46 protein-coding genes and 1 pseudogene are annotated in these 57,535 nt (G+C 71.5%); 31 read left to right on the forward strand and 16 right to left on the reverse strand.

Annotation, left to right across the window (positions count from 1 at the left end; translation table 11 throughout):
- The first annotated feature begins 34 nt into the window (after positions 1-34).
- On the forward strand, positions 35-1,456 hold the full coding sequence (locus ACWGI6_RS22490) for a Gfo/Idh/MocA family protein (RefSeq protein WP_453269174.1): 1,422 nt from the start codon (positions 35-37) through the stop codon (positions 1,454-1,456).
- A 56-nt stretch (positions 1,457-1,512) separates the two neighbouring features.
- On the opposite strand, the gene ACWGI6_RS22495 is transcribed toward ACWGI6_RS22490, so the two are convergent.
- Positions 1,513-2,931, reverse strand: a complete 1,419-nt coding sequence (locus tag ACWGI6_RS22495; protein WP_453269175.1) for a cation:dicarboxylate symporter family transporter — start codon at positions 2,929-2,931, stop codon at positions 1,513-1,515.
- A 263-nt stretch (positions 2,932-3,194) separates the two neighbouring features.
- On the reverse strand, positions 3,195-3,959 hold the full coding sequence (locus ACWGI6_RS22500) for a hypothetical protein (RefSeq protein ID WP_453269176.1): 765 nt from the start codon (positions 3,957-3,959) through the stop codon (positions 3,195-3,197).
- Positions 3,960-4,182: 223 nt separating this feature from the next.
- On the opposite strand from ACWGI6_RS22500, the gene ACWGI6_RS22505 reads away from it, so the two are divergent.
- Positions 4,183-5,985 (forward strand): ABC transporter ATP-binding protein, encoded by a 1,803-nt coding sequence (locus ACWGI6_RS22505; protein ID WP_453269177.1) that lies wholly within the window; start codon positions 4,183-4,185, stop codon positions 5,983-5,985.
- Positions 5,982-7,763 carry an ABC transporter ATP-binding protein gene (locus ACWGI6_RS22510; RefSeq protein WP_453269178.1) on the forward strand — a complete coding sequence of 594 codons (1,782 nt, stop codon included), beginning with the start codon at positions 5,982-5,984 and terminating at the stop codon, positions 7,761-7,763. The genes ACWGI6_RS22505 and ACWGI6_RS22510 overlap by 4 nt, the downstream gene beginning before the upstream one ends.
- Before the next feature lie 364 nt (positions 7,764-8,127).
- Here ACWGI6_RS22510 and ACWGI6_RS22515 read toward each other — a convergent pair whose 3' ends face one another.
- A complete protein-coding gene (locus ACWGI6_RS22515; RefSeq protein ID WP_453269179.1) occupies positions 8,128-9,279 on the reverse strand; it encodes a baeRF10 domain-containing protein in 1,152 nt (383 codons plus the stop codon).
- A 666-nt stretch (positions 9,280-9,945) separates the two neighbouring features.
- Positions 9,946-10,737 (reverse strand): metal-dependent hydrolase, encoded by a 792-nt coding sequence (locus tag ACWGI6_RS22520; RefSeq protein ID WP_453269180.1) that lies wholly within the window; start codon positions 10,735-10,737, stop codon positions 9,946-9,948.
- Positions 10,738-11,723: 986 nt separating this feature from the next.
- On the opposite strand from ACWGI6_RS22520, the gene ACWGI6_RS22525 reads away from it, so the two are divergent.
- Together ACWGI6_RS22525 and ACWGI6_RS22530 are read left to right on the forward strand one after the other, a co-directional pair.
- On the forward strand, positions 11,724-14,237 hold the full coding sequence (locus ACWGI6_RS22525) for a DEAD/DEAH box helicase (protein WP_453269181.1): 2,514 nt from the start codon (positions 11,724-11,726) through the stop codon (positions 14,235-14,237).
- Between the two features lie 52 nt (positions 14,238-14,289).
- Complete coding sequence (locus ACWGI6_RS22530; protein WP_453269182.1) at positions 14,290-15,159, forward strand: acyl-CoA thioesterase; 870 nt, start codon at positions 14,290-14,292, stop codon at positions 15,157-15,159.
- Here ACWGI6_RS22530 and ACWGI6_RS22535 read toward each other — a convergent pair.
- Together ACWGI6_RS22535 and ACWGI6_RS22540 are read right to left on the reverse strand one after the other, a co-directional pair.
- Positions 15,090-15,986 carry a DUF6397 family protein gene (locus ACWGI6_RS22535; RefSeq protein WP_453269183.1) on the reverse strand — a complete coding sequence of 299 codons (897 nt, stop codon included), beginning with the start codon at positions 15,984-15,986 and terminating at the stop codon, positions 15,090-15,092. The genes ACWGI6_RS22530 and ACWGI6_RS22535 overlap by 70 nt on opposite strands.
- 79 nt (positions 15,987-16,065) lie before the next feature.
- The gene (locus ACWGI6_RS22540; RefSeq protein WP_453269184.1) at positions 16,066-16,473 is read right to left on the reverse strand and encodes a roadblock/LC7 domain-containing protein; all 408 of its coding nucleotides are present in this window, start codon (positions 16,471-16,473) and stop codon (positions 16,066-16,068) included.
- Between the two features lie 164 nt (positions 16,474-16,637).
- Here ACWGI6_RS22540 and ACWGI6_RS22545 point away from each other — a divergent pair, with 164 nt between their 5' ends.
- Positions 16,638-17,066, forward strand: coding sequence for a PPOX class F420-dependent oxidoreductase (locus ACWGI6_RS22545; protein ID WP_453269185.1), 429 nt, complete (start codon positions 16,638-16,640; stop codon positions 17,064-17,066).
- 51 nt (positions 17,067-17,117) lie between these two features.
- On the opposite strand, the gene ACWGI6_RS22550 is transcribed toward ACWGI6_RS22545, so the two are convergent.
- Positions 17,118-17,732, reverse strand: coding sequence for a GTP-binding protein (locus ACWGI6_RS22550; protein ID WP_453269186.1), 615 nt, complete (start codon positions 17,730-17,732; stop codon positions 17,118-17,120).
- Between the two features lie 307 nt (positions 17,733-18,039).
- Between ACWGI6_RS22550 and ACWGI6_RS22555 the strand changes: the two genes are divergently transcribed.
- Positions 18,040-19,521 carry a purine-cytosine permease family protein gene (locus ACWGI6_RS22555; protein WP_453269187.1) on the forward strand — a complete coding sequence of 494 codons (1,482 nt, stop codon included), beginning with the start codon at positions 18,040-18,042 and terminating at the stop codon, positions 19,519-19,521.
- Positions 19,518-20,129, forward strand: coding sequence for a class I SAM-dependent methyltransferase (locus ACWGI6_RS22560; protein WP_453269188.1), 612 nt, complete (start codon positions 19,518-19,520; stop codon positions 20,127-20,129). The genes ACWGI6_RS22555 and ACWGI6_RS22560 overlap by 4 nt, the downstream gene beginning before the upstream one ends.
- A 21-nt stretch (positions 20,130-20,150) precedes the next feature.
- Here the strand turns inward: ACWGI6_RS22560 and ACWGI6_RS22565 are convergent, their stop codons facing one another.
- A complete protein-coding gene (locus tag ACWGI6_RS22565; protein ID WP_453269189.1) occupies positions 20,151-21,047 on the reverse strand; it encodes an oxygenase MpaB family protein in 897 nt (298 codons plus the stop codon).
- On the reverse strand, positions 20,959-21,585 hold the full coding sequence (locus tag ACWGI6_RS22570) for a hypothetical protein (RefSeq protein ID WP_453269190.1): 627 nt from the start codon (positions 21,583-21,585) through the stop codon (positions 20,959-20,961). Before ACWGI6_RS22570 ends, ACWGI6_RS22565 begins: the two co-directional genes overlap by 89 nt.
- 89 nt (positions 21,586-21,674) lie before the next feature.
- On the opposite strand from ACWGI6_RS22570, the gene ACWGI6_RS22575 reads away from it, so the two are divergent.
- Complete coding sequence (locus ACWGI6_RS22575; protein ID WP_453269191.1) at positions 21,675-22,457, forward strand: hypothetical protein; 783 nt, start codon at positions 21,675-21,677, stop codon at positions 22,455-22,457.
- Between the two features lie 288 nt (positions 22,458-22,745).
- Here ACWGI6_RS22575 and ACWGI6_RS22580 read toward each other — a convergent pair whose 3' ends face one another.
- A complete protein-coding gene (locus tag ACWGI6_RS22580; RefSeq protein ID WP_453269192.1) occupies positions 22,746-22,928 on the reverse strand; it encodes a hypothetical protein in 183 nt (60 codons plus the stop codon).
- Positions 22,929-23,076: 148 nt separating this feature from the next.
- Here ACWGI6_RS22580 and ACWGI6_RS22585 point away from each other — a divergent pair, with 148 nt between their 5' ends.
- Positions 23,077-26,199, forward strand: coding sequence for an SNF2-related protein (locus tag ACWGI6_RS22585; RefSeq protein WP_453269193.1), 3,123 nt, complete (start codon positions 23,077-23,079; stop codon positions 26,197-26,199).
- 23 nt (positions 26,200-26,222) lie between these two features.
- Positions 26,223-27,560 (forward strand): SWIM zinc finger family protein, encoded by a 1,338-nt coding sequence (locus tag ACWGI6_RS22590; protein ID WP_453269224.1) that lies wholly within the window; start codon positions 26,223-26,225, stop codon positions 27,558-27,560.
- A gap of 27 nt (positions 27,561-27,587) precedes the next feature.
- Here the strand turns inward: ACWGI6_RS22590 and ACWGI6_RS22595 are convergent, their stop codons facing one another.
- Complete coding sequence (locus tag ACWGI6_RS22595) at positions 27,588-28,508, reverse strand: LysR family transcriptional regulator (protein ID WP_453269194.1); 921 nt, start codon at positions 28,506-28,508, stop codon at positions 27,588-27,590.
- 251 nt (positions 28,509-28,759) lie between these two features.
- On the opposite strand from ACWGI6_RS22595, the gene ACWGI6_RS22600 reads away from it, so the two are divergent.
- The 12 genes from ACWGI6_RS22600 (at position 28,760) to ACWGI6_RS22655 (ending at position 43,003) form a co-directional block, all read left to right on the forward strand.
- Positions 28,760-28,855 (forward strand): putative leader peptide, encoded by a 96-nt coding sequence (locus ACWGI6_RS22600; protein ID WP_366414974.1) that lies wholly within the window; start codon positions 28,760-28,762, stop codon positions 28,853-28,855.
- Between the two features lie 186 nt (positions 28,856-29,041).
- Positions 29,042-30,301, forward strand: coding sequence for a dimethylsulfone monooxygenase SfnG (sfnG, locus tag ACWGI6_RS22605; protein ID WP_453269195.1), 1,260 nt, complete (start codon positions 29,042-29,044; stop codon positions 30,299-30,301).
- A gap of 44 nt (positions 30,302-30,345) precedes the next feature.
- Positions 30,346-31,563 (forward strand): acyl-CoA dehydrogenase family protein, encoded by a 1,218-nt coding sequence (locus ACWGI6_RS22610; RefSeq protein WP_453269196.1) that lies wholly within the window; start codon positions 30,346-30,348, stop codon positions 31,561-31,563.
- 106 nt (positions 31,564-31,669) lie between these two features.
- Complete coding sequence (ssuE, locus tag ACWGI6_RS22615) at positions 31,670-32,224, forward strand: NADPH-dependent FMN reductase (protein ID WP_453269197.1); 555 nt, start codon at positions 31,670-31,672, stop codon at positions 32,222-32,224.
- Between the two features lie 61 nt (positions 32,225-32,285).
- Positions 32,286-33,491, forward strand: coding sequence for an SfnB family sulfur acquisition oxidoreductase (locus ACWGI6_RS22620; RefSeq protein WP_453269198.1), 1,206 nt, complete (start codon positions 32,286-32,288; stop codon positions 33,489-33,491).
- A gap of 48 nt (positions 33,492-33,539) precedes the next feature.
- Positions 33,540-34,703 (forward strand): LLM class flavin-dependent oxidoreductase, encoded by a 1,164-nt coding sequence (locus tag ACWGI6_RS22625; RefSeq protein WP_453269199.1) that lies wholly within the window; start codon positions 33,540-33,542, stop codon positions 34,701-34,703.
- A 129-nt stretch (positions 34,704-34,832) separates the two neighbouring features.
- Positions 34,833-37,892, forward strand: a complete 3,060-nt coding sequence (locus ACWGI6_RS22630) for a glycoside hydrolase family 2 TIM barrel-domain containing protein (RefSeq protein WP_453269200.1) — start codon at positions 34,833-34,835, stop codon at positions 37,890-37,892.
- Positions 37,893-38,062: 170 nt separating this feature from the next.
- Complete coding sequence (mmuM, locus tag ACWGI6_RS22635) at positions 38,063-38,983, forward strand: homocysteine S-methyltransferase (RefSeq protein WP_453269201.1); 921 nt, start codon at positions 38,063-38,065, stop codon at positions 38,981-38,983.
- 194 nt (positions 38,984-39,177) lie between these two features.
- Positions 39,178-39,972 carry a basic amino acid ABC transporter substrate-binding protein gene (locus tag ACWGI6_RS22640; RefSeq protein WP_453269202.1) on the forward strand — a complete coding sequence of 265 codons (795 nt, stop codon included), beginning with the start codon at positions 39,178-39,180 and terminating at the stop codon, positions 39,970-39,972.
- Between the two features lie 11 nt (positions 39,973-39,983).
- The gene (locus tag ACWGI6_RS22645; RefSeq protein ID WP_393905343.1) at positions 39,984-40,769 is read left to right on the forward strand and encodes an amino acid ABC transporter permease; all 786 of its coding nucleotides are present in this window, start codon (positions 39,984-39,986) and stop codon (positions 40,767-40,769) included.
- Positions 40,766-41,605 (forward strand): amino acid ABC transporter ATP-binding protein, encoded by an 840-nt coding sequence (locus ACWGI6_RS22650; protein WP_453269203.1) that lies wholly within the window; start codon positions 40,766-40,768, stop codon positions 41,603-41,605. The genes ACWGI6_RS22645 and ACWGI6_RS22650 overlap by 4 nt, the downstream gene beginning before the upstream one ends.
- A gap of 78 nt (positions 41,606-41,683) precedes the next feature.
- A complete protein-coding gene (locus ACWGI6_RS22655) occupies positions 41,684-43,003 on the forward strand; it encodes an esterase-like activity of phytase family protein (protein ID WP_453269204.1) in 1,320 nt (439 codons plus the stop codon).
- On the opposite strand, the gene ACWGI6_RS22660 is transcribed toward ACWGI6_RS22655, so the two are convergent.
- A complete protein-coding gene (locus ACWGI6_RS22660; RefSeq protein WP_453269205.1) occupies positions 42,984-43,844 on the reverse strand; it encodes a hypothetical protein in 861 nt (286 codons plus the stop codon). The two genes, ACWGI6_RS22655 and ACWGI6_RS22660, sit on opposite strands and share 20 nt — an antisense overlap.
- Before the next feature lie 135 nt (positions 43,845-43,979).
- On the opposite strand from ACWGI6_RS22660, the gene ACWGI6_RS22665 reads away from it, so the two are divergent.
- Positions 43,980-44,945, forward strand: coding sequence for an acetylxylan esterase (locus ACWGI6_RS22665; RefSeq protein ID WP_453269206.1), 966 nt, complete (start codon positions 43,980-43,982; stop codon positions 44,943-44,945).
- Between the two features lie 28 nt (positions 44,946-44,973).
- Here ACWGI6_RS22665 and xylA read toward each other — a convergent pair whose 3' ends face one another.
- Entirely contained in the window at positions 44,974-46,137 is a 1,164-nt protein-coding gene (gene xylA, locus ACWGI6_RS22670) for a xylose isomerase (protein ID WP_453269207.1), read from the reverse strand.
- 131 nt (positions 46,138-46,268) lie between these two features.
- Between xylA and xylB the strand changes: the two genes are divergently transcribed.
- The 5 genes from xylB to ACWGI6_RS22695 all read left to right on the forward strand — a co-directional run bounded on the left by xylB (position 46,269) and on the right by ACWGI6_RS22695 (position 53,054).
- Positions 46,269-47,699, forward strand: coding sequence for a xylulokinase (xylB, locus tag ACWGI6_RS22675; RefSeq protein WP_453269208.1), 1,431 nt, complete (start codon positions 46,269-46,271; stop codon positions 47,697-47,699).
- A 64-nt stretch (positions 47,700-47,763) separates the two neighbouring features.
- Entirely contained in the window at positions 47,764-49,041 is a 1,278-nt protein-coding gene (locus ACWGI6_RS22680; RefSeq protein WP_453269209.1) for an ROK family protein, read from the forward strand.
- A 165-nt stretch (positions 49,042-49,206) separates the two neighbouring features.
- Positions 49,207-50,625 carry a family 2B encapsulin nanocompartment shell protein gene (locus ACWGI6_RS22685; RefSeq protein WP_453269210.1) on the forward strand — a complete coding sequence of 473 codons (1,419 nt, stop codon included), beginning with the start codon at positions 49,207-49,209 and terminating at the stop codon, positions 50,623-50,625.
- Positions 50,626-50,757: 132 nt separating this feature from the next.
- Positions 50,758-52,173: a family 2B encapsulin nanocompartment shell protein gene (locus ACWGI6_RS22690; protein WP_393905352.1), complete on the forward strand. Its 1,416-nt coding sequence runs from the start codon at positions 50,758-50,760 to the stop codon at positions 52,171-52,173.
- Between the two features lie 242 nt (positions 52,174-52,415).
- A complete protein-coding gene (locus ACWGI6_RS22695; RefSeq protein WP_453269211.1) occupies positions 52,416-53,054 on the forward strand; it encodes an N-acetylmuramoyl-L-alanine amidase in 639 nt (212 codons plus the stop codon).
- Between the two features lie 86 nt (positions 53,055-53,140).
- Here the strand turns inward: ACWGI6_RS22695 and ACWGI6_RS22700 are convergent, their stop codons facing one another.
- Positions 53,141-53,998: a phosphatidylinositol-specific phospholipase C/glycerophosphodiester phosphodiesterase family protein gene (locus tag ACWGI6_RS22700; RefSeq protein WP_453269212.1), complete on the reverse strand. Its 858-nt coding sequence runs from the start codon at positions 53,996-53,998 to the stop codon at positions 53,141-53,143.
- A 48-nt stretch (positions 53,999-54,046) separates the two neighbouring features.
- Between ACWGI6_RS22700 and ACWGI6_RS22705 the strand changes: the two genes are divergently transcribed.
- Positions 54,047-55,300: a phosphodiester glycosidase family protein gene (locus ACWGI6_RS22705; RefSeq protein ID WP_453269213.1), complete on the forward strand. Its 1,254-nt coding sequence runs from the start codon at positions 54,047-54,049 to the stop codon at positions 55,298-55,300.
- Positions 55,301-55,336: 36 nt separating this feature from the next.
- Here ACWGI6_RS22705 and ACWGI6_RS22710 read toward each other — a convergent pair.
- Both ACWGI6_RS22710 and ACWGI6_RS22715 read right to left on the reverse strand, forming a co-directional pair.
- A pseudogene (locus tag ACWGI6_RS22710) lies at positions 55,337-55,995 on the reverse strand (hypothetical protein).
- Entirely contained in the window at positions 55,992-56,186 is a 195-nt protein-coding gene (locus ACWGI6_RS22715) for a hypothetical protein (protein ID WP_030088015.1), read from the reverse strand. Before ACWGI6_RS22715 ends, ACWGI6_RS22710 begins: the two are co-directional and overlap by 4 nt.
- 439 nt (positions 56,187-56,625) lie before the next feature.
- On the opposite strand from ACWGI6_RS22715, the gene ACWGI6_RS22720 reads away from it, so the two are divergent.
- The gene (locus ACWGI6_RS22720) at positions 56,626-57,489 is read left to right on the forward strand and encodes an Ig-like domain-containing protein (protein ID WP_453269214.1); all 864 of its coding nucleotides are present in this window, start codon (positions 56,626-56,628) and stop codon (positions 57,487-57,489) included.
- Positions 57,490-57,535: the final 46 nt, after the last annotated feature.

Below are 57,535 nucleotides of genomic sequence, written 5' to 3' on the forward strand. Positions count from 1 at the left end.
TGCCCCGGCACACCACCGCTCCCCTGGAGGACCGATGAACGAGGCACCATCGCAGAACCACGACCACAACGAGGCGGCCCCGAGCCGTCGTTCGGTCCTGTGGACCGCCGGTGCGGCGGGTGCCGGGCTGGGGCTCGGCGGCCTGTCGTCCGGACCGGCCGCGGCGGCCGCCCCCTCGACGACGTCGTCCGCCGCATCCCCCGACGCCCAGGGCAGGACCATGATCGGGGTGCCGTTCGAGCGGCGCAGCACCGTACGCGTCGGCATCATCGGCCTCGGCAACCGCGGTGGCAGCATGATCGACCTCTTTCTCGCGATGCCGGGCGTGCGCGTCGTCGCCCTGTGCGATCCGGTGAAGGACAAGACCGCCAAGGCCGCCAAGAAGGTCACCGCCGCGGGGCAGCCCGCGCCCGCCGTCTACACCAACGGCGACCACGACTTCGAGAACCTCTGCAAGCGCGGCGACATCGACTTCGTCTACGCGGCCACCCCGTGGGACTGGCATTTCGAGATGGCGAAGACGGCGATGCTCAACGGCAAGCATGTGGGCGTGGAATGCCCCATCGCGCTGCGTCTGGACCAGCTGTGGGAGCTGGTCCATCTCTCCGAGCGCACCCGCAGACACTGTATGCAGCTGGAGAACTGCTGTTACGGCAAGAACGAGATGCGGGTGCTGCGGATGGCGCATGCGGGCCTGTTCGGCGATCTGCTGCACGGTGCCGGTGCGTATATCCACGATCTGCGCGGCCTGATGTTCGACCCCAAGTACTACGAGGGGCCGTGGCGGCGGCTGTGGCACACCCGGCTGCGCGGCGATCTCTACCCCAACCACGGTTTCGGCCCGGTCGCCAACTACATGGACATCAACCGCGGGGACCGCGCCGTACGCCTCTCCAGCGTCGGGACGCCCGCCCTCGGCCTCGCCAAGTACCGCAAGGAGCACATGCCGGCGAACGACCCCAGCTGGAAGGAGTCGTACATCGAGAGCGACCGGACGATCAGCCTCGTCCAGACCGCCAAGGGACGGGTGATCCGGCTGGAGCACGATGTCTCCACCCCGCACCCCTACAGCCGGATCAACAGCCTCGGCGGCACCAAGGGCCTCTTCGAGGACTACCCGGAGCGGATCTATCTGGAGCCGGACCAGAGCAACGACGAGTGGGGCGACTTCGCCAAGTACGCGGAGTGGGACCACTGGCTCTGGAAGGAACACGCCAATCCGCCCGGCGGGCACGGCGGCATGGACTACATGCTGGTCTTCCGGCTGATGCAGTGCATGCGGCTCGGCCTCGTACCGGACTTCGACGTCTATGACGCCGCGACCTGGACCGCACCGGTGCCGCTGAGCGACCTCTCGATCAAGGCGAACGGCGCCCCGCAGGAGATCCCCGACTTCACCCGCGGGCTGTGGAAGAAGGCACGGCCGGGGATGGACTCCCAAAAGCCGGAGGAGTAAGGGCCGGAGGCGGGGCGGGCCCGGCGGGCGGCGGTGCGCCGGCCGGGCCCGGCGCGTCAGCTGTCGCGGGTGGTGACCGAGGCGGCGCCCTCGGCCCCCTCGCGCGGCTTCGCCGGATCCTGCTCCGCCCGCTGTGCCACCGGCTCCTGTTGCTCCCCCGGCCGGTCGGCCGCCGCGGTGGCCGGCAGCTCGCCGTTCAGGACCTTCTTCGCCGTCACCCGGTCCAGCGCCCCTTCCCAGCGGGAGACCGCGAAGACCGCGACACAGTTGCCGAGCAGATTGGTCGCCACCCGCATCGAGTCCATGATCCGGTCGACGCCGAGCAGCAGGGCGACCGCGGCGGCCGGGATGACGCCCAGCGCGGAGGCCGTCGCGGACAGCGCGAGGAACGCCGAACCCGGCACGCCCGCCATGCCCTTGCTGGTCAGCATCAGTACCAGCACGACGGTGATCTGCTGGCCGAGGGACAGATCCACACCGATGGCCTGGGCGATGAACAGCGTGCCGATGGAGAGGTAGATCGAGGCGCCGTCGAGGTTGAAGGAGTAGCCGGTCGGCAGCACCAGCCCCACCGCGTCGTCCCGGCAGCCCGCGGCGCGCAGCTTCTGCATCATCCGCGGCATCACGGTCTCGCTGGAGCCGGTGCCGAGCGCCAGCAGAAGTTCCTCGCGGGTGTAGCGGACGAACTTCCACAGGCTCAGCCCGGTGACGGCCTTGAGCGCACCGCCGAGCAGCACGAGGAAGACCAGCGCAACGCCGTAGCAGACCGCGATCAGCTTCCCGTACGTCGACATCGCGCCCAGGCCGTACTCCCCCACCAGGTGGGCGGTGGCACCGAAGACCGCGAGCGGGGCAAGCTTCATGAGGAAGCCGACGATGGTGAACACGACGTCCTGAGCCTGCTCGATCAGCGGCAATATCTGCGGCGCCTTCTTCTGCCCGAGGTGCAGCAGGGCGGCGCCCACCAGGCAGGCCAGCACCAGGACTTGGAGCAGCGAGTTCTCGGCGAACGCGCCGACCGCGCTGTCCGGCAGCGACTCCAGGACGAACTGGGCGGCGGAGGGCAGCTGTCCGCCGCCCGTCTTGGCGTCCACCGCGCCCTTGTCCAGGGACGCCGGGTCGATATGCATGCCGGCGCCGGGCGCGAAGACATTGCCGGCCAGCAGGCCGACGACGAGCGCGATGCTGGTCGCCACCTCGAACCAGATCAAGGCCTTGACCCCGATCCGGCCGAAGGCCTTGAGGTCACCCGCCTTGGTGATCCCGGCGACGACCACGCAGAAGACCAGCGGGGCGATCATCGCCTTGATCAGGCGTACAAAGCCGTCACCGAGCGGCTGGAGCGAAGATCCCGCCTGCGGCCACAGGCGTCCGACGAGAACACCGAGGACCAGGGCGATGAGTACCTGCGTAAACAGGCTGGTGCGCAGGAGACGGCCTGCGCGGCGGGTGAGGCTTCCGGTGGCGTGCGGCACGGGCACTCCTCCATGGACGGATTCTGGGATGCGGAAGTGGACTTCCACGATCCGTCACTATGGCCGCTTGTTGTTCACCACGAAAGAGGTCTGTGTAACTTCCCGGGAAATCTTGGAGCTTGATCCAAGGAGGAGCGCACGGGCCATCCAATTTCGGGCAGGGGTGACCGCTGTGTTCGCAATCCTCCTGCTTTGCGGTGCCCCCCGGCGCCGAGCCTCGCACGCTCGCCGCGCGCCTCGTCCGCTCACCGCGCGTCGAACGCTCAGGCCGCCAGGTGCGCCCTGTCCCCCATGACCACCACGGGGTGCCGCGCCGGGTCGAGGGCGCGCAGCAATGCCTGCATCCCGGCCTTCGGGACGCTGACGCATGCCGACGTACCGCTGCCGTGATCCAGATGCAGCCAGACTCCACCGCCCTTGGACTGACCCTGCGGACGGGTCGGGTCCAGCGGGGAGGTGCCCTGGACGCGGTTGTAGTTGATCGCGACGACGTAATCGAAGTCGTGCCGGGTGTTCTTGGACCAGTACGACGGCGGGGTGAACGCCGAAGAGTGCGCATAGGGCAGCTTGGCGCCGGGGTCCTGGAGCACCCCGCCCGCATCGGTCAGCGGGAACACCCCCACGGGGCTGCGCTTGTCCCCTTCGTGGTGATCGGCCGTCCAGCCGCGCCGTCCGTTGTGGGCGGCCCAACTTCCCTTGCGGTCCCAGCCCTTGGCGCCCTTGTCGTAGAGGACGACGGTGGCGTCGGCGGAGTTCACGCCCTTGCCGTAGACCGCCACGACTTGCCGGGAGCCGGCCGGGATCCGCGACCGCAGGGCGGTGCCGACCTCGGGGATGTTCTTGAGGTGGGTGGTGGCCGACGCCCCGCGGGCCGGGCCGCCGGGACGCTCCCCCTTGCCCGCGCCGTCACCCTTGCCGTCCCCGCTCTTGGCGCCGCTCGCACCGCCGCAGCCCGCCAGAAGAGCCAGCCCCGCCGCGGCCACCGCCGCCATCCGCATCGCACTGCCCGCTGTTCGCATGGCCCCCATGGTCGCACCGCCGGTCCGACGGCCGTTCCCTACCCGACCGCCGCGTACGGGCCATCACACAATTGTCCGAATCGCCGGGCCACAGCGGAAAAACCGTTTGAAATCCGCCCACGCCGCGGGCCAATCTTCCAGGACCTCCGCCGGAGACGAGACGGGCGAGAGGTCATTTCGCCTGCCGGAGCGGCCTGTTGCCGCCCACCACCACGACTTCGCCTGGGACATCATGCACATTCGTGACCTTCCGCATCCCGACCCGGGCGTCCCGGACGTCCGTACCGGCGGCGCGTTTCTCCTGTGGCTCTACAAACAACAACTCGGCGGGCAGCTCAAGGCCCTCGCCTGGGGGCTGGTGAACGTCGGCGCCATCGCCGCCTCCCCGGTGCCGGTGGGTCTTGCCGTGCAGGCCGTGGTGGACCGCGACGGCGGCCGGCTCATCCTGGCCGGCGGCCTGATCATGGCCTTGGGCATGCTGATCGCGCTCGGTGGCACGATGCTGCACCGCGCGGCCGTCACCAACTGGATCACCGCCGTCGCCCGGATGCAGCAACTGCTCGCCCGCAAGACCACGGAACTGGGCTCGGCCATGACCCGGCGGGTGGCGGCCGGCGAGATCGTCGCCGTCAGCACCGGCGACCTGGAGAAGATCGGCTGGTTCGTCGAGGCGATCTCCCGGTTCGGTGCCGCCGCGGTCACCGCGGTCGGCGTCTCCGTCGCCCTGGCCCTCTACCAGCCGGAACTGGGAGTGCTGGTGGCCGTCGGCGTCCCCGTCATGGCGCTGGCCGTGCTGCCGTTGCTGCCGCACGCCACCCGACGCGCCGACGCACAGCGCGAGAAGGCCGGCCAGGCCACCGAGCTGGCCTCCGACACCGTCGCCGGACTCCGCGTACTGCGTGGCATCGGGGGCGAGGAACTCTTCCTCGACCGCTACCGAAGCGCCTCCCAGGAAGTACGCGAGGCCGCCGTCCGCAGCGCCCGGATGTGGTCGCTGATCTCGGCCGTCCAGGTACTGCTGCCGGGCCTGCTGCTCATCGCGGTGGTCTGGTATGGCACCCGGCTCGCCCTCGACGGCACGATCGCCGTCGGCGATCTCGTCACCATCTACAGCGCGGTCACCTTCCTCCTCTTCCCCCTCAGACACTTCGAAGAGATCGCCCAGGCCTACTCCTTCGCCAAGCCGTCGGCGAAGCGCACGGCCCGCGTACTGGCGCAGAGCCGGCCGGCCGGCGGGCAGGACAGGGACCGAGGGGCGACGCCCACCGGCGATCTGCACGACCCGGTCAGCGGCCTGACCGCCCCGGCCGGCCGGCTCACCGCGGTGGTCTGCGGCGACCCCGACACCGCGGGACGGCTCGCCGAACGCCTCGGCGGACACCCTCCGCAGAACGACGACGACGGCGGCGACGGCACCGGCCTGGTCTCCGTCGTGCTCGGCGGCACCCCGCTGGACGAGCTGCCACGCGACGCCGCCCGTGCGGCCGTACTCGTCCAGGACAAGGACCCGATGCTGCTCTCGGGCACGCTCGGCGAACTGCTCGACGTACCGGCCTCCGGCCGGGTGGGTGCGACGGAGGCGCTGGCCGCGGCTCAGTGCGGCGATGTGCTGACCGCGCTGGCCCAGGCGTCCGTCGACGACTCGGGAGATCCGATGCACACCCACATCACCGAGCGCGGCCGGTCGCTGTCCGGCGGGCAGCGCCAGCGGCTCGCACTGGCCAGGTCCCTGGTCGCCGACCCGGAGGCGCTGGTGCTCGACGAGCCGACCAGCGCCGTCGATGCGCACACCGAGGCCCGGATCGCCGACAGCCTGCGGGAGATCAGGACGGGGCGTACGACCGTCGTGCTCACCTCCAGCCCGCTCCTGCTGGACCGGGCCGAACAGGTGGTGTTCCTCCAGGAGGGCAAAGCCGTCGCCGGGGCCGGCCACCGCGAGCTGCTGCACAGCCACCCCGCCTACCGCGCGATCGTCACCCGCGAAACGGACCCCGAGCCGGCGCTGTCGACCGGCCAGATCGAGGAGAGCGCATGATCGGCCTGGCACCGCCGGAGCACGATCCGGACGCCCCGCAGACCCTCACCACCCTTCCCGTCGGCTCACCGGCCACGGTGCGCAGCTATGTCGGCGGCCTGATCCGGCGTCACCGCGGGGCGTTCACCCTGCTGGTCGTGGTGAACGCGGCCGCGGTGATGGCGTCCATGGTCGGCCCGTATCTGCTCGGCGGCGTCGTCGAGAAGCTGTCCGCGGGCGCCCGGGACCTCCAACTGGAGGGAACCATCGCACTGTTCGCCATAGCGCTGGCCGCCCAGACGGTGTTCGTCCGGACAGTCCGGCTGCGCGGGGCGATGCTCGGCGAGCGGATGCTGGCGGATCTGCGCGAGGACTTCCTCGTACGGTCCGTGGCGCTGCCGCCGGGCGTCCTGGAGCGGGCCGGCACCGGCGATCTGCTGTCGCGGATCACCACCGACATCGACCGGCTCTCCAGCGCGATGCGCGAGGCCGTACCCCAGCTGTCCATCGGCGTGGTGTGGGTGGCGCTGCTGCTCGGCGGGCTGACGGTGACCGCGCCGCCGCTCGCGCTGTCCGTACTCATCGCGCTGCCGCTGCTGTTCGTCGGCTGCCGCTGGTACTTCAAACGGGCGCCGAGCGCCTATCGTTCGGAAGCGGCCGGTTACGCCGCGGTGGCCGCGGTGCTCACCGAGTCCGTGGACGCGGGGCGTACGGTCGAGGCCCATCGGCTGGGCGCCCGCCGGATCGCCCTGTCGGAGCGCCGGATCCGGGAGTGGACCCAGTGGGAGCGCTACACGCTCTTTCTGCGCTCGGTGCTCTTCCCCGTCGTCGATCTGACGCATGTGCTGCTCCTGGGCTCGGTGTTGCTGCTCGGCGGAGCCTTCGTCATGCAGGGGTGGATCACTCCGGGGCAGCTGACGACGGGGGCGCTGCTGGCGCAGATGATGATCGAGCCGGTCGGCATGGTCCTGCGCTGGTACGACGAGCTGCAGGTGGCCCAGGTGTCCATCGCGCGGCTCGTCGGCGTCCGGGAGATCGAGCCGGAGGCCGCCGATACGGAGCGGTTCCCGGACGGCCGGGACGTCCACGCCGACGGGGTCAGCTTCGGCTACCGCGCGGGCGTCGATGTGCTCCGGGAGGTCTCGTTGCGGGTCCGTCCGGGGACCCGGCTCGCCCTGGTCGGGCCGTCCGGCGCCGGCAAGTCGACGCTGGGCCGGCTGCTGGCGGGGATCTACGGCCCCCGGGTGGGCAGCGTCACCCTGGGCGGGGCCGAGCTCTCCGCGATGCCGGCCGAGCGGATCCGCGAGCAGGTGGCGCTGGTCAACCAGGAACACCATGTCTTCGTCGGCTCGCTCCGCGACAATCTCCTGCTGGCGCGCAGCGGTGCGTCCGATGCCGAACTGTGGGCCGCACTCGGCGCGGTGGACGCCGATCACTGGGCGCGGGCCCTGGCCAAGGAGCTGGACACCGAGGTGGGCTCGGGCGGCCATCCGCTGACGCCTGCCCAGGCCCAGCAGATCGCACTGGCCCGGCTGGTGCTCGCCGACCCGCACACCCTGGTGCTGGACGAGGCGACCTCCCTGCTCGACCCGCGGGCGGCCCGCCATCTGGAGCGCTCGCTGAGCCGGGTGCTGGACGGCCGTACGGTCGTGGCGATTGCGCACCGGTTGCACACCGCCCATGACGCCGATGTGATCGCGGTCGTCGAGGGAGGCCGCATCAGTGAGCTGGGCAGTCACGACGAACTGGTCTCCGCCGAGGGCGCGTACGCGGCACTCTGGCGGTCCTGGCACGGCTGATGCGGGGCGGGAGCAACGGGGCTCCCTACGATCCGCCGTATTCGTGAGTGCCCGCGGATCATGTCCCACCCGGCCCGAGCGGGTCCGGGTGATCTTGCCACTGGTGACGGCAGCGGCTCCCGGCCCGCGGGCCGGGAGCCGTCGGCACCGTACAAGGCCCGGGTCGTGGACCCGGGCCTGAGGGAACCCCGCACACAGGACGGTCCCCGGAAGTTTTCCGATCAACTCAATTGAGTGTCTCTCAGAATCGCCGGGGACCTGGCCGCTACCCGGCAGGTACTCCACGAGGGAGTCTTGTCGTGGTTGACCGGCCCCATGCGCATCGATTGCTCCGATTTGCGAGGCGGTCAAGGGGTCCGGCCGACTATTTCGCGGCGGCCGGCTGCGGGGGGAGTTCGAAGCGCAGCAGTGCCCCGACCTGGTGCGTACGCAGCTCCGTCTCCGGCGCGATATGCCGGACCTCGCCGCCGTCATCGATGACGGACTCGGCCAGTTCGTCGATGATGTCGGGGACCTCCCGCAGCGGCTCCCCGCAGAGCGGACAGGTCTCCCCCGAGCGCGCGAGCAGGCCGTCGCGGTCGCAGATGACGCCTGGGGCGACCGCCTGCTCGTCCGCCGCCAGGGTCCGGATCGCGGCCACCGACGCCGCCCACAGCGTCTCGTCCAGCCCGACGGCGCTGGGCCGGCGAGTCGCCTTGGCCTCGAAGATCTCGTCGACGAGCCGGCGCTGCTCCTGGTGTGCGTGCTCGGAGACGAGCTCCTGCACCTTCTGCCGGATGTCCGCGGGCGTTGCGGTCTCGCGGTCGATGGTGAAGCTGCCGACGAGCCGCTCGCGCAGTTCGCGGGGGAGGAATTCGACGAAGGTCGGTACCTCATGAGGATGGCCGCCGATGACGAGCAGGTCGAAGCCTCCCTTCCCGAACAACTGCTTCAGCTCGCCGATGAGCCGCCGATAGTGCCGTTTGCTCAGCTCGTCGGCCTTGTTACGGACCCGGTCCTCGGCGAGCCCCGCGGCGTAGTTGGGCTTGCGCAGCGTGCGGTCGCGAAGCTCCTCCAGCTCCCGGACCTGGTCGAGGTAGTACTCCCAGACCTGGCCGGTCCCCTTGTCGACGATGACCGCGCAGGTGCGGTAGTACTCGTCGAGCACGCCCAGCATCGGACGGACATAAGGATCGGCGTCCACCACGATGCGTTCGCGGGTGCTGCGCGGCAGCCACACCTCCTCGTAGACGCCGATGGCGCTGTTGCAGAAGACGGCGACGGCGCCCGGCTTGCGGGGCTCCTCCCCGAGCGACTTCTCGATCTTCGCAATGTCCTCGCGGAGCGAGAGCCGCGCGTCGCGCTCCAGTGAGCTGTCCTCCGCGAGTGGCCGGATGCGGTCCAGCAGGCTCGCCACCCGGGTCATGAAGGCGCGGCGGCCGGTCCTGTCCGGTTCCACGGGGACGTAGAGGGAGACCCACGGATGTCCGTTCCCGTTCACCCGGAAAATTCGCTCGATCTGCTCTTGCGTGATCATCGCCGCTCCTCACCGTTCCGTGAGCCTCGCTCCGCCCAGTTCCAGGTAACGCGGTGGGCGCGGGAGCGGCAACCGCAGGGTGACTCCGTACGGTCACCGCGGGGGCAAGCCCCGACGGGGCAGGTCAGGCCGCTATGCATACGGCAGCGTGAAGTCACGGGGCCGGGTGCAGCAGCTCGGCCACGATGAACAGCGCCAGGCCGTTGCCCAGCGTGGAGAGCACGATCGTCGCCCCGACTCACGACTGCCGGAGCGTTCCCGCCCGGGCTCAGCCGTCGCTTGGGCGGTGGGGCGGCTGCGGGGGGCGGGGTCGCAGGTGGTGCGGGGCTGCGGCCCGGTGTACGGGCCGCAGCGGTGAGCGGGACCTCAGCCCGGTGCGGGGTCGCAGCAGTGAGGGCGGGACCGCAGCTTGGTGCGGGATCGTAGCCCGATGAGGGGCCTCAGCGCGCGGCGGGATCGCAGGGTGGGCGGGGCTCAGCTGCGGGGGCGGACCGCAGCCGTGTGCGGGAGCGCAGCGGGGGAATCCGACGCTGCCGGGCGTGCCGCCGCCGGCACCGCAGGTCAAGGGTCCGCGATGGGTCACCGATCGCGGGACCCCACACAGGCTCCGGGTCCGCGGTCCCACTGCTGCCTCCGCAGCAGTCCCCTGTGCCCGCCCCGCGCGCGTCAGATGTATCCGAGCGCGCCCAGACCGCCCAGTCCGCCCAGCACCATGAACACCGGCATCAGGACCCTCAGCTCCACCCAGCTGCCGGCCTTGAAGCGCATGACCTTGGGCGGGCCGACCGGGTACCAGCGCTTGCGGCCTATCGGGATGGGCCACAGGACGGGGCAGCCCGAGACGGTCAGGGCATCGCCGATGTCGTGGACCAGCGCGCCGAGCACGACCGGCAGGCCCAGCCAGAGGTACTGCTGCCCCGGTTCGGTGAACAGCCAGCTCGCACCGTTGCCCGGCTGGTCGAGAATGCCGGCCAGGATCCAGGCCGAGGCCGCGCCCAGCATCCACACCAGCACGTCGCTGGAGACCCGCGCCGCCCGCCACAGCAGACCCTCGATGGCGAGCACCATATGAACGAAGAGGATGCCGAGTACCGCCCAGCGACCGCCCTGCATCGCCAGCAGTGACATCCCACCGCCGACCAGCACGGCCCACAGCCAGGTGTGGGTGAGCGTGCGGTGGCCTCCGTTGCGGTTCGAGTCACCGCGCATCTTGGTCGCCTTGTAGACCCCGTGCGAGATCGCGTCGACCACTTCGCACAGCCACCGGGAGAGCGGCCCGAAGGCCCGCGAAATGGTCGCGGACTTGTGATCGAGGTCCGGGGCGAGCGCCGCACCGGCACAGATCAGAGCTCCGCAGACGAGCACCGGCCAGGGCATCGGGTGTCCGGCGGCAGCGGCCGCCGCGCCCACGCCCAGCCAGGCCGCGGCCCCGGACAGCGAGTGTGCCGGTCCCATCATGGTTGTTCCCACCCCTTGTTCTCTTGCGCTCGTTCACCTGCGCGTGACGGTGTGCCTCTCGCACTGCTGAGCCGCGCCCTTGACGCCCGGTCGGCGACTCAGCGTAGCGTCAGATGATCTCCATATGAGGAGGGGGTGAGCCAACTTCTTGTACGACGCAGGGTCGGAAGGTCAGCAGGACCGACCGCCGGACGGGTGCCGGCACACGGGCAACTGCTCCCCACAGCCGCCTCCCTGACTCTGGTCACGGACGACACACCCTCGGGATGCGCCCTACCTGCCGCACCAACTGTGCTTGTGGTCAACGCCCTTGGGGCGGACGTCCCGCTGCCGTGGCCCGTCACCTACGGGGACGCCGTCTCACGCGACTCGTCCCCCCCGAGGCGGCCGACGTCCGCCGCCGGAACGGCCGCGCCTTCCGCCCCGCCGCTGGCTTCCTGATCCCGATTTTCTCCGCTTGACCTCCCGACCGGGTTCCTGATCCTCTTCTTCTTCGCTTGGCCGCCCGTCCGGGTTTCTTGATCCCGTTTCTTGATCGGGCTTCTTGATCGGGCTTCTTGATCGGGACAAGGCGCGTTCCCCGCTTGCTCTGCTTGCCCTGCTTGCCTTCGCTGCCCTGCCTGCCCTGCCTGCCCTGCCTGCCCTGCCTGCCCTGCCTGCCGCATACCTTGCGGACGCTGCGTGATCTCCCCCACGTACCGGCTGCGCGTCCGTGCAGAGGGTGATCGTCGCCAACAACACCGCGCCTTCGATGTCGTACGGAGGGTGATGGCGCTGCACCGCGCTCCCCTCCGGCCCGCGCCGAGGCGAGGCAGGTTTTCGCAGCTCAGGCCCGCCGGAATGACGTCGCGGGCCGCTGCCGGGGCCGGGTCGGCGGGGCTCGGGGGCCTTGGGGGCGGACGGCTTCGGGCGTTGCCGATCTTCAGCTGACCTCCGCCTGAGTCGCCGGTTCCCTGATCCGGGCCGAAGACAGGCAGTATGGGGGCGTGACCCTCATCGATCATCTCCCGAACGACGCCGACCCCGATGCCCTCTTCGAAGCCTTTTCGGGCTGGGCCGAGCAGCAGGGCATCTCGCTCTACCCTGCCCAGGAGGAGGCGCTGATCGAGGTGGTCTCCGGGGCGAACGTCATCCTGTCCACCCCCACCGGCTCCGGAAAGAGCCTGGTGGCGGCCGGCGCGCACTTCACCGCGCTCGCCAAGGATCAGGTCACCTTCTACACCGCACCCATCAAGGCACTGGTCTCGGAGAAGTTCTTCGATCTGTGCAAGCTGTTCGGTACCGAGAACGTCGGCATGCTCACGGGTGACGCATCGGTCAACGCGGATGCACCGGTCATCTGCTGCACTGCCGAGGTCCTCGCCTCGATAGCGCTGCGGGACGGCAAGGACGCCGACATCGGCCAGGTCGTGATGGACGAGTTCCATTTCTATGCCGAGCCGGACCGTGGCTGGGCCTGGCAGATTCCGTTGCTGGAACTTCCGCAGGCGCAGTTCATTCTGATGTCGGCGACGCTCGGCGATATGTCGCGCTTCGAGGAGGATCTGGCCCGGCGCACGGGGAAGCCGACGTCGGTGGTGCGCTCGGCGACTCGGCCGGTGCCACTGTCGTACGAGTACCGGACGACGGCACTGACGGAGACGCTCACCGAGCTGCTGGAAACCCGTCAGGCCCCCGTTTACATCGTGCACTTCACGCAGGCCGCCGCCGTCGAGCGGGCGCAGGCGCTGATGAGCATCAATATGTGTACGCGCGCCGAGAAGGACCAGATCGCCGAGCTCATCGGGAACTTCCGGTTCACCACCAAGTTCGGCCGGAACCTGTCGCGGTATGTCCGTCATGGCATCGGCGTGCACCACGCCGGCATGCTGCCGAAGTACCGCAGGCTCGTCGAGAAGCTGGCGCAGGCGGGTTTGCTGAAGGTCATCTGTGGCACGGACACCCTCGGCGTGGGCGTCAATGTCCCCATTCGCACGGTGCTGTTCACCGCGCTGACCAAGTACGACGGGTCGCGGGTGCGGACGCTGCGGGCACGGGAGTTCCATCAGATCGCGGGCCGGGCCGGCCGGGCCGGCTTCGACACCGCGGGCTTTGTGGTCGCGCAGGCCCCCGAGCATGTCGTGGAGAACGAGAAGGCGCTGGCCAAGGCGGGCGACGACCCCAAGAAGCGCCGGAAGGTGGTGCGCAAGAAGGCGCCGGAGGGCTTCGTCAACTGGGGTGAGAACACCTTCGAGAAGCTGATCGCTGCCGATCCGGAACCGCTGAACTCCCGCTTCCGGGTGACGCACGCGATGCTGCTGTCCGTGATCGCCCGGCCGGGTAATGCTTTCGAGGCGATGCGCAAGCTCCTCGAGGACAACCATGAGCCGCGCAAGAATCAGCTCAGGCACATCCGGCGGGCCATCGCGATCTACCGCTCGCTGCTGGACGGCGGGATCGTGGAGCGGCTGCCGGCGCCGGATGCGGAGGGCCGGATCGTCCGGCTGACCGTGGATCTTCAGCAGGACTTCGCGCTCAACCAGCCGCTGTCGACCTTCGCCCTGGCCGCGTTCGACCTGCTCGACCCGGAGTCGCCCTCCTACGCGCTGGACATGGTCTCGGTCGTGGAGTCCACGCTGGACGATCCACGCCAGATCCTGGCCGCGCAGCAGAACAAGGCCCGGGGCGAGGCGGTCGCGCAGATGAAGGCCGACGGCGTCGAGTACGAAGACCGCATGGAACGGCTCATGGACGTCGAGTACCCCAAGCCGCTGGAAGAGCTGCTCTTCCACGCCTATGGCCTGTACCGCAAGAGTCACCCGTGGGTCGGCGACCACCCGCTGTCGCCGAAGTCGGTCATCCGCGATATGTACGAACGCGCCATGACCTTCACCGAGTTCACGTCCCACTACGAGCTGGCGCGCACCGAGGGCATCGTGCTGCGCTACCTGGCGAGTGCGTTCAAGGCACTGGACCACACCGTGCCGGACGATCTGAAGTCCGAGGACTTCCAGGACATCATCGCCTGGCTGGGCGAGATGGTGCGGCAGGTCGACTCCAGTCTGCTGGACGAGTGGGAACAGCTTGCCAATCCCGAGGTGGAGACGGCGGAGCAGGCCGCGGAGCGGGCCGATCAGGTCCGGCCGGTCACGTCCAACGCGCGGGCGTTCCGTGTGCTGGTGCGCAATGCGATGTTCCGGCGGGTGGAGCTGGCGGCGCTGGACAAAGTCGAGGAGCTCGGCGAGATGGATGCCGATTCCGGCTGGGGCGTGGATGCCTGGGGCGACGCGATGGACGCCTACTGGGACGAATACGACGAGCTGGGCACCGGTCCGGATGCCCGCGGCCCGAAGCTGCTGCAGATTCAGGAGGATGCCGAGCACGGACTGTGGAAGGTGCGGCAGACTTTCGCCGACCCGAACGGTGATCACGACTGGGGCATCTCCGCGGAGGTGGATCTGGCCGCCTCCGACGACGAGGGGCGCGCGGTCGTACGGGTCACGGATGTGGGTCAGTTGTGAGGCGACGGCTTCGACCGAGGCCGCCGAAGGATCTGACGGAGGGCCACCGGTCATGACCAATCCCGCCGAGAAGCTGGTCGATCTGCTGGATCTCGAGCAGATCGAGGTGAACATCTTCCGGGGCCGCAGCCCGCAGGAATCGCTGCAGCGGGTTTTCGGCGGGCAGGTCGCCGCCCAGGCGTTGGTGGCTGCCGGGCGGACCACGGAAGGGGACCGCCCGGTCCACTCGCTCCATGCGTACTTTCTGCGGCCGGGCCGGCCCGGGGTGCCGATCGTGTACCTCGTCGAGCGGGTCCGCGACGGGCGCTCCTTCACCACCCGCCGGGTCGTCGCCGTCCAGCAGGGACGCACGATCTTCAATCTGACCGCCTCCTTTCACAAGCCGGAACCCGGCTTCGATCATCAGTTGCCGTTGCGTCGGGTGGTGCCCGACCCGGAGGAGCTGCCGACCCTCGCGGAAGAGGTCCGCGAGCGCCTGCACGATCTGCCCGTATCGCTGGAGCGGATGGCGCGCAGGATGCCGTTCGAGATCCGTTATGCCGACCGGCTGCGCTGGACCCCGGAGGAGATCGAGGGTGCGGAGCCCCGCAGCGCGGTGTGGATGCGCGCGGTCGGTCCGCTGGGCGACGATCCGCTCGTGCACACCTGCGCGCTGACCTACGCCAGCGATATGACGCTGCTGGACGCCGTCCGCATCCCGCTCGAACCGCTCTGGGGGCCGCGCGGGTTCGACATGGCCTCGCTCGATCACGCGATGTGGTTCCACCGTCCGTTCCGCGCGGACGAGTGGTTCCTCTACGACCAGGAGTCACCGATCGCCACCGGAGGACGGGGCCTGGCCCGCGGGCGGATCTACGACCGCGAGGGCAGGCTGCTGGTCTCGGTCGTCCAGGAAGGACTGTTCAGAAAGCTCGGCGACTGACCCGGGCGGGCGCCGGAGGGCACGGCGGCCGGTTTCCGCAGCCGCCCCGGGTCTTCCCTGCGGGCCCTTTCCAGGCACCGGGAGAGATGGACGCGGTACCACAGCACTTCGTCGAACTCATCCGCCGTCAGGACGCGCTCGAAGGATTCCCGGGCGGCAGGAGTCACCGTGATCACGGAGGCCATGGTGGGCCTCAGCCGGCGCAGCAGGGACCGCTCCAGCGGCTCCTCGGCCACCGAAGCCAGCTCCTCCGGCGGCAGCAAGGCGGCGATCACCGCTGCCGCTTCCCAGGGGTCGTCGGTCTGTCCCATGAGCTGGGCGACCCGGCGGCTGCGCCACTGGCGTGCCCGCCAGTCCTGCCCGCTGTCGAGCATCACCCGCATCGCCGCCGGGGTGTTGCCCCGCATCAGGTCGGGTTCACGGTCGGCGAAGTCGGCGACCTCGGCCGCGAGATAGAGCCAGACCACCGCGCCGAAGCGGTTGACGTAGAACCGGACGGGACCGAGGCAGCCGGCCCTGGTCAGACGCACGGCCCGGCCGGGCCCGATGCCCATGAGCGCCGCGGCCTCGGTCGTGCTGACCGCGCGGATCCGTGCGCGGAGCGCGTCCGGGAAGCCCGGCTCGGCCTGCAGCCGGGCGATCTCCTCCGCCGGGACCCGGCGCCGTCCGAGCGATCCAACGCCTCCCGGCCGGCCGTCGGTCCCGGTCGGCGCCGTCCGTACTTCTCCGAGCTGGGTGGCGAGCTCGAACTCGCCGCTCCTCAGCTCCAGTTCGCGGGCCGCTCGCCCCGCCGTGAGCGTCCGCTGCCCGTCGCACACCACTGTCATGTCGCTTCCCCCGCAACTCGGTCGATCACTGACAGTGACGACTCTAGCCGCAGACGGTGACAGCGGGTCAAACCCCGCCTCAGACCTGTGGATAACTTTCCGGCTGGCGGACCGCGACGCCCAGATGCTCCCCGACACGATTGACCAACAGCGTCATTTCGTAGGCGATCTGACCCATGTCGCCGTCGGCGCCCGCCAGCACGCACAGACAGCTGCCGTCCCCGGCCGCCGTCACGAACAGCACCCCGTCGTCGAACTCCACCATGGTCTGACGCACGCGACCGATTCCGAAGTGGAGCCCCGACCCCTTCGCGAGGCTGTGCAGTCCCGAGGCGACCGCCGCGAGATGCTCCGCGTCCTCCCGCTCCAGCCCCTCGCTCGCGCCGGTCACCAGCCCGTCGTTGGAGAGCACCAACGCATGCCGTACCTTCTGCACCCGCTTGGTCAGATCGTCCAGCAGCCAGTCGAGTCCGCTGCTCAATGCCATTGCTGCTTCCTCCCCGTGTCCCGTCCGCACTCTTGGCCGGACAGCAGCCCGCGGTCCGCGAACTGCCGTGCCAGCCTGTCCCACCTCCGCCGTCTCGGCAAGCGGCCCCACAGCCCGGCGTGCCACGCGGCGCTTGTGCGTACCGCATGGCTGAGGATGTCGGCATGGCACACAAGATGACGAAGGATGAGTGGCAGAGGTTCCTTTCCGAGGGCACTCGCACCGGCAAGCTGGCGACCGTACGGGCCGACGGCAGCCCGCACATCGCCCCGGTGTGGTTCCTCATGGACGGTGCTGAGCTGGTGTTCAACACCGGCGCGGAGACGGTCAAGGGCCGCAATCTCGCCCGCGACGGCAGGGTGGCACTGTGCGTCGACGACGAACGGCCGCCGTTCGCTTTCGTGTCCGTACAGGGAACGGCGGAGATCAGCGACGATCTGGCGGACGTACGTCACTGGGCGACCCGGATCGCGGCCCGCTACATGGGCGAGGACCGTGCGGAGGAGTACGGCGCCCGCAACGGCGTTCCGGGCGAAGTGGTGGTCCGGGTCAAGATCGACAAGGTCATCGCCCTCGCGGCCGTCGCGGGCTGAGGGGTGCGTGGCGCGGGCCGTCCGGCTTCCGCGCCACGGCCGGCCGCCGGTTCACCCCACCGAATCCAGCACCCCGGCGGAGTGCCGCCGCCCCGCGTGCTCGACGAGCCGGACCAGCACCTCCTTGCCGGAGTCGCGGTCCCTCGCGTCACAGAGCACGACCGGGGTACCACGGTCCAGGTCCAGCGCGCGGGCCACCTCGTCGGCCCCGTAGGACCGCGCCTCCGCAAAGCAGTTGACCGCCACCAGGAACGGGATCGCCCGGCGCTCGAAGTAGTCGACGGCCGGAAAGCAGTCCTGCAGCCGCCGGGTATCGGCCAGCACCACGGCGCCCAGCGCGCCCTCCGACAGGTCGTCCCACAAGAACCAGAAGCGGTCCTGTCCGGGGGTGCCGAAGAGGTAGAGGGACAGACCCTGCCTGATGGTGATGCGGCCGAAGTCCATCGCCACCGTGGTGGTGCCCTTGTCGTCCACTCCCCCGGTGTCGTCCACGGTCTCGCCCACCTCGCTGAGCCGCTCCTCCGTGCGCAGCGGGTGGATCTCGCTGACCGAGCCCACCAGGGTGGTCTTGCCCACGCCGAAGCCGCCCGCGACTAAGATCTTCAGGGTCAACTCGGCGTCGGGGTCCGGGGCTGCGTCCTCCGGTGCCCCTTGTGCGGAGTTCATCGGCCGTCTCCTCCAGGATGCAGGTTCCTGCGCGTCACGGGGTATACGGATCCACGGCTCGACGAGGGGAGCCTTCGGCGGCGGAGGGCCGCCCGAAATCCATGGCGAGGACCGTACCCCCGGCTGATCGGGATTTCCCCGGATTTGCCAAAGCCGTCACGTCTTTCGATCAAGAAGCCCATCAACCGCCCCATGCGTGATAGTTGGTCCTCCGCGGCGCACCACCGCGCGAGCTTTGGGGAGGGGCCGCGCCGGGCAGAACACGTTCGCCCGGCGGCCGGCCCGGCCGGTGCGGAATCATGAGCGCATGACGCCACAGCAGTCACAGGAGCGGACCGGTCCACCGGCAGCGGCCGCCTCGACGGGTACCGTCGAGCGCAACGGCATCAACCCGGTGCCGGATTCCGAACGGCACGGCAGCCCCAGGTCCCTGTTCTGGCCGTGGGCCGCCTCCGGGCTGTCCTTGCTGTCCATCGCCTACGGCGTCTACCTCATGGGCCTGGGGCTCAGTCCCTGGCAGACGATCGTCACCGGGACCCTCGGCTATGTGCTGTCCTTCGTCCTGGTCGGTCTGGTCTCGGTCGCCGGAGCGCGCACGGGCGCACCCACCATGGCCATCGGCCGGGTCTCCTTCGGGACGCAGGGCAACAAGCTGCCCACCTTGTTCAGTTATGTCTCCAACGTCGGCTGGGAGACCGTGCTGGTCGCGCTCTCCTCGCTCGGCGGCTCCGCGATCCTGGCGCGGGTGGCGCCCGACGTGTTCGCCCGGGCCGACGGCCGGACGCCGACGACGACGGCGCAGGCGCTGTGCTTCGCGGTGACCGCCGTCTCCGTCGTGGTCGTGGGGATCTTCGGGCACGCGCTCATCATGAAGGTGCAGAAGTATCTGACCGCGGCGATCACCGTGCTGACCGTGGTGTACATGGTGCTGATGGCCGACCGCATCGATCCGTCCGCCCTCGCGGACGGCCCCGCCGCCGGCCTCGGCACATGCGTCGGCGGCGTCGTGTTCGCGATGACGCTCCTGGGCCTGGGCTGGGTCAACTGCGGCGCCGACTACAGCCGTTATCTGCCGCGTTCGAGCAGCGGCCGGGCGATCACCCGGTGGACGACACTGGGCGGGGTGCTGCCCCCGCTGGCCCTGCTGATCTTCGGCGTCCTCCTGAACGCCGGGGACCCGAAGCTCGCGGCGGCCGCGGCCGCCGACCCCGTAGGCGCCCTCGCGGCCGAGTTGCCCACCTGGTTTCTGGTGCCGTATCTGCTCACCGCCATCGGGGGGTTCGCCTCCGGGGCAATCATGGACATCTACAGCTCGGGCATGTCGTTGCTGGCCCTGGGCATCCCCGTCCGCCGGCACCTCGCCGTCCTGGTGGACGGCGTGCTGATGGCCTTCGGCGGCTGGTACGTGCTGTTCGTCTCCCCCAGTTTCTTCGCCACCTTCCAGGCGTTCCTGTCCGTCATCGGGGTGGCGATGGCCGCCTGGACGGCCGTCTTCCTGGTGGAACAGTGGCGCCGCCGCCACACCGGCTTCGCGCTGACGCCCGTACGGGCCCTCGGCCTGCCGGCGGTGCTCTCACTCACGGTCGCCACCGCCGTCGGACTCGGCCTGATCACGTCCGGCGATCCCCATATCGCCCAGGCCGTGGGCTTTCTGCTCACCGACAGCGCCGCACGGGGCACGCTGGGCGCCATGAACCTCGGCGTCGTGGTGGCCCTCGCTGTCGCGGGCGCCCTGTACGCCTGCACCGCCCCTCTCGCCGACCGCCCCGCCACCGGAGGAGCCCGATGACCGACCACCACGCCGACCGGCCGCACGAGGTCCGGGCGTTCTTCGCACCACGCGCCGCCGGCTGGGACACGAAGTTTCCCGACGACGGTCCCGCCTATGAGGCGGGCGCCGCCGAACTGGGCCTCCAGGAGGGCGACCGGGTGCTGGACGCCGGCTGCGGTACGGGGCGCGCGCTGCCCGCGCTGCGGGCGGCCGTGGGAGCGCGCGGGACGGTGCTGGGTGCCGATCTCACGCCCGAGATGCTGCGGGCCGCCGTACGGGCCGGGCGCGACCGCTACGCGGCGCTCCTGCTCGCCGATGTGACCCGGCTGCCGCTGCCCGACGCCGCGCTGGACGCCGTCTTCGCCGCCGGGCTCATCTCCCACCTGCCGGACTCGGCGGGCGGCCTCACCGAACTCGCCAGGACCGTACGCCCCGGTGGCCGACTGGCCCTCTTCCACCCCATCGGGCGGGCCGCGCTCGCCGCCCGCAAGGGCCGCCCGATCACCCCCGACGACCTACGGGCGGAGCCGAATCTGCGGCCCCTCCTGGCCGACTGCGGCTGGGAACTGATCCGGTACGAGGACGGCGACTCCCGCTACCTGGCACTGGCGGTACGCCGGGGGTGACGGGCCGCCGGTGAACACCCCTCAGGACGCCGCGGGGCCCTCCCCATGGGGCACCGGGCAGCTGCCCGTGCGGCGGGAGGCGGGGAAGGTCCCGAGCTCGGCCACCCGGAAGCCGTTCGGATAGCCCTTGATCTCGGGGTTCTGGCGGGCGTAGTGCGGAGTGCGGCGGGGCGGCAGCAGCCGCACGGCCCTGGCGCGCAGCTTCAGGGCGGTGCGCACCGCCCTCCGGACCGCGGGTTTGGGCCGCTCGTACCGGAAAGCCTCCAGCAGCGTGTCGTCCAGGAGGGCCATGCTGGCTCCGCGCACCACCGGAGCGAGCGGGCCGTACCACCCCGCCATCAGGTCCAGCGTGGCGTCCGACACCCTTCGGGCGCCCTCGTCCCAGCCGAAGTGCGCCTCCTCGTAGGCGTCGAGGCACCGTTCGAAGTCCTCGTAGGTCTCCGGGAGTTCGGTGATGCCCATATGGCGGCCCAGGGTGCGGTAGTAGACGGCGACGGCATGCCGTTCGTGCGCGGTCAGCCGCCGCCAGCCGTAGGCGTCGAGCCACCGCTTGGGCACCACCACGAACGTGCACAGGACATAGCGCATGTCCTCGTTGCTGATGTCATAGCTGCGGTGCATCTGGTTGATGCGGCGGATCGCCGTCCGGCCGTCCTCGCCGTCGAAGCCGTGCTCGACGACGGCGTCCAGGAGGAGGGCGGTGTCGTCGTAGCGCTTTTGCGTGCGGCCCGTCAGCTCGGCGGTCTCGGAGAGCAGCCGGCCGATGCTCGGCACCGCGTAGGTGCGGTAGAGCGCCAGCTCCAGGGCCCGGGTGAGGTCCCAGGGGAATTCATGGTTCGCGATGATGCGGTAGATCCGCAGGAAGTCGCGCTCCGGGTCGAGCCGCAGGATCTCCCTCAACCAGTCGTAGCGCCGCACCTGACATCCGTCCCTTCGTTCGCCGACGGGCCAATTTTAGGGGTGCGGACGGTAGTTGAGGGGGCGTGACGGGCGTCAGATCGGGCCGTGCGGTGGCCGGATTCCGTAGTGTCAGGGGGTCTCGCGTGGGGGCACGCCGGTCGTGCGCCGTGCGGTGCGGGTACCGCGGGGTGCGCGCGTCGGCGCCGTAGCGGTCCGTGAGCGTCGGGTCCACCACGGCCAGCGCCTTCTTGACGGGCATGCCGGTGCGGTCGGCGAGTGCCAGCCGCTCCTGGACCTCGCGCGGGGTGCGCGGGCGGTAGCCCGGCCCCGTACCGCAGCAGCCGCCGTGGAAGGTCAGTCCCGCGCGCAGGACGGCCTCCAGGGCACGCCAGCCGGCTTCGTCGCGCCGCTTGGGGACCGCCAGATCGGCGCCCGCGTTGATCAGCTCGGCGCCGCACCGGGGGCAGCGGTCCGGGCCCTGCGAGACCGGCGTCTTCTTCCACGCGGCCCGGCAGGCCAGGCACACGAAGTGCATCCGGCTGCTGTAAAAACACATCTGCGCAGCGTACGGCTGGTGACAAGCTTGTCCCAAGCCAATTAAGGTGCGCCGACGTACTCCGCAATGGATTGGATGGGGAGGCCCGCGTGCCCACGACCGAGAGCGCCGACAACGACCAGTTGTTCGTGCTGACGGCGGTGCTGCTGACGCCCGCGCAGTTCCCGAGCGTGCTCGGCGACGACTACCCCGAGGTGTGTGGTGGCCTAGGCCTCGAACCGTACGCGGAGGGCTACGGGCTGGTCCTCGGTCAGGACAGTGACGGCGCGCGCTGGACGGTGGCGACGGAGGATGTGTCGCTGGTGGCCTGTGCGATCGCGGCCTGGGACTGCGGGATGGAGTACGACCTCTCCCCCGGGGAGGACAGCATCGTCGGGGCGCTGCCCGGCTGGCCGCTCTCGCTCGCCGTATCGGCGCCCGGTGTGCCGCAGCCGCACGATCCGAAGCCGGAGGACGGCGCCCCGGCGCCGCTCACGCCGCCGGACGCCGAGGAGTGGGGGCCTGCCCAACGGCGGCTCGGCGCGGACGAGATCGCCATGCAGTGGGCGGCATGGCGCGAGCAGGTGGATGACGAGGACAGCTTTGCCGAGCCGGGAGATCATGCGCACAAGGGCGTGCGGCGGGTGCTGGAGGAGGCGCGCGGCTATGTGAACGAGCCGCCGCCGCCCGGGCGGGTGCGGTCGTCGTTCGCGGCCGGGGAGGCACGGACGCTGCGGGTCGACGGGCCTGGCTGGAGCATGGTCGCCCGTACCGACGACATTGCGTTCGTACTGCTGGACGACGAGCCGGGCGAGGTACATCCGGTGGGCCGGGGGCCCGAGCTGCCCGACCTGCTGACGTCGCTCGACGAGCTGGCGGCGCGGCCGGTCTGAGCGGGTCGTTGCGCGGGGTGGTGCCGTATACGGGGGTCGCGGTGCGCCGCGGCCGGTGCGGGATGACGCCGTAGCGGGGGGTGCGCTCGTCCGGTGGGGGCGAGACGGCCTCAGCCGCACACCACCCCGCGCCTGGCCTGACGGGGTGAGGCAGATGCCGAGCCGGGGCCGGGCTCCGCCGGCCCCGGTGGGGCGAGGTCTGCGGGAGGCGGGCCCGTACGGGGCTCAGGCCGGGCGAGGGCGCCGGCCGACTTCGGGGCGGACGGCGCGGCGCGGGAGTCCGCCCGGTCAGCGGCCGATCTGCTTGCGGCCGACGCGGCGGAGCCGGCGGCGCTGGGAGGAGTCGAGCGTCAGATAGGCGACGGCCGGCACTCCAACGATGACCAAGAGGGCCGCCCAGAAGGGCAGCAGCCACAGCAGGATCACTCCCACCGCGACGCCGCCGACCGCGACCTTCGCCTGTGTGGACATCCTTCACGCCCCTTCCGCGGCGTACGCCGCGCTCTGTGTACTCCATTGAACGCCGTTTTCGCGCCGCAGGTTCCAGGAACGGGCATGCCGTCCTGTACTCTCGGGCGCTCCAGGCGCCAGTAGTCAAACTTGAGGAGTTCGGGAACCAGTGACACCCCTCGCCGCGGTCACGCCCGCTCAGCTCTCCGTCCTGTCCCGCTGTGCGGCGGTGTTCCTGCCGTCGGATCCGCCGCGAGCGGGGCGGGTCGCCTTCTGGCGCCCCGATGGCGGGCCCGTGGGGACGGCGCGCGCCACAGACGACGCGACGGGCGGGAAGGACGGGAACGACGCGACGGACGGGGAGGACGAGGCGGCCGAGCGGCTGGATGTCGTCCTGCCGGACGAGGACCGCGGCGTTTCCCTGTGCGAGGTGCCCGCCCTGGTCCTGACGGTGGCCGAGGCGGTTCCGGTGCTCACCCGCGCGCGGGCCGCACGGGGCGCCCATCCGGCCGCCGCCTTCTGGGGAGCCGCGTCCGTCCTGGCGCTGCAGCTCGCAGCCCGCGGCCGGCTGCTGCCCGGGGTGAGTCCCGACGGGTATGACGCCTGGCGGCTGGGTCCGCTCGACCCGGAGGACTTCGAGCGGCTGCGCGATCTCGCGGCAGCGATGCCGCCGTACGCACACGCCGTCCCGCTGCCGGACTCCGACCCGTTGGCGCTGCCGGACCCCGAGCGGCAGCTGCGGGCCTTCCTCGACGCGGTGGCGGACGGGCTGCCGCGCTCCCCCGGCGCGGCGCTGGTCACCGGAGCGCCGGCCTTCGCGGTGTCCGCTCCGCAGCACATCCCCGAACAGCGCGCCTGGGCCGCCGACGTCGCCGCGGGGCATGACGCGGGCGTACGGATCTCGCTGCGGGTGGAAGTGCACGGCGCGCAGGCGGCGCGGCTCCGTGACCGCGGCGGGCTCATGAGCGTCGACGGGCGGGGCGACGGGCAACCGGCCGCGGCCGGTGCGTCCGGGACGCCGTCGGCGGTGCGGAGCGAGGGAGCGGGTCAGCGCGATGCGGGCGGCGACGTCGGCGCGGACCCCGCAGCTGACCGCATCGCCTTCTCCGCCGTTCTCCAGCTGCACAGCCTCACCGACCCGACGCTGGTCGCGGATGCCGCCGAGGTGTGGGCGGGGACGTCACCCGCCGGGCAGGCCCTCGGGTCGCGGGCGCGGATGGACACCCTGCTGACGTTGCGCCGTGCGGCGGATGTCTGGGCGCCGCTCACCCCGTTGTTGTCCGCCGCGGTGCCCGGCGCGCTGGATCTCGCCGAGGAAGAAGTCGCCGAACTGCTCGGTCCGGCCGGCCGTGCGCTGGCCGCCGCCGGGGTGCAGGTGCACTGGCCGAAGGAGCTGGCGCGCAAGCTGACCAGCCGGGCCGTCGTGGGGCCGCCCGGCGCGCGCGACGGTGACAGGTGGGAAGGACCGGAGTCGGGGCTGCCTTCGCTGTTGTCGGCGGATGCCCTGCTCTCCTTCAGCTGGCGGTTTGCGGTGGGCGGCCAGGAGGTCGACCGGCACGAGCTGGACCGGCTCGCCGAGGCGGGACGGCCGCTGGTGCGGCTGCACGACCAGTGGGTGCTGATCGACCCGGAGGCGGTGCGGGCCGCCCGGGACCGGCCGGACCGTAAGATCACGCCGCTCGATGCGCTCGGCGCCGCACTCACCGGAACCGTCGAGGCGCCGGACGGCGGCCGGGTGGCGGTGGAGGCCACCGGATGGCCGGCCCGGCTGCGCGACCGGCTCGCCGACCCGGAGGGCGGCGACACCACAGCCGTCCGGCAGCCGGCGGCGCTCACCGCGACGCTGCGCGACTACCAGTTGCGCGGACTCGGCTGGCTGCACCGGATGACGTCGCTGGGGCTGGGCGCCTGTCTCGCCGACGACATGGGGCTGGGGAAGACGATCACGCTCATCTCCCTGCATCTGCACCGGCAGGGCGTCCCCGGGGCGGCCGGCCCCACGCTTGTCGTCTGCCCCACCTCGCTCATGGGCAACTGGCAGCGGGAAATCGAGAAGTTCGCGCCGGGCACGCCGGTGCGCCGCTTCCACGCCGGGCGGCGCAGCCTGGCGGATCTGGCGGACGGCGCGTTCGTGCTCACCACCTACGGAACGATGCGGCTCGACGCCGGGAAGCTGGCGGAGGTGGGCTGGGGGCTGGTCGTCGCCGACGAGGCACAGCACATCAAGAACCCCTTCTCCGCGACCGCCAAGGCACTGCGGACCCTGCCCGGCAAGGCCCGGGTGGCTCTGACCGGCACCCCGGTGGAGAACAACCTGTCGGAGCTGTGGGCGATCCTGGACTGGACGACGCCCGGACTGCTGGGGCCGCTGGGCCGGTTCCGTACGTGCTATGCGCAGGCCATCGAGGGCGGCGCGGCGGCGTCCCCGGAGGCGGGTGCGGCGGCCGAGCGGCTGGCCCGGCTGGTGCGGCCGTTCCTGTTGCGCCGCCGTAAGTCCGATCCGGGGATCGCGCCGGAGCTGCCGCCCAAGACGGAGACCGACCGTGCGGTGGCACTGACGAGGGAACAGGCCGGACTCTACGAGGCCGTGGTGCGCGAGGGGCTCGACGAGATCGCCGGGACGGACGGGTTCGCCCGCCGTGGGCTGGTGGTCAAACTGCTCACCTCGCTCAAGCAGATCTGCAACCACCCCGCGCAGTACCTCAAGGAAAGCGCTCCGGCGGACGACGGCCGGGCGTCGGGAGCGGTGCGGATCGCGGGGCGCTCGGGGAAGGTCGAGCTGCTGGACGAGCTGCTGGACACCCTCCTGGCCGAGGGCTCCGGCGTGCTGGTGTTCACGCAGTACGTGCAGATGGCGCGGCTGTTGGAGAGCCATCTGGCGGCGCGCGGGGTGCCCACGCAGTTCTTGCACGGCGGCACGCCGGTGGCCCGCCGCGAGGAGATGGTGCAGCGGTTCCAGGACGGCGCGGCGCCGGTGTTCCTGCTGTCGCTGAAGGCTGCCGGTACCGGTTTGAACCTCACCCGGGCGGCGCATGTCGTGCACTTCGACCGCTGGTGGAATCCGGCCGTCGAGGCGCAGGCCACCGACCGCGCGTACCGCATCGGGCAGACCCAGCCGGTGCAGGTCCACCGGTTCATCACGGAGGGCACGATCGAGGACCGGATCGCCGAAATGCTCTCCCGTAAGCAGCAGTTGGCCGATGCGGTGCTGGGGTCCGGCGAGGCCGCGCTGAGCGAACTCACCGACGCCGAGCTGGCGGACCTGGTCGCACTGCGGGGGAGTGAGCGATGACGATGCCCGGAGGGGGAGAAGCGATGCACCTGGGCGGGGAGAGGTATCCGGGCGAGGGGGACTCAGCGGCCGCTGAGCGGACGTTCGGTGCCTTGCCTGCGGCGCGCGGGCGGTCCTTTGCGCGGAGTTGGTGGGGGCAGGCGTGGCTCAAGGCACTGGAGGACACCGCGCTGGACGGCGAGCAGCTGAGGCTGGGCCGGCGGCATGCGCGGGGCGGTGCGGTCGGCGCGGTGTCGGTGCGCCCCGGACGGATCACCGCGGTCGTCCAGGACCGCGACCGTACGCGGCACCGGTCCGATGTGCTGCTGCAGCAGTTGAGCAGCGCGGACTGGGACCGCTTTCTCGACATGGTCGCGGACCGGGCCGGGCATATCGCGGCGCTGCTGGACCGTGACATGCCGCCGGTACTCGTCGAGGACGCGTCCGCCGCAGGCATCGAACTGTTGCCGGGCATCGGCGACTTGGAGTCCGAGTGCAGCTGCGACGCGTGGGACCACTGCGCACATTCGGCCGCGCTGTGCTACCAGTTGGCGCGGCTGCTCGACCAGGACCCGTTCGTCCTGCTGCTGTTGCGTGGCCGGGGCGAGCGGGAGCTGCTCGACGAGCTGCAGGTACGCAGCGCGGCGCGGGCGGAGGGGCCGACGCACGAGGACGCGGCGGCGGAGCTGCCCGGTCCGGGGGTGCCGGCGGCCGAGGCGTATGCGGCGCGCGACATTCTGCCGCCGCTGCCCCCAGCGCCGCCGCCGGTCGCCACACCGGGCACCCCACCGGTGCTCGGTGGCGGGACCCCGCCCGCGCCCGGGGTGGACGTGGCCGCGCTGGAGTTCCTGACCCGGGACGCGGCAGCGCGCGCCCAGCGGTTGCTGGCGGACGCGCTCGCCGCCGGCCACCCGGACAGCCCGCCGCCGCCCGTGCTGACGCCCGCCCAGGATGCGGTGCGGCTGGCGGCGGCCGGCCCCGGGGAGGCCATATCGGCGCGGCTGGCGGCCGGTTCGGGGCGCGATGCGCGGGCGCTGGCGTCGGCCGTACGGGCCTGGGAGCTGGGCGGACCGGCCGGGCTCGCGGTCCTGGAGGAGGACTGGACACCGGAGCCTGAGGCGCTGGCGCGGGCAGCCGGCCGGCTGGCGGCCGCCTGGGAGGACGGCGAGACCCGGCCGCGGCTGCGTGCCACCCGCAATCGTTGGACGGTGGTCGGCGGCGAGGCCCAGTTGCGCTACGGGCGGGAGGGCCGCTGGTGGCCGTATCGCAGGGAAGGCGGGCAGTGGGTGCCCGCGGGTCCGGCCACGGACGATCCGGCGGGCGCGTTGGCGGGGTTGCCGGCGGAGGGGTTGCCGGCCGAGGGGTTGCCGCCGGAGGGGTGAGGGGGATGGCAGCGGGGGTGTGGCGGGTCAGCTCCCGCCCCCGGCCGCCGCCCGGTGTGCGGCGGCTCGTCGCACGAAGAGCTCGTACAGATCGCGGGCGGCCTTGGGGACCGAGCCGGAGCGGCGGCGCTGGATCACCATCAGGACGTCGGTGCGGTCGTCCGCCAGCGGGCGGTAGGTGATGGTGCCGCTGCGTTCCAGCGGGTCGCCGAGGATGCTGAAGTCGGGCAGGACCGTGGCGCCCAAGCCTTCGGCGACCATCAGCTTGCCCATTTCGGCGCCGTCGGTCGAATAGGAGAAGGAGGGCGTGCGGCCTTTGAGGAGCCGGTGGACGAAGCGGTGCATGACGTAGCCGGACCGCATCACGATCAGCGGCTGGGCGAGCAGCTCGGTCACCGACACCTCGCTCAGCTCGGCCAGCGGGCTGTCCGGCCGGAGGCACACCACGGGCCGGCCGCGCAGGAGTTCGGTGGTGTGGACGTCCGGCGGGAGGTCGTCGCCGCGCAGGTAGTTGACGAGTCCCAGGTCGAGGCTGCCTTCCAGCAGCGCGCGGTGGATCTCGGCCTGCTGGGCGCCGATCACCTCGACCTGGGTCAGCGGATGCCCGGCCCGGAACTCACGGATGGCCGGTACCAGCAGCGGAACCGTGGCGGCGTTGACCGTGCCCAGTCGCACCATCCGGCTGATGTGGTGCTGGTCGTCCGCCGCCCGGCGCAGCTTGTCGACCGCATCGAGCACCCCGACGATATGCGGCAGCAACTCCCGGCCGTCGTCACTGATCTTCGCTCCGGAGCGCTTGCGGTCAAGGATGTCCACACCGAGTTCGCGTTCCAGATTGCGGACGGTTTCGCTCAATGCGGGCTGGGACAGATGGAGTTCCTCGGCGGCTCTGCGCAGCGAGCCGAGGCGGGTGACCGCCGCTATGTATTCGAGTTGCTCGATCCGCACGGAATACGCACCCCGGTGATCCGATACCGATGGTGAACCTCAGTGGATTCACTCGCCTTTGAAGCCTTCTCCTGGGGATCTTCCCCCCGGTTCAAGGGGGACCCTATCACCACCTCACCTACGCCGTATCGACGCTTCGCACCTTGGCCGCTAAACTCGGCGGGGAGGCGGCCACATTGACCGGAAAAGGCCGCAAGGGCCGTCGCCCATTGGCCGGCGCGGCACAATTGTTGCGAGGAGGTGACGCGTTCATGAACGGGCAACAGAAGCAGCTCACCCAACGGCGTCACGTCGATCTCGCACGGATCTCCAGCTCGCTCTGTCGCGGTGTCGCCCGCGAGCGCTGACGGCTGAGAGCCCTTCCGCACCAGTCGTGGATTCCTTTGCCGCAAGGCATTCCGCGGTGATCTCTGTATCGCCGTCCAGGCGCGCTCCCTTTTCGTCAGCTGCCTCGCACCTTTCCGTACGAACTTTGCGCGCCTCTTTCGACGCGCCTTCTTGCACGCGGCTTTCCTCACCACCGGGAGATCCTGATGTCCGACCTGCCCGCCCCCGGCCCCGCACGCTTCGCCTATTGGGTGCCCAATGTCAGTGGCGGCCTGGTGACCAGCACCATCGAACAGCGCACCGATTGGGGCTACGAGTACAACCGCAAGCTGGCGGTACTGGCCGAGAACAACGGTTTTGAGTATGCGCTGAGCCAGGTCCGCTATATGGCCAGCTACGGCGCCGAATTCCAGCACGAGTCCACGAGTTTCAGCCTCGCGCTGCTGCTCGCCACCGAACGGCTCAAGGTGATCGCGGCGGTGCATCCGGGGCTGTGGCACCCGGGTGTGCTGGCGAAGCTCGGCGCCACCGCCGATCAGCTCTCCGGCGGGCGGTTCGCGGTGAACGTGGTCAGCGGATGGTTCAAGGGCGAGTTCAGCGCGCTCGGTGAACCGTGGCTGGAGCACGACGAGCGCTACCGGCGGGCCGAGGAGTTCATCCGGGCGCTGCGCACCATCTGGACCGAGGACCATGCCGAACTGGCCGGGGATTTCTACCGGATCCGGGACTTCTCGCTCAAGCCGAAGCCGCTCAACACCACCGAGCGCCCGCATCCGGAGATCTTCCAGGGCGGCAACTCCACCGCGGCGCGGGCGATGGCCGGCCGGGTCTCCGACTGGTACTTCAGCAACGGCAAGGACTTCGACGGCGTCACCGAGCAGCTCGCGGACGTCCGGGCGTCGGCCGCGGCAGCGGGCCGGCCGGCCCCCCGCTTCGGGCTGAACGGCTTTCTGATCGCGCGGGACACCGAGGCCGAGGCCCGGGAGGTGCTGCGGGAGATCATCGCCAAGGCGGACACCGAGGCGGTGCACGGCTTCGGCGCGGCGGTCAAGCAGGCCGGACAGTCCACGGCCGATGGCACCGGCATGTGGCAGGACTCCGCCTTCGAGGACCTGATCCAGTACAACGACGGCTTCCGTACGGGCCTGATCGGCACACCGGAGCAGATCGCCGAGCGGATCGTGGCGTACAAGCGGCTGGGCGTGGACCTGTTCCTGCTCGGATTCCTCCACTACCTGGAGGAGGTCGAGTACTTCGGCGAGCGGGTGCTGCCGCTGGTGCGCGAGCTGGAGGCACAGGAGGAGGGGCCGCAGGCGGCGGACCTGGGACGGGTCGCCGCAACGGCTGGACCGGACGCCACAGCGCCGCCAGAAGCGGACGCCTCGGACGGGGACACGGACACACCGTCGCGGGAAGCGGACGCGGCGCCCCCGTCGGGCCCGGTTCCGGCCGCCGTCCGGCCCTGAGCGCCCCCTTCCCCCTCTCACCACACCATCCAGGGAGACTTCATATGAGCACCGTCGCACCGTCCGACTGGGCCACCCGGCCCGCACCCGAGGGCCCGCAGGGCTGGATCGAGCGCGCGGCGGAGGTTGCCGCCGTCCTCGCCACCGACGCCGTCGCCCGTGACCGTGCGGGGGCCACCCCGTACGCCGAGGTCCAGCTGCTCAAGGACTCCGGTCTGGTCACGCTCCTCGGCCCCACCGCGCACGGGGGCGCCGGCCAGGACTGGCCGACCGCGTACCGGGGGATCCGGGAGGTCGCCAAGGCGGACGGGTCCATCGGCCAGCTGCTCGGCTACCACTATCTGTGGAACTGGGCCGCGCGGCTGGTCGGCACCCGCGAACAGTGGGAACACGTGGAGGCCGAGGCCGCGAGGCACCAGTGGTTCTTCGGCGGCGCGGTCAACCCGCGCGACAAGGACGTGGTGGTACGGGACGAGGGCGAGACCCTGGCCTTCACCGGCCAGAAGTCGTTCTCCACGGGGAGCAAGGTCTCCGATGTCACCGTGCTGGAAGGGGTTTTGGAGGGCACCGGCGACCATGTCTTCGCCATCGTGCCGTCCGACAGCGCCGGGCTGACGTTCCACGACGACTGGGACAACATCGGGCAGCGGCTCACCGAGAGCGGCGGCGTCACCCTGGACGGGGTGCGGGTGCCGTGGTCAGCGGCCGCCGGGTATGTCGACAAGGCGTTCGTGCCACGGGTCTACAACACCCTCAACGTACCGACCATCCAGCTGGTCTTCGCCCACTTCTACCTCGGTATCGCCGCGGGCGCCCTGGAGACGGCCGCGGCCTACACCCGCACCAAGGCGCGCTCCTGGCTGCACGGCGGCCATGAGCGGGCGGCCGACGAGCCGTACGTCATCGACGTCTACGGCGATCTGACGGGCAAGCTCTGGGCCGCCGAGGCGCTGGCCGACCGGGTGTCCGAGGAGGGGCAGCGGCTGCACGGGGACCCGGACGCGGTGACCGCGCAGGACCGCGGCGAGTTCGAGGTCCGGGTCGCCGCGGTCAAGGCCCGCGCCACGGAGGTGGCGCTGGAGGTCACCCAGCGGATCTTCGAGGTGACCGGGGCCCGGTCCACCGCCTCCGCCGAGGGCCTGGACCGCTTCTGGCGCAATGTCCGCACGCACACCCTGCACGATCCGGTGGCTTACAAGCGCCGTGAGGTCGGCCGGTTCGTGCTCGACGGCGAACTCCCCGAGCCGACTTGGTACTCCTGACCGGCTCCGCCCCGCACGCCCGGCCCGTCGCCGCACCGACGGGCTCCGGGCGCCCCCTCCCCCACGCTCCGCACTCCTCCTCCCGCACTTCGAGGTGATCGTCTCCATGGCCACCGTTCTCTCCGTCTCCGGCAGTCCCTCCGCGACCTCGCGTACCGCCCGTCTGTTGCGTCATCTGGACGACCGGCTCGCCGACGAGGGGCACCACGTCATTCCGCTGGACGTCCGCGAACTGCCCGCCGAGGCGCTGCTGGGGGCCGATTTCGGCCATCCGGCGATCGTCGAGGCCACCGAACTCTTCGCCCGGGCCGACGGCGTCGTCATCGGCACCCCCGTCTACAAGGCCGCCTACTCCGGTCTGCTCAAGTCACTGCTGGACCTGCTGCCGCAGTACGCGCTGACGGGCAAGACCGTGCTGCCGCTGGCGACCGGAGGCAGCACCGCCCACGTCCTGGCGATCGACTACGCGCTGCGGCCGGTGCTCTCGTCCATGGGAGCCGCGCACATCGTCCAGGGCTGGTTCGTTCTCGACCGGCACCTGGCCGTACGGGACGACGGCGCGCTGAGCGTCGACCCCGGCGCGCAGGAAGGGCTCGGTCAGGTCCTGGCCCAGTTCTCCGGGGCGCTCGGGCGCAGCCCGCTGCTGTCCGTCGCGAGCTGATCCGCCGCTCCCAAGTCCCCCACGTCCCCGCCCTTTCGACACTCCCCCTGGAGGCAGCACCGTGACCGCTCCCGCGCGGCCCGCCACCGCTCATGTGATCACCGATGACGCCGAGGCCCTGGCCGTCGCGGCGGAATTGGCCGAGGTGTTCCGGGCCGGTGCCGCGGAGCGGGACGCCGTTCGCCGACTGCCGCACACCGAGCTGGCGCGGCTGTCGGCGAGCGGGCTGCTGGCCATCACCGTGCCGCGGTCCCATGGGGGTGCGCAGGTGCGGACCGAGACGCTGGCCGAGGTGGTGCGGCTGCTGGCGACCGGGGACGCCAGTCTGTCCCAGATCCCGCAGAGCCACTTCGTGTACATCAATGTGCTGCGCCGGCAGGGAACCGCTGAGCAGCAGGCGTTCTTCTTCGACGAGGTGCTGGCCGGACGGCGGCTGGGCAATGCGCAGTCGGAGGCGGGGACCCGGCATGTGCAGGACATCCGCACCCGGCTGGTCTCCACGGCGGACGGCTCATATGTGCTGAGCGGGGTGAAGCACTATGCGACCGGTGCGCTGTTCGCCGACTGGATCCCGGTGCTGGCGCGCGGGCGGGACGATGCGCTCTATGTGGCGTATGTGCCCAAGGAGGCGCCGGGGGTACGGGTCGTCGACGACTGGGACGGCATGGGGCAGCGGACCACGGCCAGTGGCACGGTGCATCTGGAGGATGTGACGGTGCCGGCCGACCGGGTCGTACCGCATCACCTCACCTTCCGGGGTCCCCAACTGCATGGCGCGGTCGCCCAGTTGCTGCACGCGGCGATCGACACCGGGATCGCCTCCGGCGCGCTGGCCGAGGCCGCCGCGTTCGTCCGCACCAAGAGCCGGCCGTGGTTCGAGAGCGGTCTCGACAGCGCGGCCGAGGATCCCCTGCTGATCCAGCGGTTCGGGGAACTGGCGGTACGGGTGCGGGCCGCCGAGTCACTGCTGGCCACGGCGGCGCGCACGGTGGATGCCGCGGCGCGGGCGCTCACCGACGACTCCGCGGCGGAGGCGTCGATCGCGGTGGCCGCGGCGAAGGTGGTGGCCGCGGAGGCCGCGGTGGAGACCGGCAGCGCACTGTTCGAGGTGGCCGGGACCCGGGCCGCCCTGGACGGGCTGAACCTGCACCGGCACTGGCGGGACGCACGCACCCACACCCTGCACGACCCGGTCCGCTGGAAGGTGCAGCACATCGGCCGCTATCTCCTCAACGGCACCCGGCCGCCCCGGCACGGTCTGCTCTGACGACCGGACCCGACCCGCCCCCCACTCGTCTTCCCCATCGGAGCCCGCATGTCCTCCCTCACCTTCCACTGGTTCCTGCCCACCTACGGCGACAGCCGTCATGTCGTCGGCGGTGGCCACGGCCTGCCCGCCGGTGCCGCCGGCGGGGAGCGGCCCGCCACCCTCGGCTATCTGACGCAGATCGCCCGCGCCGCCGAGGACCTGGGCTTCGAAGGGGCGCTCACCCCCACCGGGGCCTGGTGCGAGGACGCCTGGCTCACCACGGCCATGCTGGCCCGCGAGACCGAACGGCTGAAGTTCCTGGTGGCGTTCCGGCCGGGGATCATCGCACCGACCCTGGCCGCCCAGATGGCCGCCACCTTCCAGCGGCACTCCGGTGGACGGCTGCTGCTGAATGTCGTCACCGGTGGTGAGAGTCATGAGCAGCGCGCCTACGGGGACTTCCTGGACAAGGACGCCCGTTATGCCCGGACCGGCGAATTCCTGCACATCGTCCGGGAGTTGTGGGAGGGGAAGACGGTGGACCACACCGGGGAACAGCTGCGGGTGGCGGGCGCCCGGCTGGCCCGGGTGCCCGATCCGGTGCCTCCGGTGTACTTCGGCGGGTCGTCCCCGGCCGCCGGAGAGGTGGCCGCGCGCGCCGCCGACGTCTATCTGACCTGGGGCGAGCCGCCGGCCGAGGTCGAGCGGAAGATCGCCTGGATCCGGGAGCTGGCCGGCCGCGCCGGGCGCCGGGTGCGGTTCGGCATCCGGCTGCATGTGATCACCCGGGACACGGCCGAGGCGGCATGGGCCGAGGCGCAGCGGCTGCTGGACGGCTTCGGCCCGGAGGCGATCCGTACCGTGCAGGAGGGGCTGGCCCGCAGCGAGTCGGAGGGGCAGCGCCGGATGCTGGCGCTGCACGGCGGCCGCACCGACGGGCTGGAGATCGCGCCGAATCTGTGGGCCGGTATCGGCCTGGTACGGGGCGGGGCGGGCACCGCGCTGGTGGGCAGCCATGCGGAGGTGGCGGAGCGGATCGTGGAGTATCAGCGGCTGGGCATCGAGGAGTTCATCCTCTCCGGGCACCCTCATGTCGAGGAGGCGTACTGGTTCGGCGAGGGGGTGCTGCCGGTGCTGCGGGACGCCGGGCTGTGGCGGCATCCGGCCGCACGGACCGAGGGTTCCACGGCCGCCGCGCAGATCCCGTTCGCCGCCGGGGTGGGCCGCTGACCGCTGGGCCGGGCGGCTCGCCACGGCGCCCCTGGCCCAATCCGCCCCATCCGGCTGCGCCGTGCCGCCGCGCATGATTCGCTGAGCTGATCCCCCACGCCAGGCACCTCGCCCGCAGCAGGAGGACCAGTGACCGGCACCTCGCCGCACGCGCCGCACCACACGTCGTACCGACAGCCACCACGGACCACCGACGGGACGGACAGCGCACCGCACCCACCCGGCCACCACCGGCACCCCCCGTACTACGAGGACCGCTCGCCGGGAAGCGGGGCCCTGCCGCCCCGCGCCTGGTACGCGAGATCGGATGCCGCCCGCCTCTCGCTGCACGGCCGCTGGCGGTTCCGGCTCTCGCCGAGCGCCACCGCCGAGGACGACTCTTTCGCCCGCCCGGACTTCGACGATGCGCAGTGGCAGGAGCTGCGGGTGCCCGGCCACTGGGCGCTCCAGGGGCGCTTCGCCTCCGAGGGCTCCTACGAGGGCAACGGCACCGCGCAGCCGAGCGGGGCGCCCGCGTACACCAACACCGCCTACCCCTTCCCGGTCGATCCGCCGCGGGTGCCGGACGAGAACCCGACGGGCGATCACCGGCAGGTCTTCGATCTGCCCGAGGGATGGGGCGAAGGGCCCGCGGTGCTGCACTTCGCCGGGGTGGAGTCCTGTGCCCGGGTCTGGCTCAACGGCCAGGAGCTGGGCCACTTCAAGGGCAGCAGGCTGCCGCACGAGTTCGAGGTCGGGCCGCTGCTGCGGCCGCGCGGCAATGTGCTGGCGGTACGCGTCCACCAGTGGTCGTCGGGCAGCTATCTGGAGGACCAGGACCAGTGGTGGCTGCCCGGCATCTTCCGGGACGTCTCGCTCCACCGCCGTCCCGAGGGTTCGGTCGCCGACCATTTCGTGCACGCCGGGTTCGATCACGTCACGGGCCACGGCACCCTGCGGGTGGAGTGCGAGCCGGCCGGCCGGGTGACCGTCCCGGCGCTCGGCCTCGATCTGGCGACCGGGGAGAGCGCGACGGTGCCGGTGCGCCCCTGGACGGCCGAACAGCCGCACCTCTACGACGGGGAGCTGGTCACCTCCGGTGAGCGGATTCCGCTGCGGATCGGGTTCCGTACGGTCCGCGTCGAGGGCGGGCTGCTGAAGGTCAACGGCCGCCGGATCCTGCTGCGCGGCGTCAACCGCCATGAGTTCCATCCGCGCTCCGGACGCGCCGTCGGCCCCGAGACGATGCGCCGCGATCTGCTGCTGATGAAGCAGCACAACATCAATGCGGTGCGCACCAGCCACTATCCGCCGCACCCCGCCTTCCTCGATCTGTGTGACGAGTTGGGCCTGTGGGTCGTCGAGGAGTGCGATCTCGAAACGCACGGGTTCGGCGGGCAGGGCTGGCGGGACAATCCGGTCGATGAGGCGCGCTGGGAGCCGGCGCTGCTCGACCGGGCCCGGCGGATGGTCGAGCGGGACAAGAACCACCCCGCCGTCGTGTTGTGGTCGCTGGGAAACGAGTGCGGTACGGGGAGCGGGCTGTCCGCCATGGCCGCCTGGATGCGCGAGCGCGACCCGTCCCGGCCGCTGCATTACGAGGGCGACCCCAGCTGCGCCGACACCGACGTCTACTCCCGGATGTACGCCGACCACGCCGAGGTGGAGCGCATCGGTCAGCGCACCGAGGCGCCGCTGCCGGACCCGGAGCTCGACGCCCGGCGACGTCAACTCCCCTTCCTCCTGTGCGAGTACGCGCATGCGATGGGAAACGGTCCGGGCGGGCTGAGTGAGTACCAGCGGCTGTTCGAGCGCTATGAGCGCTGCCAGGGCGGTTTCGTCTGGGAGTGGATCGACCACGGGCTGCGTCAGCAGACACCCTCCGGCGAGATGTTCCACGCCTATGGCGGCGACTTCGGCGAGGAGCTGCACGACGGGAACTTCGTCTGCGACGGGCTGGTCCTGCCCGACCGGGTGCCCTCCCCGGGCCTGCTGGAGTTCAAGAAGGTCATCGAGCCGGTGCGGATCGAGGCGGAGACCGACGACGACGGCACGGCGAACGCGGTCCGGATCACCAATCTGTACGACTTCGCCGACCTCGGCCACCTCGACTTCCGCTGGAGCTACGAGGTGGACGGTGAGCTGCGCGGACACGGCCGGCTGGCGGTGCCGCGCCCGGCGCCCGGCGAGTCGGTCGCGGTGACGCTGCCGACACCACCGGTCGAGCCGGGCGACGAAGGGGAGGCGTTCTGGACGGTCCGGGCCGTGCTGGACGAGGACAGCGCCTGGGCGCGCGCGGGCCACGAGGTCGCCTGGGGCCAGCTGCCGGCCGCCCCACGGCGCGCCGTCGCTCCCCCGGCGCCCACCGCGGCACCGCGCCGCGGTGAGGGCAATGTGATCGTCCTCGGGCCGGGGACCTTCGACGCCGCCACGGGGGCACTGGCCTATCTGGACGGCGTCCGGATCGGCGGTCCCCGGCTGGATGTCTGGCGGGCGCCGACCGACAACGACGAGGCCGCGCCCTGGCAACCGGGGCCGCGGCCGGCCACCGAGTGGCGGCGGATCGGCCTGCACCGGATGCGGCACCGCGTCGATGCCGTCGAGACCGGCCCGGACGCCTTGGTGGTGCGGTCCCGGGTCGCCCCGGCCGGCGCACCCCTGGCGCTGCGGACGGTCTACCGCTGGACGGCACAACGCGACCTGCTGCGGCTGGAGTTGAGCGTCGACCCCGAGGGCGACTGGCCGGTTCCGCTGCCGCGGCTGGGGGTGCGGATGCAGGTGTGCGGCAGCCTGGGCCTGGCGGAGTGGTTCGGCGGCGGGCCGGGCGAGGGCTATCCGGACACCCGGGCGGCCGCACGGGTGGGCCGCTGGTCGATGCCGGTGGACGCGCTGCAGACGCCGTATGTGCGGCCGCAGGAGAACGGTGCGCGGCCCGGTGTGCGCTGGGCACAGCTGACCCGGTCGGACGGCTCGGGTCTGCGGATCGAGGGCGACCCGGACTTCTTCCTCACCGCCCGCCGGTGGTCGACCGAGGAACTGGCCGCGGCCCGCCACACCACGGATCTGCGGCCCGGTGAGAGCCTGTGGCTCCATCTCGACCATGCGCAGCACGGCATCGGCAGCCAGTCGTGCGGGCCGGGGGTGCTGCCGCAGCACCGGTTGGCGCCGGCGCCGGCGCGGTTCTCGTTCGTGTTCTCGTCGCTGCACTGAATCCCGCGCGGGCCGTGCGCCGGCCGCCATGCCGTGACGGCCGGTGCACGGTGCCGTACGCCGTGGCCCTGCGCACCACTGCGACCAGGGGCTTTGTCACCGGCGGGCGTTACGATCCGGGGTGAGGCGTGGGCACCCACGCATCCCGCAGCACCGAGAGGCCTTGCACCATGGTCAGCACGATCCCGCCGCTCGCCGACGCCCTCGCCGCGGGGCCGGTCGTCCTCGACGGCGGGCTGTCCAACCAGTTGGAGGCCGCCGGGCACGACCTCAGCGACGCGCTGTGGTCGGCCCGGCTGCTGGCCGAGGATCCGGAGGCGGTGGTGCAGGCGCATCTGGCGTACTACGGGGCCGGGGCGCAGGTCGCGATCACCTCCAGCTATCAGGCGACGTTCGAGGGGTTCGCGCGGCGCGGTATCGGCGAGGAGCGGGCCGCGGCGCTGCTCGCCCGGAGTGTGGAGCTGGCCCGCGAGGCGGCCGGGCGGGCGGCGGCCGACGGGGTTGCCGGGCCGCTGTATGTGGCCGCTTCGGCGGGCCCGTACGGGGCGATGCTGGCGGACGGCTCCGAGTACCGCGGCCGCTACGGCCTGACGGTGGAGGAGCTGGAGCGTTTCCACCGGCCGCGCCTGGAGGTGCTGGCCGCGGCGCGGCCAGATGTGCTGGCGCTGGAGACGGTGCCGGATGCCGAGGAGGCCCGCGCACTCCTGCGGGCGGTGCGCGGGCTGGGGGTACCGGCCTATCTGTCGTACAGCGTCGCGGGTGACCGCACCCGGGCCGGGCAGCCGCTGACGGAGGCGTTCGCGGTGGCCGCCGACGCCGACGAGGTGATCGCGGTGGGGGTGAACTGCTGCGCGCCGGACGATGCGGACCGGGCGGTGCGGCTCGCGGCCCGGGTCACCGGCAAGCCCGTGGTGGTCTACCCCAACAGCGGGGAGAGCTGGGACGCCGGGGCGCGGGCCTGGTGCGGCGACCCGGCGTTCCGCGCGGACCGGGTCGCCGCCTGGGCCGCTGACGGCGCCCGGCTCATCGGCGGCTGCTGCCGGGTGGGCCCGGACGCCATCGCCGAGCTGGCGGCCGGGCTCGGCCGCTGAAGGGGCGGCGCGGGAGCGGGAACGGCGGCCGGTGTGCGACGGGTACGACGGCCGCCACCGGCCCGGATGCGGGCCGAAGGCGTTACACAGACGCAACCGACGCGGCGGCGACAGAGCCCCGGGCCGATGGCAGGATGCAGCCACATCGCAGCACGCATGGCTTGGTTGATGTTCATCCTGCCCCTGGAGGGCCCGTGTCCGCTCGCTCCGCGTTGCCTGTCATAGCCGTTTTCGCGGCCGTCACCGTTCTGGCGGGGTGCAGCAGCACCAAGTCCGACGGGAAGAAGGGCGGCGGTCCGGAACTGGTCTCGTCCGGGACCTTGAAGACCTGCACCCACCTTCCGTACGCGCCGTTCCAGGTGAAGAAGGACGGCAAGATCGTCGGGTTCGATGTGGATCTCGTGGACCTGGTCGCCAAGGACCTGGGCGTGAAGCAGGAGATCGTCAATACGCCCTTCGAAGGCATCGAGACCGGCCAGGACTTCACCATCCGCAAATGCGATCTGGCCGCCGCCGGCATGACGATCACGTCCGCGCGGGACAAGGTCATGGATTTCTCCGACCCTTATTTCAATGCCACGCAGGCACTGCTGACGAAGAAGGGCAAGCCCTTCAAGAAGGTCGAGGACCTCAAGGGCAAGAAGCTCGGCTACCAGAAGGCCACCACCGGCGGGATCTACGCCAAGAAGCACGGCAAGGGCGTCGAGCTGGTGGAGTTCGAGGATCTGGGGCTGCTGCTGACCGCCGTGAAGTCCGGCCAGGTCGAAGCCGGCATCAATGACAACGGTGTGCTCTTCGACTATGTGAAGCAGAATCCGGACACCGAGGTCACCGCGGAATTCAATACCGGTGAGCACTACGGCATCGGTGTACGCACCGGGAACGACGCGCTGCGGAAGAAAATCAACGCGGTCATCAAGAAGGCGAAATCCGACGGGAGTTACGACCGGATCTACAAGAAGTGGTTCGGCACCACCCCGCAGAGCTGAGGCCGGCCGTCATGTCTTTGTCCAAACGACAGCGCGCCCGGGTGATCCGCGGTGTGCAGTACGGCGTCCTGGTCGTCGCCGTGGTGGTCTTCGCACTGATCGCCGACTGGCATCAGCTGCGAATGGCGTTCTTCGACGTGGAGGTCGCGAAGGCGCTGTTCCCGGAGATCATCACCACGGCGCTGGTCAACACGGTCCTCTACACCCTGCTCGGCTTCGGTTTCGGGCTGGCGCTCGGGCTGGTGCTCGCACTGATGCGGCTCTCGTCGGTGCCGCCCTACCGCTGGATCGCGGTCACCTATATCGAGTTCTTCCGCGGAATCCCCTGTCTGCTGGTGTTCATCGCGCTCGGCTTCGGTGTGCCGCTGGCCTTCGAGGTCGCGCTCGATATGAACATCACGGTGATGCTGTCGCTCGGGCTGGTGGGCGCGGCGTATATGGCGGAGACCATCCGGGCCGGCATTCAGGCGGTCCCCAAGGGGCAGACGGAGGCGGCGCGTTCCTTGGGAATGTCGCACGGGCGGGCGATGCTCTCGATCGTCATTCCGCAGGCGTTCCGTATCGTGCTGCCGCCGCTGACCAATGAGTTGATCCTGCTGACCAAGGATTCGTCGCTGGTGTATCTGCTGGGGCTCTCCCTCACCCAGTTCGAGCTGGCCAACTTCGGCCGGGATGCGCTCAATGAGCACAAGAGCCTGACCCCGATCCTGATCGCCGGACTGCTCTATCTCGTGATCACCCTCCCGCTCGGCCAGCTGGTCCGTCGGCTGGAGGCCCGTACGGCGAAGGCCAGGTGAGCGGCGTGACGACCGACCAGGCGGCACCGGAGACGGCAGACGCGAAGGCCATCGATGTACAGGGCCTGCGCAAGGCGTTCGGGGAGCTGGAGGTGCTGCGCGGGATCGACTTCTCGGTGGCGCGCGGCGAGGTGGTGTGTGTCATCGGGCCCTCGGGGTCCGGGAAGTCGACCCTGTTGCGCTGTGTGAATCTGCTGGAGGAACCGAGCGCGGGCCGGGTCACGGTGGCCGGCACCGAGGTGACCGACCCGGACGTGGACATCGACCGGGTCCGGCGGCGGATCGGGATGGTCTTCCAGGCCTTCAACCTCTTCCCGCATCTGACCGCGCTGGAGAATCTGACGATCGCCCAGCGGCGGGTGCTGCGCCGCGATCGCAGCGAGGCGGAGCGGATCGCCCGCGCCAACCTCGAACGGGTCGGGCTGAGTGACAAGGCGGCGGCCTATCCGGCGCAGTTGTCGGGCGGGCAGCAGCAGCGGGTGGCCATCGCCCGTGCGCTGTCCATGGACCCGGAGCTGATGCTCTTCGACGAGCCGACCTCGGCGCTGGACCCGGAGCTGGTCGGCGATGTGCTGGCGGTGATGCGTGCGCTGGCGCAGGAGGGCATGACGATGCTCGTCGTCACCCATGAGATGAGCTTTGCGCGGGAGGTCGCCGACCGGGTGGTGTTCATGGACGGCGGGGTGATCGTCGAGGAGGGCACTCCGGAGCAGGTGGTGGGCACCCCGCAGCACGAGCGGACCAGGACCTTTCTGGCGCGGGTGCTGGATCCGGCGGCCGCCGAGGTCGGCGAGGTCACGGACACCGGCGCGGCGGGCAAGCGCGTCGATCGCTGATCGGCCGCCGTTCACCTGCCGTTGGGGCGGTGCCGGAACGCTGGGAAAGCTGTGTTCCGTCACTGTCCTGGAGGTTCGATGTCCCTACGTCAGCTGCGCCGTCCGCTCGGGGTGGCCCTGCCGGCCGCGGTGCTGGCCGCGGCCGTGGTGCTGGGTACCACCACGGCCCAGGCCGGTCCGCCGCCGGTCGCCGTCACCGGGTCCGCCCGGCTGCCGGCGATCCCGCTGGGCGCGTTCAGCAATGCGCTGCTGCCGGGCAGTGTCGGCGATGACCGCGGGGTGAAGCTGGGCGGCATCGGCAGCGACCTCTTCCCGGCCGGGCGGGCCGGCGAGTTCTGGACGGTCACCGACCGCGGGCCCAACGGCCGGATCAAGGTGGCGGGCGACAAGCGGCGGACGTTCCCGGTCCCGGGCTTCGACCCGGCCCTGGTCAAGATCAGGGTGCGGGGCGACCGGATCACCGTGCTGGAGTCGCGAGCCATCACCACCCGTGCCGGAAAGGCGGTCACCGGGCTGCCCGACCAGCGCGGCCGGGACGAGGCGCCCTACACCTATGACGCCGGGCAGCCGCTGCCCTACGACCCCGACGGCCTGGACACCGAGGGCGTGGTGCGGGCCGCCGACGGCAGCTTCTGGCTGGCCGACGAGTACGGCCCTTCCCTGGTTCATGTGTCGGCGTCCGGGCGGGTGCTGGCCCGTCATGTCCCCAAGGGGCTGCGGCTGACCGGTACCGGCTATCCGGTCGTCGAGTCGCTGCCAGGACTGCTGCTGAAGCGCAAGACCAACCGCGGTTTCGAGGGTCTGGCACTGCTGCCGGACGGCGATCTGGTGGCGGCCGTGCAGAGTCCGCTGTCCCACCCGGACACCGCGGCCGGCGAGGCCTCCCGTACCACCCGGCTGCTGCGCTTCTCGCCCGCCAGGGGCGCGGTGACCGCCGAGTACGCGTACCGCTTCGATCCGGTCGGCGAGGTCGACCCCGGCGAGGACGACACCTCCGAGCTGAAGATCTCCTCGGTGGTGGCGGTGGGCCGCGACCGGCTGCTGGTGGAGGAGCGCACCGACAGAGCCGCCCGGCTGCAGCGGGTCGAGCTGGACGGGGGAACGGACATTCTCGGCTCACGCTGGGACGACCCGGCGACCACTCCGTCGCTGGAGCAGGCCGGCGGCCGTGCGCCGGTGCTGCCCAAGCGGCTGGTCGTCGATCTGCGCAGGGTCGAGGGGGTGCCGCAGAAGATCGAAGGCATCGCGGTCAGCGGACGGCGCACCCTCACGCTCATCAACGACAACGACTTCGGGATGACGGACGGCCCCGGTGCGTTCGACGCACGGGGCCGTCTCGTGGACAGCGGGGTGCCGACGACGGCGGTGACCGTCCGGCTCAGGAAAGCGGCTTGGTGAGCTTCTTGGTGCCGGTGCGGTTGCCCATCAGGCTGCAGCTGACGGATTTTATGCCGAGCTTGTAGCCGTTGAGGCTGGGGTACTGGACGTAGGTGCCCTCGGCGGTCCCGGCGGGCTGTCGGGCGGCCTTGCCCTCCAGTTCGTTACGGCACAGCGACGACGCCTTGTCCTTGATGCCGGTTTCGGTCGTCAGGCCGGATTCGAGGCGGTGGACGGTGACGACCTCGGCGTCGTGCGGGCCGCTGCAGGAGGCCTCGTCGTTGTTGCCGCCGCCGCCCGCCGGCAGGTCGTAGCAGTCGCCGACCTTCAGCAGATAGAACGGGATCTTGCCGTCGGCGGGCGTCGATGTGCTGTTGTCGAAGGCGCTGCCGGTGGGCGTCTCGGTGGGGGTGGGGTCGTAGGAGGGCGTCGCGGACGCACTCTCGGACGGTGTGGGCGCGGCGCTCGAACCGGGCTGCCGGGCACGGTTGTTGTTGTCGCTGTCGTCACTGTTGCTGATCACGATGAAGGCGATGACGGCGGCCAGTACGACCACGCCACCGCCGATGATCGCCGCGATGATCTTGCCATTGCCGCCGCCACCGGGCGGGCCGGGCGGCTGCTGCCAACCGCCGGGGCCTCCGGGGCCGGCCGGGCCCGGAGGGCCGTAGCCGCCCGCGGGCGGACCGAAGCCGCCGGGGGGCTGGTTGCCGCCCACGGGCGGGCCGTAACCACCCGGTCCGTACCCGCCCTGGCCCGGACCGCCCGGACCGTAGCCACCGGCCGGCGGACCGTAGCCGCCCGGGTTGCCGTGGGGCGGCTGATTCGGCGGGTTCGACGGCGGAGGCGGAGGAAAACTCATGGTGGAAATGATCGCTTCTTCACTCGGTTTTCAGGGACTCGGTGACCAACCTGGAACATTTCGCGTCTGAAATATCCGGCCCGTGGGCACCGTTGGCGACAGGCAGCAAGCCACCCTACGGCTCGGAGGTCTTCCGTGTTCACCGACCTGCCCCTGGACGAGCTGCGCACCTACCGCCCGCCCCGCCCCGAGCCGGCCGGTTTTGAGGCGTTCTGGCAGCGCACCCTCGAAGAAACCCGTGCCCACGACCTCGATGCACGCTTCACCGAGGTCGATGCGGGGCTGGCGCTGCTGTGCACCCATGACGTGACGTTCTCCGGCTTCGACGGGCACCGTATCCGCGGCTGGTTCCTCTTCCCGCGCGCGGCCGACGGGCCGCTGCCGTGCATCGTGCAGTACCTCGGCTACGGCGGCGGCCGGCTGCTGCCGCACGACTGGCTGCTGTGGCCGTCCGCTGGGTACGCCACGCTCGTCATGGACACCCGTGGGCAGAGCGGCCCCAACCGGCCCGGTGACACCCCCGATCCGGTCGGATCCGGCAATCCGGGCGTGCCCGGCAAGATGACCCAGGGACTGCTCGATCCCGATGACTACTACTACCGGCGGCTGTTCAGCGACGCGGTACGGGCCGTGGAGGCGGCACGGGAACACCCGGCGGTGGACGCCGGCCGGATCGTGGTCGCCGGCGGCAGCCAGGGTGGCGCCGCCGCCCTGGCGACGGCGGGGCTGGTCCCCGGTCTGGCGGGCGCGTTGATCGATGTGCCGTTCCTGACCCATGTGCGCCGCGCCGTCGAGATCACGGACGTCGGGCCCTACGGCGAGCTCACCCGCTACTTCGCGGGTGCGCGCGGCCAGATCGACACCGCACTGCACACCCTGGACCACTTCGACGGCCTGAACTTCGCGGCCCGCGCCACCGCCCCGGCACTCTTCGGCACGGCGCTGCGCGACGACGTGGTGCCGCCCTCCACCGGCTTCGCCGCCTTCCACCACTATGCGGGCGAGAAGGAGCTGAAGGTGTGGCGGTTCAACGCCCATGAGGGGGGCGGTGGCGAGCAGCGGGCCGCCGAAATCGGCTTTCTGCGCAAGCTGTTCGGCTGAGCGGTCCGGTGCGCCGGGGCGGAACCTCTCAGACGGCCCCCAGCAGGTGCTCCAGCGCCAGCTGGTCCAGATGCTCGAAGGCCATCCCGCGGGCGGCCGCCGCCTCGATGTCGAAGGTCTCGTAGGCGGTGCCGTCGGCGAGCAGCCCGGCCAGGCCGTCCTCGGCGGTGGGCCGGCCCAACTCGTCCAGGCGCGCGGCGTGCAGCGCGTCCTGGACGGCCGGGTCGGCCCGGAAGGCCGCGGCGCGCTCCTTGAGGATCAGATAGTTGCGCATACAGCCGGCCGCCGAGGTCCAGACGCCCGCCAGATCCTCGGTGCGCGGCGGCTTGAAGTCGAAGTGCCGCGGCCCGTCGTATCCGGCCGTCTCCAGCAGATCGACCAGCCAGAAGGCGGAACGCAGATCGCCCGCGCCGAAGCGCAGGTCCTGGTCGTACTTGATCCCGCTCTGGCCGTTGAGGTCGATATGAATGAGCTTGTCCGCCCACAGCGCCTGCGCGATGCCGTGCGGGAAGTTCAGCCCGGCCATCTGCTCGTGCCCCACTTCGGGGTTGACACCGAAGAGCTCGGGGCGCTCCAGCCGCTCGATGAAGGCGAGGGCGTGGCCGACGGTGGGCAGAAGGATGTCGCCGCGCGGCTCGTTGGGCTTGGGTTCGATGGCGAACCGCAGGTCGTAGCCCTGCTCGACGACGTACTGACCGAGGAGGTCGAACGCCTCCTTCATCCGGTCCAGGGCGGCCCGCACGTCCTTGGCCGCGCCGGATTCCGCGCCTTCCCGTCCACCCCAGGCCACATAGGTGTGCGCGCCCAGCTCGGCGGCGAGATCGATGTTGCGGAGCGTCTTGCGCAGCGCATAGCGGCGGATACCGCGGTCGTTGGCGGTGAAGGCGCCGTCCTTGAAGACGGGGTGGGTGAAGAGGTTGGTGGTGGCCATCGGGACGACCAGGCCGGTGGCGTCCAGCGCCTGCCGGAAGCGTTTGACGGCCGTCTCGCGCTCGATGTCCCCGGCGCCGAACGGGATCAGATCGTCGTCGTGGAAGGTGACGCCGTACGCGCCGAGGTCCGCGAGGCGATGCACCGATTCGACGGGGTCCAGGGCGCGGCGGGTGGCGTCCCCGAAGGGGTCGCGGCCCTGCCAGCCGACGGTCCACAGTCCGAAACTGAACTTGTCCTCGGGCACGGGCTGGTGGCTCATCGTGACTCCCTCGGTCATTTCGTCAAGGCACTTTACAAATTGCGCCGCGGCCAAACTAATATGCGGCAGCACACCGGGGAACCCCCTGGACCGAGACCATGGAGTACGGCCGCCGAGGGAGAGAGTGCACGATGGGCGCACAGTCAGCGGGACCGCTGGTCGTCGGGGTGGACAGTTCGACGCAGTCCACCAAGGCGCTGGTCGTGGATGCGGCGACCGGTGCGGTCATCGCCCGGGGCCAGGCGCCGCACACGGTCAGCGGCGGTGACGGCAAGGAGAGCGACCCCGCGCAGTGGTGGCGGGCGCTGGGCGAGGCGCTGGCGCAGTGCGGTGAGGCGGCCCGGCAGGCCTCGGCACTGTCCGTCGGCGGGCAGCAGCACGGGCTGGTCACCCTGGACGCGGCCGGTGAGCCGGTGCGCCCCGCCATGCTGTGGAACGACGTCCGGCCGGCGCCCCAGAGCGAGCGGCTGATCGCGGAGCTGGGCGGCGCGCAGGCCTGGGCACAGCGGGTGGGGAGCGTGCCGGGGCCGGCGTTCACGGTGGCCAAGTGGGCCTGGCTGCGGGAGAACGAGCCGGCCGCGGCCGCCGCCACCGCCGCGGTGCGGCTGCCGCACGACTACCTCACCCAGCGTCTGACCGGCGAGTCCGTCACCGATCGCGGCGATGCGTCCGGGACGGGCTGGTGGGCGTCGTCCACCGAGTCCTACGACCCGGAGATCCTGGAGCGTGTCGGGCTCTCCCCCGAGGCGCTGCCGCGGGTGGCGCTCCCGGGGGAGGCCGCCGGGACGGTGCACGCCGACGATCTGCCGCTGCCCCACGGCGCGTTGGTGGCCGCCGGGACGGGGGACAACATGGCGGCCGCGCTCGGGCTGGGCCTGCGTCCCGGGCAGCCGGTGCTGAGCCTGGGCACCTCGGGGACGGTCTATGCGGTCTCCACCCGCCGGCCCGCCGATCCGACCGGCACCGTGGCGGGCTTCGCCGATGCCCGCGGCGGCTGGCTGCCGCTGGCCTGCACCCTGAACTGCACGCTCGCCGTGGACCGGGTGGCGGCGCTGCTGGGACGCGACCGGGAGGCCGTGGAGGAGGGCGGCGAGGTGGTGATGCTGCCGTTCCTCGACGGTGAGCGCACCCCCAATCTGCCGGGGGCCTCGGGCCTGGTCCACGGGCTGCGGCACGACACCACGGCCGGTCAGCTGCTCCAGGCCGCCTACGACGGCGCGGTGTTCACGCTGCTGCAGGCCCTGGACCGGGTGCTGGACGCGGACGCCGCGCCCGATACGCCGCTGCTGCTGATCGGCGGCGGCGCGAAGGGCCGGGCCTGGCGGGAGACCGTACGCCGGCTGTCGGGCCGCCCGGTGGTGGTGCCCGAGGCGCAGGAGCTGGTGGCGCTCGGCGCGGCGGCCCAGGCGGCGGGGCTGCTGCTGGAGGAGGACCCGGCGGCGGTGGCCCGTCGTTGGGGGACGGCGCGCGGCGCCGAGTACGAGGCGCAGCCACGGGACGGCGCCGCCTGTGACCGGCTGGCGGCGACGCTCGCCGACGGCGGGGCACTGCTGCGACGGTGACCGCGGCACCGTCGCCGAACACCTGGAGGGACCGCGCTCCCGCCCGCACCCCGAGGAGAACCCCGTGACCGCGCCCGGCGGCGACACCCAGCACGGCATCCGGCGGCGCAATCTGGCCCGGGTGCTGCAGACCGTGGCCGCGCAGGGGCCGCTCTCCCGGCCGGCGGTCGCGGCGCGGATCGGGCTGACCCGGGCGGGAGTGGCCCCGCTGGTCGACGAGCTGCTGCGGGCCGGGCTGCTGGTCGGGACGGGGCGGGCGGCGCCCAGCGGCCGTGGCCGGCCGGGCGGCGAACTGGCGGTCAGCGACCGTGGCCCGGCCGGGATCGGTGCCGAGATAGGCGTCGATCATCTGGCGGTGTGCGCGGTCGATCTGCGCGGGCGGGTCCGGGCCCGGGTGGTGGCCGACGCGGCGAACCGGCGGAGCGCTCCCGGGCCCGTGCTGCGGCAGTTGTCCGCGCTGCTCGCGGAGGTGACCGCGGAGATCGCCGCCGAGGGGCTGCGGCCGGCCGGACTGGCGGTGGCCGTGCCCGGACTGGTGGCCCGTGGAGCGACGACCGTGGTGCACGCCCCCAACCTCGGCTGGCGGGCGGCCGATCTCGCACCGGGGCTCGCCGGGGTGACGGCCCCGGGGGACGGTGCCCCGGCCCTCCCGCTCACCGTCGAGAACGAGGCCAACCTCGGCGCGCTGGCCGAACTGCGGCTGGGCGCGGGCGACGGGCTGCCGGGCCCGCCACCGGACTTCGTGCATGTGTCGGCCGAGATCGGTATCGGCGCCGCGGTCGTCGTGGACGGTCAACTGCTGCGGGGGGCAAGGGGGTTCGCGGGTGAGCTGGGGCATGTGCCGGTGTATCCGGACGGCCCGGCGTGCGGCTGCGGCGGCCGGGGCTGTCTGGAGCAGTACGCCGGGGAAGAGGCCGTGCTGCGCGCGGGCGGGCTCACCCCCGGGCGGGCGGCGGCCGCCCATCCGGGGCCGGGTGCCCGTATCGGGCTGCTGGCGCGCCGTGCCGCCGACGGGGACACGGCCATCGTGCGAGCGCTGCACGAGGCGGGGACGGCGCTCGGTATCGCACTCGCCGGGGCGGTGAATCTGCTCGATCCGCGGGCGGTGATCCTCGGGGGCGCGCTGGCCGGGCTGGCCCCCTGGATCCTGCCCTCCCTGGAGCGGGAGTTGGCGCTGCGAACGGCCGTCGCGGCCGATCCCGGACGGGCCGGCGGGCCATGGGTGACAGTGTCACGCCTGGGCGCGGACGGACCGCTGCTCGGGGCGGCGCACGCGGCGCTGCAGGCCGTGCTGGACGATCCCCTCCATTCCTGCGCCCCGGCACACTCTCCCCGGAATTGAACCCGCTAAACCTTTCCATGGAACGGGAATTCCATGCCACCCCATCGAGCGATTGTGCCGATAAAAACAGCACGACTACCGTCGGTTCGGCGGGTTGCCGCGGAGCTGCCTTGAATCGCGGTTTCGGAGGCGGTCCGCATCGCACCCTTCGAAGAGATAGGTGGCATGGTGACGATTGCCGACGAATCGCTGCACGGCAGTGGCAGTGCGGAAGAAGCCCAGAATTCCAGTCTGAGTACCACCGCCGCGCGGAATTTGGCGACCACCACCAAGACCGCGCCGCAGATGCAGGGCATCACTTCCCGCTGGCTGCTGCGGCTGCTGCCCTGGGTGCAGGTGTCCGGTGGCACCTACCGGGTGAACCGCCGGCTGACGCACACGCTCGGCGACGGGCGCATCGATTTCGATATCAGCGGCAGCGACGTCTCCATCATCCCCGAGGAGCTGCGCGAGCTGCCCGCCCTGCGCGAATTCACCGATACCGAGGTACTGGCCGCGCTCGGCGAACGGTTCACCCAGCAGGAATACGCACCCGGTGAAGTGATCGTCGAAGCCGGCACGCCGGGCGACCGGCTGGTGCTGCTCGCGCACGGCCGGGTGGACCGTATCGGTACCGGCAAATACGGCGAAGAGGCGGTGCTCGAAGCGCTGGCCGGCGGCGACCACCTCGGCGACGTGCCGCTCACCGACCCCGAGGGGACCTGGGAGTTCGGCTATCGCGCGGTGACCCGGGTGACCGTCATGGCGCTGCCCCGGCAGGCCCTGCAGGAGATCCTCGACCGCTCCCCCGGGCTGCGCGAGCATCTGGCGACCGCCCGGCAGGGCGCCGCCCAGCCGACGAACGCCACGGGGGAATCGGCGGTCTCCGTCACCTCGGGGCACCACGGCGAGCCGTCCCTCCCCGGCACCTTCGTCGACTACGACCTGGCGCCGCGGGAGTACGAACTCAGCGTCGCGCAGACGGTGTTGCGCGCCCACAGCCGGGTCGGCGACCTCTACAGCGACCCGATGAACCAGGTCGAGGAGCAGCTGAAGCTGACCGTCCAGGCGCTGCGCGAGCGCCAGGAACACGAGATGATCAACAACCCCGGGTTCGGGCTGCTGCACCACGCCGACCTCAAGCAGCGCATCCACACCCGCACCGGCCCGCCCACCCCCGACGACCTCGACGATCTGCTGGCGACGGTATGGAAGGACCCGGGCTTCCTCCTCGCGCACCCCCTCACGATCGCCGCGATCGGCCGGGAGTGCAGTGCCCGCGGACTGTATCCGACCGCGGTCGATTTCATGGGGCATTCGCTGCCCTCCTGGCGCGGGGTGCCGATTTTCCCGTGCAACAAGATTCCGGTGACGAAGGAGCGGACGAGTTCGATTCTGCTGATGCGCACCGGCGAGGAAAAGCAGGGCGTCGTCGGCCTGCACCAGACCGGAATTCCCGATGAATATGAACCGAGCCTGTCGGTGCGTTATATGGGTCTCGACGATCGCGCCGTAATCAAGTATCTCGTCAGCGCCTACTATTCGGCGGCCATTCTCGTGCCGGATGCGCTGGGTGTTCTCGACGACGTACAGATCGGCCACTGAACGGCCGGCGGAGGGGAACGGCGCGCCCCGGGGAACGGCCCGTACCGCCGCCCGGCCGCGCCGGCCGCACGCTCGTGCAGGCATCGCACGCACCGCACCGCACGCACCGACAAGAACAGGTGAGCCTTCTTCATGACCACATCGGTGGATCCGACGTCCGGCCCGCAGCCGTCCGCGACCGAGCAGAGCCGGTCCAGCCTGGACACCGCGGCCGCCCGCAAGCTGGCGACCACGACCAAGACCGTGCCGCAGATGCAGGGGATCTCCTCCCGCTGGCTGCTGCGCATCCTGCCCTGGACGCAGGTCTCCGGCGGTACGTACCGCGTCAACCGCCGCCTCACCCACACCCTCGGGGACGGGCGGGTGGAATTCACCTCGACCGGCACCGAAGTCCGGGTGATTCCGGAGGAGTTGCGGGAGCTCGCGCCGCTGCGCGGGTACACCGACGCCGCGACGCTGGAGGCACTGGCGGACCGCTTCGTCCAGCGGGAGTTCGCGCCCGGTGACGTGCTGGCCCGGACGGGCGCCCCCACGGACCGGGTCATCCTGATCGCCCACGGCAAGCTCGACCGCATCGGCGCCGGCAAGTACGGCGATGAGACGGTCCTGGGGGTGCTGGCCGACGGCGACGCCCTCGGCGCCGCGGCGCTGCTGGCGCCGGACGCGGAGTGGGAGCACTCCGTACGGGCGGTGACCCGGGTGACCGCGCTGACCCTCTACCGCAGCGACCTCGAAGAGGTGCTGGGCCGGTCGCAGTCGCTGCGCACCCACCTGGAGGAGTTCCGTGCGGCGTTGGCGCCGGCACAGAACAAGCACGGTGAGGCGGCCATCGAGATGGCCGCGGGCCATGTCGGGGAGCCGGCCCTGCCGGGCGCCTTCGCCGACTATGAGCTGGCGCCGCGGGAGTACGAACTCAGCGTGGCCCAGACCGTGTTGAAGGTGCACTCGCGGGTCGCCGATCTCTACAACGACCCGATGAACCAGCTGGACCAGCAGCTGCGGCTGACCGTGGAGGCGCTGCGCGAGCGCCAGGAACACGAGATGATCAACAACCCCGCGTTCGGGCTGCTGCACAACGCCGATCTCAAGCAGCGACTCCACACCCGCAGCGGGCCGCCCACCCCCGACGATCTGGACGAACTGATCTCCCGGCGCCGTAAGACCCAGTTCCTGCTGGCGCATCCGCGCACCATCGCGGCGATCGGGCGGGAGTGGAACGCCCGGGGGATCTACCCCACCACCGCGGAGTGCGAGGGCACGGCGGTCCGCGCCTGGCGGGGCATCCCGCTGCTGCCCTGCAACAAGATCCCGGTCACCCCGGAGCAGACCAGCTCGATTCTGGCGCTGCGGGTCGGCGAGGAGAACCAGGGCGTGGTGGGACTGCACCAGACCGGCATCCCGGACGAGTACCGGCCCGGGCTGTCGGTGCGCTTCATGGGCATCAATGACCAGGCCGTCATCAATTACCTGGTCAGCGCCTACTATTCGGCGGCGGTGCTGGTGCCGGACGCGCTGGGCATCCTGGAGGACGTGGAAATCGGTCACTGACCCGCGGGGGCTTCGGTCCGGGTGCCCCGCTCACGACCAGCCGTCAGGGCCGCGGGCGTGGCACCCGGGTGACGTCCGATCAGGTATCTCGCTTCTTCTGACCTGCGCCGTTCTGCCTTTGGTCGAGCCATTGGCAGAACGGCCATTCCCTTGGCAGGGCGCGCCCTGTTGCGCATCATGAACGCACCGCCTGTGCGTGACATGTACGCGACCACGCCCCCACGGTCCTGTCAGGAGTTCATATGGAGCCCGACCACCGTCGCCCGGACCGCCGGCGCCTGCTCACCGGTGCGGCCGCGCTCGCCGCATCCGCCGCTCTCACTCCCCTCACCGCGGCCAGGGCGGCTGCCGCTGGGCGCCGGCAGGCTCCGCGCGGCAGCGCCTACCCTCCGCTCCAGCAGGTTCCGGCAAGCCCGTCCAATTTCACCACCGCCGACCGCCCGGCGCAGTACCCGGTCGAGATGGTCGTGGTGCATGTGACCCAGGAGACCTACAAGGACACCCTCAAGCTGTTCCAGGACCCTCGGCACAAGGCGGCCGCGCACTATGTCGTACGGTCCGCCGACGGCCATCTCGCCCAGTGCGTCAGAGAGCGGAATGTCGCCTGGCACGCCGGGAACTGGGACTACAACACCCGCAGCATCGGCATCGAGCACGAGGGCTGGATCGACGACCCGACGTGGTTCACCGACCCCCTCTACGAGCAGTCCGCCCGGCTCACCGCTGCCATCTGCGACCGCTACCGGATCCCCAAGGACCGCGAGCACATCATCGGCCATGTCGAAGTGCCCGGCACCGACCACACCGACCCCGGGGAATTCTGGGACTGGGCGCGCTATCTGCAACTGGTCAACGAGGCCAGCTGGCGGAGCGCCGGATGACGCGGCGCGCCGTACCACGCCCTTCGGGGTGTCCGAAGGACCGCGGCACGGCGCGCATATTCCGGCGACGACGCTCGGCGCGAGGGTCAGCGAGCCGCCCGCAGAAAGTGCTCCAGGCCCGGGAGATCGTCCGAGTTGAGGTGGTCGACGCCGGCGTCGAACAGCGCTGTCCACACCGCCTCCCGCGCCGGTCCGGCCGCGTCCGGCGTCGCCCAGAAGCGCAGCCGGCGCCGCTCACCGTGCGCGGCCGCCACCAGCCGGCGCAGTTGCTCGCGCTCGGCGGCCGGCTTCGGGCCCACGCCCTGCCAGCCGAAGAGGTCCGTCCAGGAGGCGGAGACCAGCGGCGCGAAGGAGGCGGGGGCGGCGGTCCCCAGGTCCTCGGGGCGCCCGTCGTAGAAGGCATGGCGCACCCGCTCGGCCGCCATGGGCACACGGGCGGCCCGGTCTCCGGAGATCACGGCGGTGACCGGGCCACCGTGGACCCGGCCCGCGCGGCAGACGCTCAGCAGATCCCGGTAGCCGTACAGGACACGGGACAGCGCGCGGTAGGTGGGGTCACCCGCGGTCTTGATGTCGATCAGCAGCTGGAGGGGGAGACGGTGGCCCCGGTAAACCGTGCCGCCGTTGGCGCGAATCCGTCGGCGCAGCGGGTCGAGATACAGCGACTCCAGGGTGCGGGCCGGGTCGAGGTCGCCCTCCTCGTGGGCGACCAGCAGCCGGCCGTCCACGAGCCAGATGTCCGCCTCCACGCTGCCGAAGCCGTGGTCGAGGGCGTCGAGCAGCGGCCGGGGGTGCTCGTAGTCGTTGTGCGCATGGGCACGGCGCAGCGGCACGGAGCCGCTGGGGCGGACGGCCGTGTCACGGGCGGCGGCGGGCGCGGTGAGGCCCGCGGCGAGGACGGCTCCCAGCGACACGACGGCCGTTCTGCGGGTGTACGGATTCATGACATCTCCGGGTCATAGTGAACGTCTTCGGCACCTGGGACAGTTGGCATGACGTCAGGGGGGATCGTGAAGCGGCGATTCGGTCGAGTGCGCGCGGTGCTGACGGTGCTGGTGGCGTGGGGGGTGCTGGCCGGCGGAGGGATGGCGGGCGGGGCGCCGGCCACCGCCGCGGGCCCCACTGTCCATCGCTTCCATGCCAGGTCGGTGGCGCCCGGTGTGGCATACGGCGAATTCCGGATGACGGTGCCGCGCGGCATCGTGCACGGGCATCTGCTGACGGTCGATCTGGCCGATCCGCGGGTCTCGGTCGATCTGCTCTATCCGGGGGCGGTCGGCGCGCGGTCGCCGGTGTCCCAACTGGCGGCCGACCGCCGCGCGGTGGGGGCCGTCAACGGCGACTTCTTCAACATCACCGAGACCCAGCACCCGGGTGTGGAGGCGACCGGCGCCTCGGTCGGCCCGGCGGTGGCCTCGGGGCGGCAGCTGAAGGGCGCGGTGCCCGACGGTCAGCGGTTCGGGCCGGTCATGCCGCCGGGCGCGACCACCGAGGACGTCATCGGCGTCGGCTATGACCGCCGGGCCCGGCTGGACCGGCTCACACTGCGCGGTGCGGTGCTCACTGCGCAGGGGGTGCTGCCGCTGGACGGGCTGAACCAGTACGCACTGCCGCTGGGCGGCATCGGCGCCTACACCGCCCGGTGGGGCCCGGCGTCCCGGGTGCGCGCCACCTGCGGCACGGACATCGACCGGGCGGCACCGTGCAGTACGGACACCACGGAAGTGACCGTCCGGCACGGCCGGGTGACCGCGGTGGAGGACGTGCCGGGGGCCGGCGGAGTGCCCACGGGCAGCGTGGTGCTGGTGGGCCGGGAGGACGGTGCGCGACAGCTGCGCACGCTGCATACCGGTGAGCCGGTGCACCTCACCCCTCGCCTCGTCGGCCGGGGGCCCGTCCCCCTGCGGTTCGCGGTGGGCGGCTTCCCGATCGTGCGGGACGACGAGCCGGTGGCCGGTCTGGACACCGTCGCGGTGGCGGTGCGCACGTCAGCGGGCATCGGGGACGGCGGGCGGCTGCTATATCTCATGGCGCTGGACGGGGCCCCGGGCCAGACCGGTCTGACGGTGCACGAACTGGCGGACCTGATGGAGGAGTTGGGCGCGCGGGACGCGATGAATCTGGACGGTGGCGGCTCCTCGACGCTGGTCACCGGCGACAGGTACGGGGCCACGGTCCGCAACCATCCGTCGGGCGGTGCCGAGCGGCCGGTGCCCAACGCGATCGGGGTGTTCTCCGCCAGGTGAGCGGCGGGCGGCCAACTGCCGGCGCCCGGACGGGGGTCAGACCTTCCCGGCGGTCGCGGCGCCCGCGGTGCGCATCCGGACCAGGGCGTAGACGCTGCCGGCCAGGGCCAGGTCGGAGAGCAGCATGAAGCCGAGGGAGTAGGTGCCCTTGCCGCGGTGGACCGCGCCCAGGACGAGCGGCGGAACGAAGCCGCCGGCGGCGCCGACGATGCCGGTGACGCTGCCGAGCTGCGCCTGCGGCGTCACCCGCGAGACGAGCGCGAAGAGGGCACCGCCGGCCGCGCCCAGGCCCGCCGGCGAGGTCCGCGGGAGGGGCCGGTCCGGGTGGTCGTCGATCATCAGTGCGCCGAGGAGGGCGAGGACGGCGAGCGCCACGGCGACGACGAGATACGGCAGGTTCTCGGGTGGATGCGGGGGGTCAGATATCCGGAGAGTGCGGCACCGCCGGTGCCCATCCCGAAGATGCCCAGCGCCGGGCCCCGGGCGCCAAAGCGGTCGGTGAGCGCACCGACCGGCACCCGGCCCAGCGAGCCGGCCGGCAACGGCACCGCCACCGGCGCCGAGGCCTCGACGTCGGTCAGGCCGAGGCCGGCCTGGACGGCGTTGCCCAGAGGGGAGAGCAGGTTCCAGGCCCAGAAGGTGACCGTGAAACCGAGGGTGGCGAGGATGCGGTTCCGGCAGGCCGCCGGTGTCACGGACGCACACTGCTCACCACGTCGGCGGCGCCGGACAGCCCTTGGTGGATGTCCGGGGCGAGGCTGCTGTTCGCCAGGTAGAAGCCGAGCAGCGCGCACACCAGGGCGTGCGAGATCTTGAGCTTTCCGCTGCGCAGGAAGATCACGGTCAGGATCACCAGCAGCAGTACGACCGAGATGGAAATGGCCATGGGACGCACGCCTCCTCAATCGCCGCCCGAACGGGCAGCAAGGGGTGGCCAGTTTGGCGTATTTCAGGGTATGTACGGTTCTCGTCCGGGTGCTCCGATCAGGTGATCACTGCGGGTCACGGGGAGCGGCCGCGGGGCGCAGCGGACCGGTGAGCCGCCCCGGGCCGGGAGTCCACTCACCCACGTCCCGGGCGGGCGCCTCCGCCGCCGGCCGGCCGTCCGCCGATCCACCCCCTCACCTGCCACCGGCCGGTCCACTCGGAAGGAATCACCCATATCGCCGCAAGTGCCAAGCGGCGCTCGGCCGTTCACCCTCCACACCGCGGCCCGCCTGCCGGTGTGCCGTGTATCACATCACTCCCTGCAACGAGGCAGGGCGATCGGCCGTCTTAGCGGCCGACAGCGCCGCCCTCCCGCACCGCAGACGAAAGCCCCCGACATGAGCCAGCCCCCCGCCCGCCGCCGGCGGCCCCTCCGGCCGCAGCGCGGCGCACTCGCGCTGGTCGCGGCGCTCGGTGCGGGCACGCTCACCGCGTGCGGGGGAAACGCGGAGCCGGCCCCCCAGGGCGGTCCGGTGAAGGTGGCGCTGGGCGCGGCGAGCGGGACCAGGACCGTTCAGGCCGGCGACCGCCTCCGGGTGACCGCGGAGGGCGGGGTACTGACCGGGGTGAGGGTCACCGACCCCAGGGGACGACAGCTGCCGGGCGGCCTCGGCCGGGGCGCGACCAGCTGGACGTCCAGGGCGAAGGCCGCGCCGGACACCCGGTACTCCGTCGTCGCCAGGACCAGGAACGCACAGGGCGGTGCCGGCGCGGCCAAGGAGTCACTGACCACCGCGAAGGCTGCCGAGCTCAACACGCTGATGCTCGATCCCCGCTCACCGGGCGCGGCAGCCGGTGCCGACCGGCCCCTCTCGATCGTCTTCGACTTCCCGGTCACCGACCGGACCACGGTGGAGCGGCGGCTGAGCGTCACCGCCGACCACCGCATGACCGGGTCGTGGGACTGGGGGAAGGACCGCAGCGGCAGCGACCGGGTGGACTGGCGGCCCGCGCGGCCCTGGAAGCCGGGCACCGAGGTCACGCTACGGGCGGATCTCGACGGGGTGGACTCCGGCGGCGGCCGCTACTTCGCCAACGACTATGACCTGAACTTCACCATCGGCCGGAGTTGCACCGACTCGGACACGGGGCGGGTTTGTGGCAGGGTCCACGTGGGTGACCCTGTAGAGGTCACCACACCCTCCTTACGGGGAGGGGAAGACAACAGGGCCATCGGGATCGGAGACAGGAATGACGGCTGATCCCCGTGGCAGTGAACCAGCGCCCGAGCGTCGAGCAGCTGGACCC

This window comes from Streptomyces sp. NPDC054786, assembly GCF_053611685.1.

Coding starts and splice junctions, on each gene's coding strand:
- ACWGI6_RS22490 (WP_453269174.1), top strand. CDS start 35: ATGAACGAGGCACCATCGCAGAACCACGACCACAACGAGGCGGCCCCG.
- ACWGI6_RS22500 (WP_453269176.1), bottom strand. CDS start 3,959: ATGGGGGCCATGCGAACAGCGGGCAGTGCGATGCGGATGGCGGCGGTG.
- ACWGI6_RS22505 (WP_453269177.1), top strand. CDS start 4,183: ATGCACATTCGTGACCTTCCGCATCCCGACCCGGGCGTCCCGGACGTC.
- ACWGI6_RS22510 (WP_453269178.1), top strand. CDS start 5,982: ATGATCGGCCTGGCACCGCCGGAGCACGATCCGGACGCCCCGCAGACC.
- ACWGI6_RS22515 (WP_453269179.1), bottom strand. CDS start 9,279: ATGATCACGCAAGAGCAGATCGAGCGAATTTTCCGGGTGAACGGGAAC.
- ACWGI6_RS22520 (WP_453269180.1), bottom strand. CDS start 10,737: ATGATGGGACCGGCACACTCGCTGTCCGGGGCCGCGGCCTGGCTGGGC.
- ACWGI6_RS22530 (WP_453269182.1), top strand. CDS start 14,290: ATGACCAATCCCGCCGAGAAGCTGGTCGATCTGCTGGATCTCGAGCAG.
- ACWGI6_RS22535 (WP_453269183.1), bottom strand. CDS start 15,986: ATGACAGTGGTGTGCGACGGGCAGCGGACGCTCACGGCGGGGCGAGCG.
- ACWGI6_RS22540 (WP_453269184.1), bottom strand. CDS start 16,473: ATGGCATTGAGCAGCGGACTCGACTGGCTGCTGGACGATCTGACCAAG.
- ACWGI6_RS22545 (WP_453269185.1), top strand. CDS start 16,638: ATGGCACACAAGATGACGAAGGATGAGTGGCAGAGGTTCCTTTCCGAG.
- ACWGI6_RS22550 (WP_453269186.1), bottom strand. CDS start 17,732: ATGAACTCCGCACAAGGGGCACCGGAGGACGCAGCCCCGGACCCCGAC.
- ACWGI6_RS22555 (WP_453269187.1), top strand. CDS start 18,040: ATGACGCCACAGCAGTCACAGGAGCGGACCGGTCCACCGGCAGCGGCC.
- ACWGI6_RS22560 (WP_453269188.1), top strand. CDS start 19,518: ATGACCGACCACCACGCCGACCGGCCGCACGAGGTCCGGGCGTTCTTC.
- ACWGI6_RS22570 (WP_453269190.1), bottom strand. CDS start 21,585: ATGTGTTTTTACAGCAGCCGGATGCACTTCGTGTGCCTGGCCTGCCGG.
- ACWGI6_RS22580 (WP_453269192.1), bottom strand. CDS start 22,928: ATGTCCACACAGGCGAAGGTCGCGGTCGGCGGCGTCGCGGTGGGAGTG.
- ACWGI6_RS22590 (WP_453269224.1), top strand. CDS start 26,223: ATGCACCTGGGCGGGGAGAGGTATCCGGGCGAGGGGGACTCAGCGGCC.
- ACWGI6_RS22600 (WP_366414974.1), top strand. CDS start 28,760: ATGAACGGGCAACAGAAGCAGCTCACCCAACGGCGTCACGTCGATCTC.
- sfnG (WP_453269195.1), top strand. CDS start 29,042: ATGTCCGACCTGCCCGCCCCCGGCCCCGCACGCTTCGCCTATTGGGTG.
- ACWGI6_RS22610 (WP_453269196.1), top strand. CDS start 30,346: ATGAGCACCGTCGCACCGTCCGACTGGGCCACCCGGCCCGCACCCGAG.
- ssuE (WP_453269197.1), top strand. CDS start 31,670: ATGGCCACCGTTCTCTCCGTCTCCGGCAGTCCCTCCGCGACCTCGCGT.
- ACWGI6_RS22625 (WP_453269199.1), top strand. CDS start 33,540: ATGTCCTCCCTCACCTTCCACTGGTTCCTGCCCACCTACGGCGACAGC.
- mmuM (WP_453269201.1), top strand. CDS start 38,063: ATGGTCAGCACGATCCCGCCGCTCGCCGACGCCCTCGCCGCGGGGCCG.
- ACWGI6_RS22645 (WP_393905343.1), top strand. CDS start 39,984: ATGTCTTTGTCCAAACGACAGCGCGCCCGGGTGATCCGCGGTGTGCAG.
- ACWGI6_RS22655 (WP_453269204.1), top strand. CDS start 41,684: ATGTCCCTACGTCAGCTGCGCCGTCCGCTCGGGGTGGCCCTGCCGGCC.
- ACWGI6_RS22660 (WP_453269205.1), bottom strand. CDS start 43,844: ATGAGTTTTCCTCCGCCTCCGCCGTCGAACCCGCCGAATCAGCCGCCC.
- xylA (WP_453269207.1), bottom strand. CDS start 46,137: ATGAGCCACCAGCCCGTGCCCGAGGACAAGTTCAGTTTCGGACTGTGG.
- xylB (WP_453269208.1), top strand. CDS start 46,269: ATGGGCGCACAGTCAGCGGGACCGCTGGTCGTCGGGGTGGACAGTTCG.
- ACWGI6_RS22685 (WP_453269210.1), top strand. CDS start 49,207: ATGGTGACGATTGCCGACGAATCGCTGCACGGCAGTGGCAGTGCGGAA.
- ACWGI6_RS22690 (WP_393905352.1), top strand. CDS start 50,758: ATGACCACATCGGTGGATCCGACGTCCGGCCCGCAGCCGTCCGCGACC.
- ACWGI6_RS22695 (WP_453269211.1), top strand. CDS start 52,416: ATGGAGCCCGACCACCGTCGCCCGGACCGCCGGCGCCTGCTCACCGGT.
- ACWGI6_RS22700 (WP_453269212.1), bottom strand. CDS start 53,998: ATGAATCCGTACACCCGCAGAACGGCCGTCGTGTCGCTGGGAGCCGTC.
- ACWGI6_RS22705 (WP_453269213.1), top strand. CDS start 54,047: ATGACGTCAGGGGGGATCGTGAAGCGGCGATTCGGTCGAGTGCGCGCG.
- ACWGI6_RS22715 (WP_030088015.1), bottom strand. CDS start 56,186: ATGGCCATTTCCATCTCGGTCGTACTGCTGCTGGTGATCCTGACCGTG.
- ACWGI6_RS22720 (WP_453269214.1), top strand. CDS start 56,626: ATGAGCCAGCCCCCCGCCCGCCGCCGGCGGCCCCTCCGGCCGCAGCGC.